Source organism: Mycobacterium persicum (genome assembly GCF_002086675.1).
GTDB lineage: Bacteria > Actinomycetota > Actinomycetes > Mycobacteriales > Mycobacteriaceae > Mycobacterium > Mycobacterium persicum.
Window position 1 is genome coordinate 1 of record NZ_MVIF01000005.1, and the last position, 57671, is coordinate 57671.

The window sequence follows — 57671 nt, forward strand, 5'->3', positions numbered from 1 at the left end:
ACACATCAGGACGAGACAGCAGCCCATATCGCCAGCTCAGAACACTAATCCCCAGTCAGAACCCGTCGTAACTTCGGCCTAGCGATTGCCGCACCAGGTCTCTCGCCCCGGAACAGTAGTCGGACGCGATCAAGGAGCCAGTCCAGGGGCGTCTCGAATACCGAACTCATGCCGCAGTAGGCTGCGCGCCGCGTAATAACCGGACATGCCATGCACCCCCGCGCCGGGGGGAGTGGCCGCCGAACACAGGTACACCTTGGGAATCGGTGTGCGCCAAGGGTTAACACGTGGCGTCGGTCCGGCAATCGCACGCCAGACAGAATTAGCGCCCACCGCGATATCGCCGCCGACGTAGTTGGCGTTGTGGTCGGCCAGCTGTGCGGCGGGCACGCCACGAGCTGCGACGACGACGTCGCGGAAGCCGGGTGCGAATCGCTCGACGACCCGGGTGACTGCCTCGGTCGCGTCGACTCGCGAGCCGGAAGGTACGTGGGCGTAAGTCCAGAAGGGCCGGCGACCGGCGGAATCGACGCGGCCGGGGTCGGCGAGGTGCGGACTTGCGGCCAGCACCATCGGCCAGTCGGCGTCGCGCCCTGCCGCGACGTCCGCCTCGGCGCGCGCCATCTGCTCGCGGGTGCCCCCGAGGTGAAGTGTCGGTGCCCGGCTGAGCCGGGTATCCGACCACGGAATCTCGTCGCCGAGCACGAAGTCGACTTTCGCCACACCCGATCCAAACCGGTACTGGCGCAACGCTTTAGCGTACCGATCCGGAATCGTGTCACGGTAGACACGTAACAGTGCGGTCGGCGCCGTATCGAAAACCACGACTTCGCCCGGAGGGCAAGGCGGAGAAGTGATCTCGACGCCCGCGGTCAGCACACCACCGTGGGCCCGCAGATCGGCGATCAGCGCGTCGGCGATCACCTGGCTGCCGCCCACCGGGATCGGCCAGCCGACCGAATGCGCGAGGGTGGCCAGCATGAGACCCGCACCTGCCGACACCAGCGACGGCAGCCGCGAAATAGCGTGGGCTGCAACGCCAGTGAACAATGCCTGGGCGTCCGCGCCTACCAGCGATCGCCACGCGGGCGTGCCCTGGGCCAGCATGCGTAACCCGAGATGCACGGTCGCCGCCAGCGAAGCGGGCACCGAACGTTTGTCACCGAGCATAAGGTCAACGACAGCACTGGAATTCGTCACCAGCGGGCCGAGCAGTCGTCGCCAGGACGCACCGTCGTCCAACTCGGCACAGGTGCGGGTCAGGTCACGGTAAGCGATCGCCGCTGGCCGACCCGGTAGCGGGTTGGCATACGCGATCTCCGGTACGGCCAGTGTCACCCCTCGCGCGGGCAGGTCGAACTCGGCGAAAAGCGGCGACGCCAGCGCCAGCGGATGCACCGCCGAACACACGTCGTGCACGACCCCGGGATATTCGACGTCGGCCGCGCTGCGCGCGCCGCCCCCAAAGGTTGGCTGGGCCTCGAGCACCCGTACTTTCAGGCCGGCTCGGGCGCAGATGACGGCGGCAGCCAGCCCGTTGGGCCCGCTGCCGACGACGGTGACGTCCACCCGTCGATTACAACCGACTGGTTCGATGGCGTCGACCCGCAGCGCCCGGCTCCGCCGCGCTCGCGGTCGCCGCTGGTTCGATGGCGTCGACCCGCAGCGCCCGGCTCCGCCGCGCTCGCGGTCGCCGCTACGCTGTCCGGGTGAACCTGCCTGTTGTGTTAATCGCCGACAAACTTGCCCAATCGACGGTCGCTGCTCTGGGAGACCAGGTCGAGGTGCGCTGGGTAGACGGTCCGGATCGCGAAAAGCTGCTGGCCGCGGTGCCCGAGGCCGACGCGCTGTTGGTGCGGTCGGCCACCACCGTGGACGCCGAGGTGCTGGCCGCGGCTCCCAAGCTGAAGATCGTGGCACGCGCCGGCGTGGGTCTGGACAACGTCGACGTAGACGCAGCCACCGCGCGCGGCGTCCTGGTGGTCAACGCCCCAACATCGAACATCCACAGCGCCGCCGAGCACGCGTTGGCGTTGCTGCTGGCCGCCGCCCGGCAGATCCCGGCCGCCGATGCCACGCTGCGCGAGCGTACCTGGAAGCGGTCGTCGTTCTCCGGCACCGAGATCTTCGGAAAGACCGTCGGCGTCGTCGGTTTGGGCCGCATCGGACAGTTGGTCGCGCAGCGGGTCGCCGCGTTCGACGCCCACGTCGTCGCCTACGACCCGTACGTCTCGCCTGCCCGCGCTGCGCAGCTCGGCATCGAATTGCTGCCCCTGGACGACCTGCTGGCCCGCGCCGACTTCATCTCGGTGCACCTGCCCAAGACGCCCGAGACCGCAGGTCTCATCGACAAAGAAGCGCTGGCCAAGACCAAACCCGGCGTCATCATCGTCAACGCCGCCCGCGGCGGCCTGGTGGACGAGGCGGCGCTGGCCGACGCGGTCGCCAGGGGCCACGTGCGCGCGGCCGGTCTCGACGTGTTCGCCAGCGAACCATGCACCGACAGCCCGCTGTTCGAGCTGCCGCAGGTGGTCGTCACACCGCACCTCGGGGCGTCCACCGTGGAAGCCCAGGACCGGGCGGGAACCGACGTTGCCGAAAGCGTCCGGCTGGCGCTGGCAGGGGAATTCGTTCCCGATGCGGTCAACATCGGCGGCGGAGTGGTCAACGAAGAGGTGGCGCCCTGGCTGGACCTGGTGCGCAAGCTCGGTGTGCTGTCGGCCGCGCTGTCCGACGACGCGCCGGTGTCGTTGTCGGTACAGGTTCGCGGCGAGCTTGCCTCCGAAGAGGTTGAGGTGCTGAAGCTTTCGGCGCTGCGCGGTCTGTTCTCGGCGGTGATCGACGAGCCGGTGACCTTTGTCAACGCCCCGGCGCTGGCCGCCGAGCGTGGGGTCTCCGCGGAAATCACCAAGGCCTCGGAAAGCCCGAACCACCGCAGCGTCGTCGACGTTCGTGCAGTGGGCGCGGACGGCTCGGTCGTCAACGTCTCGGGCACGCTGTACGGCCCGCAACTGACCCAAAAGATTGTGCAGATCAACGGCCGCCACTTCGACATGCGCGCCGAAGGGATCAACCTCATCATTCACTACGTCGACCAACCCGGAGCGCTGGGCAAGATCGGCAGCTTGCTCGGTGCGGCGGGGGTGAACATCCACGCCGCACAACTGTCCGAGGATATCGAGGGTCCGCGTGCGACTATCCTGCTGCGGCTGGATCAGACTGTGCCCGACGATGTCCGGTCGGCGATCGTCGCGGCGGTCGGCGCCAACAAACTCGAAGTGGTCGACCTGTCGTGAAGCGCGCCGGCGACGATGCAATGGGGGCTTCGCCCGCTTGGGGGGGAGAGCGGCGCCGATGAAGCTGGCTATCATCGCAGGCGACGGCATCGGTCCCGAGGTGGTGGCCGAAGCCGTCAAAGTTCTCGACGCGGTACTGCCGGGCGTGCAGAAGACCGGCTACGACCTCGGTGCCAGGCGGTTCCACGCCACCGGCGAGCTACTACCGGACACGGTGCTCGCCGAACTGCGCGAGCACGATGCCATCCTGCTCGGGGCGATCGGCGACCCGTCGGTGCCCAGCGGTGTCCTGGAGCGCGGCTTGCTGCTACGACTGCGCTTCGAGTTGGACCACCACATCAACCTGCGGCCGGCCCGGCTCTACCCGGGAGTGAACAGCCCCCTGGCGGGTAACCCCGACATCGACTTCCTGGTGGTGCGCGAAGGAACCGAGGGCCCCTACACCGGTAACGGTGGTGCGATTCGGGTCGGCACGCCCAACGAGGTGGCCACCGAGGTCAGCGTGAACACCGCGTTCGGTGCCCGCAGGGTGGTCGCCGACGCGTTCGAGCGGGCCCGCCGGCGCCGCAAGCACCTGACATTGGTGCACAAGACCAACGTCCTGACGTTCGCCGGAAGCCTGTGGTGGCGGACCGTGCAGGAGACCGGCGAGAAGTATCCCGACGTCGAGGTGGCGTATCAGCACGTCGACGCCGCCACCATCCACATGATCACCGACCCCGGTCGCTTCGACGTCATCGTCACCGACAACCTGTTCGGCGACATCATCACCGACCTGGCGGCGGCGGTGTGCGGCGGAATCGGCCTGGCGGCCAGTGGAAATATCGACGCGACCCGGACCAACCCGTCGATGTTCGAGCCGGTGCATGGCAGCGCGCCCGACATCGCCGGTCAGGGCATCGCCGATCCGACCGCGGCGATCATGTCGGTGGCGCTGCTGCTTGCCCACGTCGGCGAGGACGACGCCGCCGGCCGGGTGGACCATGCGGTCGAGAAGTACCTGGCGACTCGGGGCGACGAACGGCTGCCGACCACGGCGGTCGGTGACCGGATAGTCGCGGCGCTCTAGCCCGCCGCCCGCGCGTGTGCGCGCGCGTGCTGCGGCACAACCGGCCAGGCCAGTAGCGGGAACAGTCCGCACACCGCGAATGCCAGCGGATAACCGGACGCTTCGATCACCTCGCCGAATACCGGCGGCCCGATTGCGGCGGTGAGTCGCTGGGTGGTGTTCTGGGCGCCCATCGCGCGTCCGCTCCAGAAACGCCCGGCCACCTCCGGGATCGCGGTGAACGCCAGGCCGTTGTCGAGCACCGTGACCACCGACGCGGCGACCATCAGCGCCACCGCGACAGCCGAGTGCAGGTAATCGGTCACCGCCAACAACATCATCACCAGGGCAGCGGCGACGGCGATCATCCGGATGGGCCGCATTCGGGACCCAACGTGGTCGGACCACCGCCCGGCGGCGACGCGGCCAAGCGCGCCCAACAGTTGCGAGACGCTCACCAAGATGCCTGCTGCCGCGATCGACCAGCCGTGGCTGTGGATCAGCCAAACCAGCATGAACGTCAACACCACTGTCTGCGGAACCATCAGCAGGGAAGACGCCAGGTGGATTCGCCACAGCACTGCGGTGCCGCGGTAGGGACTAGACAACTCGCTGTGGTCAGCGGCCGACCGCGCCGGCCGCGCCGGGTCGCGCACCCAAACCGCGCACAGCAGCGCTGACAGGGCGCACACCGTCGCCGGGAACAGCAGCGCAACCGAGATGGAGCGTTCGCCCAGCTCAGGGAGCACCAGTGCGGCCAACGCGATTCCCAGCGGCTGTGCCGGCTGTCGGATCCCCATCGCCAGGCCGCGCTGCTCGGCGGGAAACCAGCCGGTCACCAGCCGGCCGCTGGCGGTGTTGGCGCTGGCCGCGGCCATCCCGCCGGCGAACAGGGCAACGCCTTCGGCGAGCATCGACTGAGGTACCACGGCGGCGCCGTAGGCGGCGGTCGCGGTGAGGGCCAAACCCGCGGTGAGCACTATCCGTTCGCCGACCAGATCCAGCACGTATCCCCAGCCGATCAGGGTAACGACCATGCCGAAGCTGGGCATCGCCGAGAGCAGGGCAGCTTCGGACAGGCTGATGCCGCGCACGTCGTTGAGTGCGGGAATCAGAAAAGCGATGCCATTGATGAAGACGGTCGCGCACAACGTCGCGATGAGCGCGACTGCGAGCAGCGACCAACGCCGCGTCGATGTTGTCTGCACCTATTGATAGTTCTCGTTGCGGCACTTTGGCAAACCTCGCCGAGGCGCCGCCACCGGGCGGTCATGTCGGTGCTCGTCCGCCTCGGCCGCGGCTGGCCGACCCAGGCGGGCCTGGCAGCCGTGGCCTGGTTGGCAGCTCGCGGGCGCGAATGGCTTGTCGCCGGCGATGCCGCCGAACCGATTGCCGCCGCGCTCGGGTCTCCAAGCCGGGCGGCAGCAGGCGAGTCGGCACCAACGGCACCGCCGCCAACGGAAACAACCCGCACAGCGCCCAGGCCAGCGGATAGGCCGCCGTCGTGATCAGCGCACCGAACAGCGGGGGCCCGGCGGCCGCCATCAGGCGCTGCGTGGTGTTCTGGGTGCCCAGCGCCCGCCCACTCCAATAGGGTCCGGCGAACTCGGTGATTGCCGTTGCCTCCAACCCGTTGTCGAGTACCGCGATCACCGAGATGGCGATCATGAGTAACACGTCATATCGCGAACCGATGTTGTCGGTAAGCGCCAACAGGAACAGGGCCGACGCGGCAGAGACGGCGATAATGCGCACGGGCCGCATGCGTGAGCCGACGTAGTCAGACCAGCGGCCGACCGCGATCCGACCCAGCGCACCCAGCAGCTGCGAAACGGTCACCAAACCGCCGGCCGCCGCGACCGACCAACCGTGATGGTTCATCAGCCAGACCAACATGAACGTCACGGTCACCGTCTGCGGCATCATCAGCAGCGCGGATACCGCGTGGATGCGCCACAACACCGACGACCCCCGATACGGACTGGCCAGCTCCTCGTCAGTGGCGACCTTGCGGGACTTGCGCGGCGCGTCGGCTACTCCGATCAGGCTGGCCACCGCGGCCACCGTGCACGCGACGGCGGGAAACATCAACCCCGCATGGACGCCTTGTTCGGCCAGCTCGGGTATGACCAACGCGCCCAGCGCGATTCCCAGCGGCTGGGCGGTCTGGCGGATTCCCATCGCCAGCCCTCGTTGATGAGGCGGAAACCAGCCCGATACCAGCCGACCGCCGGCGCTGTTGCAGCTGGCGGCCGCCATGCCGCCCAGAAACAGGTAGATGCCCATCAGCGTCAGCGAGTGCACCGACGCTGCGGCATAGGCGGCTGCGGCGGTGAGAGCCGAGCCCACCGTCATCACAATCCGCTCACCCACGCGGTCCAGGACGTAGCCCCACGCCACCAGCGTTGCCACCATGCCCCAGCTGGGCATCGACGCCAACAGACCAGCTTGTGTCAGTGGGGTGCCGCGCGCCGCTTCCAAGCGGGGGATCAGGAAGGCAACGCCGTTGATGAAGAGAAATGAACTCGCCGTCACCAGCAGCGAGACGACCACGATCGACCAGCGTGCAAACAAGCTCAATTCGCCTGGGTCGCTCGGTTGACGCGGCATTGGCTCATGCTCGCACAAGCACGCCAAGCGCGGGTCATTCGCGACTTCAGTGCGCTACCCGGCTTTGTGTGCGGTGAGCAAGAACGCCGACACCTTTAGCCGGTTTTTCGCGTCGACCTCGTAGTCAGCCAACGAGACGCCGGGGATCCGAGATAGCACCTCTGCCAAGTGAACATGGATGAACGCCGGCCGGACCTCGTCGATCTCCCAATACCGCGAAACAGCTTCTCGCAATTCTGATTCGGTAACGAGATTTGGAGGCGCCGCGGGCGCGTCGGGCGGTAGCTCGATGTCGGCCGGGAGCGCGGTCGCGGTCGACACCAGGACGTAGTAGGACGCGCCTGGCGCGGCGGCGCGGTGCACTGAGCGGATGTAATGGTCGCGTGAATCGATCGGAAGCGATTCGAACAGGGTGCTGTCGATGATCGTGTTGAACCGGCCGTCGTAGCCGCGAAGTGACGTTAGGTCATCCTGCACGAACGTGACGGTGCTGAGGCCGCGATCAGTTGCGGCTTGCCTGGCCTTGTCGATCGCGGTGCCAGACACATCGACACCCATGACGGTGTGCCCGAGTGCGGCGAGCGTCAGCGACAGCTCGGCGACCCCACAACCGGCATCGAGTACTTCGCTGCGGATCTTGCCGGCCTGTATCAGTGCCGCGATTTCCGGCTGCGGTTCGCCGATGTTCCACGGCGGCGGTCCCCCGAAGACACCATGCTCGCGGTATGCGGCTTCCCAATCCATCAATTCGCCGTTCACGGCCCGAACCCTAGCCGAGAGGCGCAGCGCGGTAGGACGCCGACGGTCGTTCGCAGCCAGGCTTGTGCGCCAACAATGTTTGGAGATGCCTGGCTTTTCATCGGTGCGATGCGGGTCTGAATCCTCCCATTTTGGCTCATCCGAACGCGCGTTGGTGGATTCGCCAGTCTTGACGGACCGTCCGTCCGATACGTCCGACCGCCCGGCCGCCGCCCGCGGCTGCTAACGACGGGCACGAACTGGTTTCCGGTGAAGCTGGCCAACAGGATATGCGGCCGGGCGGTCTTCCGCGCAGGGCGGGAGCACGCCGACGGGCACTAGGGGTGCCGCGGCCAGTGGGAACAGCCCACACAATGCGAACGCCAATGGATATCCGCCGACCGTGATCATCGCTCCGAATGCCGGCGGGCCGGCCAAGGTCATCAGCCGCTGGGCCGTGTTCTGAACGCCCAGCGCCCGCCCGCTCCAGAACTGTCCGGCGAATTCGGTGATGGCAGTGGCCTCGAGGCCGTTGTCCATCACCGTGATCACCGAGACCAAGACCATGAATGCCACCGCAAGCGGCGAATCGAGCTGATTGGCCAACGACAGCATCAGCAACGTGACGCTGGTGGCGAGCGCGACGATGCGGACCGGGCGCATGCGCGATCCCACACAATCCGACCAGCGGCCGGCCGCAATCCGGGTCAGCGCACCGAATAGTTGAGTGATGGTCACCAGCGCACCCGCAGCTCGCACCGACCACCCGTGGTTGCCGGTCAACCACACCAGCATGAAGGTCACCGTCATCGACTGCGGCATCACCATGAGTGCCGAAATCGCGTGGATCCGCCAGAGCACGGCGCTGCCGCGATAGGGGTTCACGAGTTCGGCTTCGGCGGCCGCGGTCCGTGACTTGCGCGGCGGGTCGTGCGCGATCAGGGCGCCGACCACGGCCGACACCGCGCACGCTGATGCCGGAAACAGCAGTCCCAAGCTTGGACGGTGCTCAGCAAGCCGAGGAATCACCAAGGCGCCCATGGCGATTCCCAACGGTTGCGCCGTCTGGCGAACTCCCATCGCCAGCCCCCGCTGATGCGCCGGAAACCACCCCGCCACCAGGCGGCCGCACGCGGGATTGCAGCTGGCAGCCGCCATCCCGCCCAAGAACAACAGTGCTCCCATCGCCACCAGCGAGTTAACCGATGCCGCGGCAAACGCGCTGACCGCAGTCAGCGCCGCACCCGTGGCGAGTACGGTGCGTTCTCCGATGCGGTCCGCCACATAACCCCAGGCGACCAGCGTGACCACCATGCCCAGGCTCGGCATCGCCGACAGCAGACCCGCCTCGGCCAGTGCGGTTCCCCGCGCGGCTTCCAGTGCGGGAATCATGAACGGAACGGCGTTGATAAAGGAGAACGCACTGGCGGTTACCGTCAGCGCAATCGCGACCATCGACCAGCGCAGCGTTGCGCTGACCGGCTCCGTGGCCATCAAGCCATGCTCGCACAGATGTCATTGCGCGGGTGCCTTCCGTTGTCGAGCAATTTCTCGGAGACCAGCGGGACGGCCCGCAGCGCCCGGCTACGCCGGGCTCGCGCCCGTCGTTAGGCTCATCCGAATGCGCCTTGGTCGAATCGCCAGTCCTGACGGAGTCGCGTTCGTCAGCATCGAGGGTTTACTGGACGACCCGGGGGGGATGACCGTCCGGGAGATTGCGGAACACCCGTTTGGTACGCCGACCTTTACCGGCCGATCCTGGCCGTTGGCCGATGTCCGGCTGCTGGCACCGATACTTGCCAGCAAGGTGGTGTGCGTCGGCAAGAATTACGCCGACCACATCGCCGAAATGGGCGGCCAAACCGGCTCCGCTCCCGCCGACCCGGTCATATTCCTCAAACCCAACACCGCAATCGTCGGTCCCAACGTACCGATTCGGTTGCCCGCCAACGCATCACCGGTTCACTTCGAGGGTGAGCTGGCGATAGTGATCGGCCGGCCGTGCAAGGACGTCCCAGCCGCCCAGGCCGCCGACAACATCCTCGGCTACACCATCGCCAACGACATATCCGCCCGCGATCAGCAGCAGGCCGACGGCCAATGGACCCGGGCGAAAGGCCACGACACATTTTGTCCGGTCGGCCCGTGGATCGTCACTGACGTGAATCCCGCCGACCTCGAACTGCGCACCGAAGTCAACGGTGAAGTCAAACAGCACGCCCGCACGTCGCTGATGATCCACGACATCGGCGCCATCGTGGAATGGATCTCGGCGGTCATGACGTTGCTGCCCGGAGACCTCATTCTCACCGGAACGCCGGCCGGAGTCGGTCCCATCGAAGACGGTGACACCGTCTCCATCACCGTGGAAGGCATCGGCACCCTTACCAATCCCGTAGTGCGCAAAGGAAAGTCGTGACTGCAGCTGCTCCTGAAGAAGAAGCAACCCGCGTTCGGGTCCGATTCTGCCCGTCGCCCACCGGTATTCCCCACGTCGGCATGGTCCGCACCGCGCTGTTCAACTGGGCCTACGCCCGCCACACGGGCGGCACCTTCGTCTTCCGCATCGAGGACACCGACGCCCAGCGCGACAGCGAGGAAAGCTATCTGGCACTGCTCGACGCGTTGCGCTGGCTCGGCCTGAACTGGGACGAGGGGCCCGAGGTCGGCGGACCCTACGGCCCATACCGCCAGTCACAACGCACCGAAATCTACCGCGACATCATCGCCCAGCTGCTCGCGGCAGACGAGGCCTACTACGCCTTTTCGACGCCCGAAGAGGTCGAGGCCCGCCACATCGCCGCCGGGCGCAACCCCAAGTTGGGCTACGACAATTTCGACCGTCACCTGACCGATTCTCAGCGCGCGGCATATCTGGCGGAGGGTCGTCAGCCGGTGGTGCGACTGCGGATGCCCGACACCGATCTCAGCTGGAGCGACTTGGTCCGCGGGCCCACCACATTCGCGGCCGGATCGGTGCCCGACTTCGCGTTGACCCGCGCAAACGGAGATCCGCTGTACACCTTGGTCAACCCGTGCGACGACGCATTGATGAAGATCACGCACGTGCTGCGCGGCGAGGACCTGCTGCCGTCGACGCCGCGACAGCTCGCGCTGTACCAATCCTTGATCCGAATTGGGATAGCCGAACGCGTTCCGGAGTTCGCCCATCTGCCAACGGTATTGGGGGAGGGCACCAAGAAGCTCTCGAAACGCGACCCGCAGTCGAACCTGTTCGCGCACCGCGACCGCGGCTTCATTCCCGAAGGGTTGTTGAATTACCTTGCGCTGCTCGGCTGGTCGATCGCCGACGACCGCGATCTGTTCAGCCTCGACGAGATGGTGGCGGCGTTCGACGTGGCCGACGTGAACTCGAATCCGGCGCGGTTCGACCAGAAGAAGGCCGACGCCCTCAACGCCGAGCACATCCGGATGCTCGACGTCGACGACTTCACCCGCCGGCTCCGCGATTACCTGGACGCGCACGGCCATCGCATTGAGTTGGACGACGCCGCGTTCGCCACTGCCGCCGAGTTGGTGCAGACCCGAATCGTGGTGCTCGGCGACGCGTGGGATCTGCTGAAGTTCCTCAGCGACGACCAATATGCAATCGACCCCAAAGCCGCCGCCAAGGAACTGGGTCCCGACGCGACTCCGGTTCTCGACGCGGCCGTGGCCGCGCTTCAAGGGGTGTCCGACTGGACCGCGGCCCGCATCGAGGAGGCGCTCAAGGCCGCGCTGATCGAAGGCCTGGAGCTCAAACCCCGCAAGGCTTTCGGACCGATCCGAGTGGCCGCCACCGGGACCACGGTCAGCCCGCCGCTGTTCGAGTCATTGGAGTTGCTCGGCCGCGACCGCAGCCTGGCGCGGTTTCGTTCAGCGCGCGGTCGGGTCGCCTAGTTGCGGCGTGGCGCAGAATTGAACCCGGGCGTGCGACCAGCCGGGCTAGTTTTTGGTAGTCTGCACGTCGGCCTACAACGGCTGGCAGCAGCGGTCCGCGGAGACCTGGCTCCGGTTCCCGGAACCCGCTCTGACCAGCGGTTTTAGGCGGCAGATGGGGTATGGTGTAATTGGCAACACAGCTGATTCTGGTTCAGCCATTCTAGGTTCGAGTCCTGGTACCCCAGCAAAGTCCGACTGACACAAAGCGGATGCAGAGTGATTAGGTGGGCTTACCGCGGTGAGCTATGCTGACAGCTCGGATCGGTTCTGGCCCCGTCGTCTAGCGGCCTAGGACGCCGCCCTCTCACGGCGGTAGCGTGGGTTCGAATCCCATCGGGGCTACAAGAGTTACTTTTCAGCCGCACCGGTCCCCAGCACGGCCGGTGCGGTTGAACCGCCCACGGGCATGTGTGGCAGTCCCAGCTTGCGGTGGTCCCACGAGCGGGTGCGGCGACTGACGATGCGGACGCCGACGCGCTTGTTCATCATCTGGTCGACCATGGGCCGCAGTTCGTCGCTGTAGGGCCCGGTGTAGCGCTCCCACACGCTGACTCCGACGCGGAACAGGGCGTCGGGCTCGTCGACGATCTCCGCGACGCCCTCGAAGGACACCCCGCGCAGCGTGTCATAGGTGTCGCCGTCCTCGAGCAGGAAGCTCACCCGAGGATCCCGCTTGAGGTTGACAGCCTTTTGCGACTTTGCCTTGGTTTCCAGCCAGATTTCGCCGTCGACCACCGCGTACCACATGGCCGTCAGGTGCGGCTGGCCATCCGGACTGATGGTGGCCAGCGTGCCGGTGCGGCTCTTGTTGACGAAGTCGGCGATTTCTGCCTCGGTCATAACGATCTGCGCGCGCTGGTTGGTTCCCATGGCGTCAGTGTGTCAGGTGGTCGTGACGCCCACGCGGCGGCGTCAGCCGGTCGGGCGGGCGCCCAGGGGGCAAGGCCCCCAAGAGTTGACCCGTAATTGCTTGTGGGTTTTGAGGTTCCAGAGTCCTGTGATGATCTGGAGGTTCTGGTTGATGGCGTTGCCGTGGCGGCGGCACTGTCGAAGGATCTGCCAGTCTTGGAGTCTGGCGATGACATGTTCGACGCGGGCTCTGATTTTGCGGTGCGCTCGGTAGGTGTCGTCGCGGATGATGAGTCCGGTGTTGTCGCGTGCTGGGCTGTTGATCGTGGTGATGCCGCGGCATCTGCCGTCGCCGAGGGTCTCGTGGTTGCCGAGCAGATGTGCGACGGTGGCGCGGGCGACGATGACGTCGTTGCGGTTGCCGGGCCAGCAGCGCCCGACCGCAACAACGCTGCGCCGGTGCGCGCAGATGATGATTTGGGTGTTGACGCTGCGGCGGTAGTTTTTGCTGATTGCGGTGATCGACTGGTCGTGTACTGGGATCAGGGTGCCGTCGATGATCCGCGGGTGGGTGCTGGTGTTAGGCGCGGGGCGCAGCGCGTTGGCCAGCACCGGTACCAGGTGGTGGATGGTCCGGTCCACCGTCGATTGGCTGGTGTGAAACAGCGCGGCCAGCGCCCGGGTGGTCAGGTTGGTGCGCAAGTGGGTCAGCACCAACAGGACCCGCACCGCCGGCGGCAGACTCCAGGGGCGGCCCGGCGCTGGAGGCAGCTTTTGCTGGGCCACGGTGCACACGGTCTGTACCTGGCGCTTACGGGTTAACTCTTAGAGCCGGCGAGTGATCTCCTCGGCCGCCGCCAACAGGTCGGCGGCCCAACGCGAGCCCGGGCGCCGCCCCATGCGGTCGACGGGGCCGGAAACCGAGATGGCGGCGACCACCATGCCGCGGCGGTCGCGCACCGGCGCCGAAACGCTGGCCACCCCAGGTTCCCGTTCGGCCACGCTTTGCGCCCAACCCCGCCGACGCACTTCGGCCAGCACCCGTGCGCCGAATTTCGCATTCGGCAACACCGCCTGTTGGATCGCCGCGTCACTGTGGGCCAGCAGCACTTTGGCCCCCGAGCCGGCCGTCATCGGCAATCTTGCTCCAACCGGGACCGTATCGCGAAGGCCCGCAGCCGGTTCCAGCGCAGCCACGCAAACCCGCGTCGTACCCTCGCGCCGATACAACTGCACGCTCTCGCCGGTGGTCTCCCGCAATTTCGGCAGCACCGCGTTGCTTGCGGCGAGCAGCGAATCGTTGACTTGGGCCGCGAGTTCGGACACCGCGGGACCAAGGCGCCACCGGCCTTCCTCGTCGCGCCCCAGCAGGCGATGCACCTCGAGAGCGGCTGCCAGCCGATATGCGGTTGCCCTCGGCAGGCCGGTTCGGTCACAGAGTTCGGCCAGGCCGCACGGAGATTCCGCGATCGCGTGCAGCAGACCCACGGCTTTGTCGAGCACCCCGATGCCGCTATGCTGTCTCACATCAAGATACTAGCGTCTCACATTCTGAGATCAAAGCCTGGTGGTTCAGTGAGCCGCTATTGAGTGAATCGAGGCAATCCGAGATGGCAGTTCAGACTCGCAGGCCCCGCACGTTGGCGGAGAAGGTTTGGGACGACCACATCGTGGTGTCCGGTGGCGCCGCTGAACAAGGAGACGGGCCGGACTTGATCTACATCGATCTGCATCTGGTGCACGAGGTCACCAGCCCGCAGGCGTTCGACGGTTTACGGCTGGCCGGTCGCCGAGTGCGCCGTCCCGACCTGACCATTGCCACCGAGGACCACAACGTGCCCACCGTCGACATCGACAAGCCGATCGCCGACCCGGTCTCGCGCACCCAGGTGGAGACGTTGCGGCGCAACTGCGCCGAATTCGGTATCCGCCTGCATCCGATGGGCGACATCGAGCAGGGCATCGTGCACGTCGTCGGACCGCAATTGGGACTCACCCAACCGGGAATGACGATCGTCTGCGGTGATAGTCATACCTCGACCCACGGCGCATTCGGCGCATTGGCAATGGGTATCGGCACATCCGAAGTCGAGCACGTGCTGGCAACTCAGACACTGCCGCTGCGGCCGTTCAAGACCATGGCCGTCAACGTCGAAGGGCACCTGCCGCCGGGCGTATCGGCCAAGGACATCATCTTGGCGCTGATCGCCAAGATCGGCACCGGCGGCGGACAGGGTCATGTCATCGAATACCGGGGAGCCGCCATCGAATCGCTGTCCATGGAAGCTCGCATGACGATCTGCAACATGAGCATCGAAGCCGGTGCCCGAGCCGGCATGGTGGCACCGGACGAAACCACCTACGAGTTCTTGCGCGGGCGTCCGCACGCGCCAACCGGTGACCGGTGGGACGCCGCTGTGGCCTATTGGCGACAATTGCGGACCGACCCCGGGGCCGTCTTCGATACCGAGGTGTACCTCGATGCCACCACGTTGAGTCCCTATGTCACCTGGGGAACCAACCCCGGACAGGGAGTGCCGCTGGCCGGCGCGGTGCCCGACCCGGAGCTGATGACCGATGACGCCGAGCGCCAGGCTGCTGAGAAAGCGTTGGCCTATATGGACCTTCGGCCCGGAACGGCAATGCGCGACATCGCCGTCGACGCCGTGTTCGTCGGGTCGTGTACCAACGGCCGCATCGAAGACCTGCGGGTGGTGGCCGATGTCTTGCGCGGCCGCAAGGTGGCGTCGGGCGTGCGGATGCTCGTCGTTCCGGGGTCCATGCGGGTTCGCGCGCAGGCCGAAGCGGAAGGCTTGGGTGAGATCTTTACCGCCGCAGGCGCCGAATGGCGGCAGGCGGGATGCTCGATGTGCCTGGGAATGAATCCCGATCAGCTCGCTCCCGGGGAGCGCTGCGCCGCGACGTCCAACCGCAACTTCGAAGGGCGACAGGGAAAAGGGGGCCGTACGCATTTGGTTTCACCGGCCGTTGCCGCCGCGACCGCTGTTCGCGGCACCCTTTCCGCGCCGGCCGATTTGAATTGAACTCAACGGGTTAGGGGAAGAGCATGGAAGCCTTTCACACTCACACCGGCATTGGTGTGCCGCTGCGACGGTCCAATGTCGATACCGACCAGATCATCCCCGCGGTCTTCCTGAAGCGCGTCACCCGAACCGGTTTCGAAGACGGCTTGTTCGCGAGTTGGCGGTCGGATCCGTCGTTCGTGCTGAACCTCAGCCCCTTTGACCGCGGCTCGGTCCTGGTCGCCGGGCCGGACTTCGGCACGGGATCCTCGCGAGAGCATGCGGTCTGGGCGCTGATGGACTTCGGATTCCGGGTGGTTATCTCGTCTCGGTTCGGTGACATTTTCCGCGGCAACGCCGGCAAGGCGGGGCTGCTGGCGGCCGAAGTCGACCAAGACGGCGTTGAACTTCTCTGGAAGCTCATCGAGCAGTGTCCCGGGTTGGAAATCACTGTCAATCTTCAAGATCGAAATATCACCGCCGGAACAGTGGTGCTGCCGTTCAAGATTGACGACCACACCGCGTGGCGACTGCTTGAAGGCCTTGACGATATCGCCCTTACGCTGCGAAAACTCGACGAAATCGAGTCTTATGAAGCGGCCTACCCGGCGTGGAAACCGCGCACCCTGCCCGGCTTGTGAAGGACCCATCGATGTGGAATTTCGCCTGCCGCAAGTCTGGGTAAGGCGGGCAAGCCGGGTTCAATTGGAGGCCGCGCCACCGGTCAAGGGCGGCAATCGGATTGCGAAAATTGCCGTTCCAGGGTCCCGAAATTGCGCGTGGCTCTTGGCAATTTGCCAGGTGAGGGTTTACCGTGTCCACTAGTCGGTTCCATTAACGAGGACCACTAGCTTCGGAGGGTTGGATGAACAAAGCAGAGCTCATTGACGTGCTCACACAGAAATTGGGCTCGGACCGTCGCCAGGCGACCGCCGCCGTCGAGAATGTCGTCGACACCATTGTGCGCGCCGTGCACAAGGGCGACAGCGTAACCATTACCGGATTCGGCGTCTTCGAACAGCGCCGCCGCGCGGCCCGTGTGGCTCGCAATCCCCGGACCGGCGAGACGGTAAAGGTGAAGCCGACTTCTGTCCCGGCGTTCCGGCCCGGTGCCCAATTCAAAGCGGTTGTGGCTGGCGCACAAAAGCTCCCGGCGGAAGGTCCCGCCGTGAAGCGTGGCGTGGGGACGAGTGCCGCCAAGAAGGCGGCAAAGAAGGCGCCCGCGCGCAAGGCTGCGACCAAGGCGCCCGCCAAGAAGGCCGCGACCAAGGCGCCCGCCAAGAAGGCCGCGACCAAGGCGCCCGCCAAGAAGGCCGCGACCAAGGCGCCCGCCAAGAAGGCCGCGACCAAGGCGCCCGCCAAGAAGGCCGCGACCAAGGCGCCCGCCAAGGCGACCAAGGCAACGGTGAAGAAGACCGCCGCCAAGGCGCCGGTGCGCAAGGCGGCCACCAAGGCCCCGGCCAAGAAGGCCGCGGCGAAGCGGCCGGCCACCAAGGCGCCGGCCAAGAAGGCGACGAGCACCAGGCGCGGTCGCAAGTAAGCAAGTAACTCGGTACACCGCCGATACCCTTTGGGTGGCAACGATGCCGCCCAAAGGGTATCTGTGCGTCAGGCCCGCACGTTGGCGGCCAGCGCGCCGCCGATATGGTCGGCCGCAACGAGCCGCCCGCGGGACAGCGACAGCACCCAGGTGCTGCCTTTGTGGTTGCGGGATTTGTCCGGGCGCACGCCGTCGCGCTCGCACCACCATGCGATGAGATCCGGAATTACCTTGCCCTGCGTGCAGATCACCGGCGTGCCCGGCTGTGCGGCGATTCGCAGCACCCGATGCCGGCCCCGTTTGGGGTTCTTGGCGTAGGCCTCCTCGGTGAGGGCGCGTTCGTTGTGAATGCTCACACCCAGTTCCTCGGCGAGCGGCTGGACGGTCTGATGACAGCGCAGCCGGTCGGCGGCGTACACGGTAGTGGCGCCGAAGGCCAGTAACTGCCCGACAAGCGCCTCCGCCTGCGCACGTCCCTTTTTGTCCAGTGGTCGTTTGGTGTCGTCGCCGCGGAAGCGGGACTTGCTGCCGGCGGTACCGTGCCGGACCACCAGCACCGTCTTGGTGTCCGCCGGCTGTTTGGCGAACCGGGCCAAGACCTTTCGATCCTGTGCATAGTCGAGCCGCTCCATGGCGCCGGCGATCGGCAGCCAGACCAGATCGTCCACCTCGGCACCGGCTGCGAATTCCCCGCCGACGCGGTGCGCAGCCCAGTAGTAGACCTTCTTGACGCCTTGGTCGACGGGGTAACTCGTCATGACGAGGCGCCGGCCCAGGTGCGCCCGCTGACCGGTCTCCTCGAACACCTCGCGCACCGCCGCCACCGCCGCGGTTTCCCCGGGATCCACTTTGCCCTTCGGTAGCGACCAGTCGTCGTAACGGGGACGGTGGATCACGGCAATCTCGACTGCTCCCTTGCCCTTTCCCGGACGCCACAACACCGCGCCGGCGGCATGCACGATCCTGCCCTGCGCGGACCGGCGGGCGGACGTGCTGGGGATCGACACGTTAACTCCTGCAGGTCAATTCGGCCTGGGCCGCTCGCGGTCGTGGAAGGGCACATCAGCGGGAGTCCCCCGGTGTCAGGGACTGCGGTGCCGCTCCATCAGCGATACCTGGTGGTCGCGCACACTGTGGCCATCCTGGGGCGCCGCCGTCCATTGTCCGTCCGGGCCCAGCTCCCAACAGCGGGTGGCCGGGTCCAGCGCGGACTCGAACAAATCATCCAGCTGTGCGGTCAGCCTCGGATCCTTGACCTGAGCCATCACCTCAACACGCCGGTCGAGATTGCGGTGCATCATGTCGGCGCTGCCGATCCAGAACTCGTCGATGGCGCGGAAATGCAGGATTCGCGAGTGCTCCAGGAAGCGGCCGAGAATGGAACGGACGGTGACGTTTTCCGAGAAACCTTCGGCGCCGGGGCGTAACGCGCAGATGCCACGCACTACCACCTCGGTGGGCACTCCCGCCCGCGATGCGCGGTAGAGCGCGTCGATGACCTGTTCGTCGACAAGGGCGTTCATCTTGAGCCGGATACGTCCGTTACCGCTTTCCCGGTGTGCGGCCACCTCCCGCTCGACGCGCTCGATGATGCCGGTGCGAATCCCGTGCGGAGCCACCAACAGATTCCGGTAGGAGACCTTGCGTGAGTAACCGGTCAGCGAATTGAACAAGTCGGTCAGGTCGGCTCCGATATCGGGCGCGGCCGTCAACAGGCCGACGTCCTCGTACAGCCGGGCGGTCTTGCTGTTGTAATTGCCGGTCCCCACATGGCAGTACCGTCGGATCAACGGGCCCTCGCGGCGGACGACCAACGCGGTCTTGCAGTGGGTCTTGAGTCCGACGATCCCGTAGGCCACATGCACGCCGGCCTGCTCGAGTTGTCGTGCCCACCGAATGTTGGCTTGCTCGTCGAAGCGGGCCTTGATCTCGACCAGCGCGACGACCTGCTTGCCCGCTTCGGCCGCGTCGATCAACGCCCGGACGATCGGGGAATCCCCGGAGGTGCGGTACAGCGTCTGCTTGATCGCCAGCACGTCGGGATCAGCGGCGGCCTGCTCGATAAACCGCTGCACGCTGGTGGAGAACGAATCATAGGGATGGTGCACCAGCACGTCGCCCTCACGCAGCGTCGCGAAGATGCTCTTGGGTGTTTCCCGCTCGGCGAACGCGGGATGGGTGGCCGGAACGAATGTCCGGTCTTTGAGCGCCGGACGGTCCAGGCCGTAAATCTGCCACAACGACGACAGGTCCAGTAGCCCCGGTACCTCGATGACGTCACCGGGATGGACGTCGAGCTCGCGCAGCAGCAACTCCAGCATGCCTTCGGTCATGTCGTCGGCGACTTCGAGCCGCACCGGCGATCCGAACCGGCGGCGCGCCAGTTCGCGTTCGAGCGCCTGCAGAAGATCTTCGTCGCGGTCCTCTTCGACCTCGAAGTCGGCGTTGCGGGTGATCCGGAACGCGTGATGCTCGACGATCTCCATTCCCGGGAACAACACCGGAAGAAAGGCCGCGATGAGTTCCTCCACCGGTAGGAACCGGTGCACCGTTTGACCTTCGCCGCTTTCGCCATCGCTATGGCCGACCAACTCGACAAAGCGGTCGACGTTGTCGGGCACCTTGACCCGGGCGAAGTGTTGACCGCCGTCGTCGGGTTGGCGCACGGTGACCGCCAGGTTCAGGCTGAGCCCGCTGACGAACGGGAACGGGTGCGCGGGGTCCACGGCCAGCGGGGTCAGGACGGGGAAGACCTGCTCGTTGAAGTAGATCGACAGTTGCTCGCGCTCAGTCTCATTCAGATCGGCCCAGGTGATGATGTAGATACCCTCTTCACCGAGCGCCGGCAGCACCGAATCGAGGAACACCCGCGCGTGCCGGCCGGCGATCTGCTGGGTCTGCTCGCCGATGCGGCCCAGCTGCTCACGCGGTGTCAGACCGTCGGCGGAACGCACCGAGAGCCCCATTTCGTCGCGGCGTTTGAGACCGGCCACCCGAACCATGTAGAACTCGTCGAGGTTGGACGCGAAGATCGCCAAGAACTTTGCTCGCTCCAATAACGGCATGGAGTTGTCGGCGGCAAGCGCCAGCACCCGAGCATTGAAATCCAGCCAGCTCAGCTCGCGGTTGAGGTAGCGGTCTTCGGGCAGCTGGTCGGTGATCGCCGCGGGTGTCGCAGCCGGGGGTGCCGTCAATGCCGAGTCGCCTGGATGCCATGCGCCTTCGTCCGGCTGCGCCTCCGTGATTGGACTGGTTTCGGTTTCGGTCACCCAGCGATCATTGCTTATCACCCGGTGACGTTGCCAGCACCCGGTCGACATCAATCTGCCGTTGGTGTGCCGTTCACCTTCGGACAGGCTCGGGCCGGGCTATCGGTGACCGATGGCTCGCGCGGTCGCCGGCCCGACGCCCAGGCGGCGCGCGGCCGCCAGGTCCGCCGGTGTGTCGACATCGCACCGCAGACCGGGCCAGGCTCCGGTGAGCTCGACCGCACCTGAACGGCGGTGCCGCGCCGACGAATCCGCCCCGAACCGCGGGTCGAGTGCGGCGCCGAAGGCACACAGCGCGGCCGTTCCCGTTCCGCACCGGTCGGCGACGAAGCTGCGCTGATGCTGGCGTGCCGCAGCGATCGCCTCGGCAAGCTCCTGCGGCTGTAGTGCCGGCAAATCACCTTGCAGCACAACAAGATTCGCTAACGATCCGGCCATCGTGCGTTCGGCGACGGCGATGGCGTTGTTGAGCGGGTCGGCGTCGTCTTGCGGCGTCGGGTCGGCCAGCACCTCGGCGCCGAGCCGGGCGGCCGCAGCCGCGGCAGCGTCGTCGGGCGTGATGACGGTGATCGAGCGCAATGCGCGCACGCGAGCCGCCGCGGTCACTGTGTCGACCAGCATGGCCAGTACCACATTTTCCCGTGTCCGCGCCGAGAACACCGGGGCCAGCCGGGTCTTGGCGGCCGCCAACCGCTTGACGGCGATGATCAAGCCGACATCACCGTTACCGTCGGCCTGTGTGCCGCTCATAGAGGTCATCCTGCCAGCGCCGGTTTCCGGGTGAACGGCGAGCGTCGGGCTGAACATGGCGGCGGCCAGCTGCCGGGTCTACTGTGTAGCGGCTACAGCTGCCATAACGGACAACAAGGGGGTGTGGGCGGATGGCCGGCACGGGAACCGTTGCGGTGATGGGGGCCGGCGCGTGGGGCACCGCGCTGGCCAAGGTGCTGGCCGACGCCGGTGGTGAGGTCATCCTGTGGGCTCGACGAGCCGACGTCGCCGAGCAGATCAACAGCACCCGGTACAACCCTGACTATCTGCCCGGCACGTCGCTGCCGCCCGGCATCCGCGCCACCCCCGACGCCGAGGAGGCACTCAGCGGCGCAGCCACGGTCCTGCTGGGCGTTCCGGCGCAGACGCTGCGCGACAACCTGGAGCGGTGGGCCGGCTTGTTGCCCGTGGACGCGACCCTGGTCAGTCTGGCCAAGGGCATCGAACTCGGCACCCTGATGCGGATGAGCCAGGTGATCACCTCGGTGACCGGAGTAGACCCGGCACACGTCGCGGTGATCTCCGGGCCCAACCTGGCCAGCGAGATCGCCGAGTGTCAGCCGGCGGCCACCGTCGTCGCGTGCAGCGACTCCGGCCGGGCGGTCGCTCTGCAGCGTGCGCTGAACAGTGGCTACTTTCGTCCGTACACCAACAGCGATGTCATCGGCACCGAGATCGGTGGCGCCTGCAAGAACGTCATCGCGCTGGCGTGCGGGATGGCCGTCGGCGTCGGGTTGGGCGAAAACACCGCGGCGGCCATCATCACCCGCGGGCTGGCCGAAATCATGCGGCTCGGCATCGCGCTGGGCGCCAAAGGCGCGACACTGGCCGGGCTGGCCGGGGTGGGGGACCTGGTGGCCACCTGCACCTCACCGCATTCCCGCAATCGGTCCTTCGGCGAGCGACTGGGCCGGGGCGAGACCATGGAATCGGCGTTGCAGCACCGCGACGGCCATGTCGTCGAGGGGGTCACCTCGTGTGAGGCGGTGCTGGCGCTTGCGTCCAGCTACGACGTCGAGATGCCGCTGACCGACGCCGTGCACCAGGTGTGCCATAAGGGACTGTCGGTGAACGAGGCGATAGCGCTGTTGTTGGGGCGCAGCACCAAACCCGAGTAAGCAGGCTGCCACATGTCGTCGAGCCGGTAATTACGCAGGCCATTACTCGAACTTCCGCTGCGGACTTACAGGCTCGGCGTATCGTCATCGAGCACGCGGAGGGCGGGAGCCGGCAGTCCTAGCGTCGCACCCGGTAGCCTCTGAAGGTTGTGAGTGCCAGCGACCGGCGTGCCCGGGTTGCCGTCGTGTTCGGCGGCCGCAGCAACGAGCACGCCATCTCCTGCGTGTCGGCGGGCAGCATCCTGCGCAACCTCGACCCGCAGCGGTTCGAGGTGATCGCGATCGGTATCACGCCGCAAGGCTCGTGGGTGCTCACCGACGGCAACCCCGACGCCCTGGCCATCACCAACCGGCAACTGCCCGCGGTCAACTCCCAATCGGGCACATTGCTGGCGTTGCCGGCCGACCCGCAGTGGGGCGGCCGACTGGTGTCATTGCCCCCGGGCGCCGGTGAGGTGTTGGCCTCCGTCGACGTGGTGTTCCCGGTGCTGCACGGTCCCTACGGGGAGGATGGCACCATCCAGGGACTGCTCGAGCTTGCCGGCGTGCCCTACGTCGGGGCCGGGGTGCTGGCCAGTGCAGCCGGCATGGACAAGGAATTCACCAAGAAGCTGCTGGCCGCTGACGGGCTTCCGGTCGGGCCGCACGCGGTGCTGCGTCCGTCGCGGCCGGCATTGAGTCTCGACGAATGCGAGCGGCTGGGGCTGCCGGCGTACGTCAAACCCGCGCGCGGCGGCTCATCGATCGGGGTCAGCCGGGTGTCGAGCTGGGATGAGCTGCCCGCCGCGGTCGCCGAGGCGCGCCGTCACGATCCGAAGGTGATCGTCGAGGCCGCCGTCAACGGCCGTGAGCTGGAATGCGGTGTGCTCGAGTTCCCGGACGGCACGGTGCGGGCCAGCACTCTGGGGGAGATCCGGGTGGCCGGGGTGCGCGGACGCGAGGACGCCTTTTATGACTTCGCGACCAAGTATCTCGACGACGCCGCCGAGCTGGATGTGCCCGCCAAGGTCGACGACGACGTCGCCGATGCGGTGCGCGACCTGGCGATCCGAGCGTTTCACGCCATCGACTGCCAGGGCCTGGCCCGGGTGGACTTCTTCCTCACCGAGGAGGGCCCGGTGATCAACGAGATCAACACCATGCCGGGTTTCACCACAATCTCGATGTACCCCCGGATGTGGGCGGCCAGCGGCGTCGACTATCCCACGCTGCTGGCAACCATGGTGGAGACGGCGCTGGCCCGGGGAGTGGGCCTGCGTTAACCGGTTGCCGCCGGGTCGATCGGCACCGCCGCGATGGTGCGGTCGATGACCTCGGACAGCTCCTGGATCGGGGTCGGCCCCGACCCTGCCGGCAGCGTCAGCGCGACGTATACCGGACGGTCGACGGTGTACCAGGTGGACCGGCCGTCGGATGAGGTGTCGTCGGTCGCCCGGAACCACTGCACCCGGTCGACGATCTGGATCGGCGCGCCCACGACGAAGTCGGCGGGGCGATCGAGGCCGCACCGCATGATGACCGGCTCGCGGGAGGGCCCGGAGCTCCAGGCGCTCGCGCCTTCCGGGGCCGGTTGCGCAATCGTCACTCGCTGATAGTCACCCAGGTGCTGAGGCAGCGCTGCCGTCAGCGCATGGCAGGCCGGACTGCCGGCGTGGGGGGCCGGCACGGCCGCAACGGTGACGGGTTGTTGGCGGGGGTGGCGAGTCGCCGCGATCACCAGGATCACCCCGACCGCCGCCACGGCCAGTACCACAGCCGCAATGATCAGGATGCGTGGCGGACCGTCTGCGTCGGCGCCGGGGTTGGGAAGGGCGTCGCCCGTCACCTCGCCGGCCACCTCCGACTCACCTTGACCGCCCGGCTGTCGCAGGGCCACCGACGTCCCGCCCGGATGTTCGGGTCGCCCGAGCTCATAGACTAACGCGGTCCACCCGGGCGGGCAGAGGACCCGGGTGAGACGTCCCGCAGGAGGTGGCGTGCGCGAGGACTTATCGGGGGAAGCGTCGGAGCAGTCTCCGACGCTGCAACAGCTCGGGGAGTTCGCCGTGATCGACCGGTTGGTGGCCGGTCGCCGTCAGCCTGCCGTCGTCGAGCTCGGGCCCGGCGACGACGCCGCCGTGGTCGCCGCCCGCGACGGCCGCGTCGTGATGTCGACCGACATGCTGGTGCAGGACCGGCATTTTCGGCTGGACTGGTCGACACCCCACGACGTAGGCCGCAAGGCGATAGCCCAGAACGCTGCCGACATCGCGGCCATGGGCGCGCGCTGCACCGCGTTCGTGGTGAGCTTCGGGGCGCCCACCGACACACCCGCGGCCCAGGTGAGCGCCCTGGTCGACGGGATGTGGGACGAGGCGGACCGAATCGGAGCCGGCATCGTCGGAGGCGATCTGGTTCGCTGCCCGCAGTGGGTGGTGTCGGTGACGGTGCTGGGCGACCTCGAGGGACGCGCACCGGTGCGGCGCCGCGGCGCCACACCCGGCTCGGTCGTCGCGGTGGCCGGCGACTTGGGCCGCTCGGCCGCCGGATATCAATTGTGGCACAACGGGATTGACGGATTAGACGAGCTGCGGCGGCGTCATCTGGTGCCGCAGCCGCCGTATCGGCAGGGCGTGGCGGCCGCCGTCGCGGGGGCTCAGGCCATGATCGACATCTCCGACGGCCTGGTCGCCGATCTGCGCCATGTCGCGCAGGCGTCGGAGGTCGGTATCGACGTGTCGACCGCGGCCCTGGCTGCCGACCACGCCGCGTTGACCGCGGCCGCCGACGCCGTGAGCGCCGATCCGTGGCACTGGGTGCTCGGTGGCGGCGAAGACCACGCCCTGGCGGCGTGTTTCGCCGGCGCGGTGCCGGCCGGCTGGCGCGTCATCGGGCAGGTGGTCGACGGTCCGCCCCGGGTGCTGGTCGACGGCAACGACTGGGGCGGATATGCGGGTTGGCAGTCGTTCGATTGAGTTCGCCATTGAGTAGGGTGACGCGGTGACCGTCTACGCGATCGCCCAGTTGAGATTCACCGATCGGGCAGCATATGACCGGTACCAGACCAGGTTCATGGAAGTGTTTCGTCGTCATCCGGGAACGTTGCTGGCTGCCGACGATTCACCCCAGGTGATCGAGGGGCGGTGGGACCATCAGAAAGTGGTGCTGATGTCGTTTCCCGATGAGGCCGCATTCCATGGCTGGGCACAATCGCCTGAGTACCAAGAGATTTCGCAAGATCGTTGGGCGGGCGCCGATACGGTGGTGCTGCTGGCGCAAGGCCTGCAGTGAGCGCGCGTCCGCTGAGCGAACTCGTCGAGCAGGGCTGGGCCGCCGCATTGCACCCGGTGGCCGACCAGGTGGCCCGGATGGGGCAGTTTCTGCGCGCCGAGATCGCGGCCGGCCGCAAATACCTGCCGGCGGGGCCGAACGTATTGCGCGCCTTCACTTTTCCATTCGAACAGGTGCGGGTCCTGATCGTCGGGCAGGACCCCTATCCGACACCCGGACATGCGGTGGGACTGAGCTTTTCGGTGGCCCCCGAGGTGCGACCGCTACCGCGCAGCCTGGCCAATATCTTCGAGGAGTACGCAGCCGACCTGGGCTATCCGCAGCCCTCGTGCGGTGATCTGACGCCCTGGGCGCAGCGCGGCGTGATGTTGTTGAACCGAGTGCTGACCGTGCGCCCGAGTAATCCGGCCTCGCACCGGGGTAAGGGCTGGGAAGTGGTGACCGAGTGCGCGATTCAAGCGCTTGTCTCACGGTCGCAGCCGCTGGTGGCCATCCTGTGGGGACGCGACGCGTCGACGCTCAAACCGATGTTGGCCGCCGGCACATCTGTCGCCATCGAATCGCCGCATCCGTCTCCGTTGTCGGCGTCGCGGGGGTTCTTCGGCTCGCGGCCGTTCAGCCGTGCCAACGAGCTGCTTGCGGGGATGGGTGCCGACCCGATCGATTGGCGGCTGCCGTGACCGAGCTGCGGGCGCCGTGGTTGGGCCCTCTTTCTCTACGCTAAACACATCCCACATTGGTCAGGCCGACCAGGCTTGCATTCCAACAATTCGGCAACATCGGCAGCCGGGGGCCGCTCCCCGACTCGCTACTACCTAACGTGGCCAACCCGGCAGGGCGCGCGGCGTCTCCTGATGGCCCGCTGCCGGCAAACCCCAGAGCGCCCGCACCGTGATCCGAAGCCGCTACCGGCACCGGCGCCTGCGGGCAGCTGCCGGCCGTTGCGACCGACACCAACTGTGCTGGTGGCAACACTGCCGACGGCTCCACCGCGCCGACCGCTACCCCCGCCACAGGCGTGGCGACCATACCCGCCGCAGCGCTCGCGCTAGGGCCGGCGGCAGCAGCCGAAACCGGCAGTGCCGTCGCCGCGGCTAACGGACCCAGCAGAGTGGGGAGAAGCCCAAGGTTCAGCCCCATGATCCATTGACTGATCCATCCGATCACCTGATTGCCGACTTCATAGCCGAAGACAAAAGGAAGAAATACAGTAGCGAAGGTTTCTATTCCAGCAGTGAGCCATGCGAGTTCTAGGTAGCCAAGGGCTTCAGCCGCCAAATGGGTGTTGCCGATCAAGAGCAAGTATCCAATAAACAACAAGACAATTGGTGTGTAGAAAGCCATCATGAGCGTGAAAATTGCAAGGGACGGAACGGCGAGAATCTCCGTGCCAACGAGTTTGATCAGGTCCCACAAAATCTGCCATATCGGAAAGGGCTGGTAGCCGACGGCGTGCGTAGCGCCGGCTACGATCTCGCCGGCCACACCGGCGCCGGGTTTGATGATGATTGGCGCCGGTGGGGTGTGCGGCATCGACGCCAGCGCGGCTGCGGCGGCTGCGTCATAGACGCTCATCGTGGTTGCGGCCTGAATCCACATCCGCGCATAGTCGGCTTCGTTGAGTGCTATCGGGATGGTGTTGATGCCAAAGAAATTCGTTGCCAGCAACACCGCGTGGGTGGCGTGGTTGGCGGCCAGCTCCGGCAGCGTTGGCATCGCTGCGACCGCGCTGACATAGGCGGCTGCCACCGCCTGATGCGCTGCCGACACCGCGGCGCTATCGCTACTGGCCTGAACCAGCCACGCCACATACGGCCCGTAGGCCCCCGCACAGATCTCCGCGGTGGGGCCCTGCCACGCCCCGGTCCGCAGCGCGCCCAACACCGCGGTGAGTTCTTCAGCCACCGACGCATAGTCGACGCCCAACGACGCCCATTCCGCGGCGGCCGTCAGCAACGGGGCTGCTCCCGGGCCGGTGCTCAGCAAGGCCGAATGCACCTCCGGCGGCGAAGCCAGCCACAGCGGTGCACCCGCAACGGCGGCCAAAGTTTCATCCACGCACAGCGTCACCGCCGAACCTCTTCCCACAACATTTCTGGACCTCTACTTGCGACGGGCATTCAGTGGGCCGATCACGCACGGGCACACCATGTTTGACCACCGCTCGGCTACCGGTGGACAGGCCTGGTGTTGTCTCGTGTACCGCCTCCCGGCGTTACTGAGATGTGATCGGCGACACGCCAAAAAGATGTCGGTGACAAAGGTTGTTGTCAAATAGCTATCCACTATCAATCAATGGGCAGAAGCGATTGACAGTGGGTTCATTTGATGCCGCTGGCTTTCGGCGCTGGCGCGACGTCAGTCCTTTAGTGGCGCAATTTCTTTGACGATGGGGCCGTCATCCGGCACAGGCGCCGGGCTTAGAGCGCACGCCAGACTGACGCGCGGAGGGTCACCCGTTAGCGCGGGCTCTTACCTGAAGGCTTCGGCAGCGGCGCAATTCATCGAGGCGCAATCCATCGCGCCGATCGGGACGGGCCGAAATGCAGCGGCACGCGCGGCACCCGGTCAGCCGCGGCTGACCTTGCCCGCCTTGATGCAGGACGTGCAGGCGTTGATGCGCTTCTTGTTGCCCCCGGGACGGCTCACCGCCCGCACGGTCTGAACGTTGGGGTCCCACCGACGGCTGGTGCGGCGGTGGGAGTGTGACACCGACTTGCCGAAGCCGGGGCCTTTCCCGCAGATATCGCACACAGCGGCCATTGTTCAAACTCCTCAAGTCGGTTGCTGGGGGTCCGGCGACCCGGGCGGAACGGCCCGGCTGGCCCAGGCCGTCCCAGGATAGCCGGGGTCGTCGGCGAGCACCAAAACGCCATCCGCCGCGACCAGTACTGTCACCCCCGCTGGCTAGGCTCAATGCAGCTTTGTCGTCCCGGCTCGATGGCCTGTCCAGAACAGCAGCCGACGCACACTGTCCACAGTGTCGCCGGGCTACGCTGGCGCCCACCGGGAGCTGGCGCAGAGGAGGTGGGGTCACGGTGGACACGCCAGGTCGCCCGCTGGACGCGTCGGCCCTGCGGGATTGGGCGCATACCGTCGTCAGCGACCTGATCACCCACATCGACGAAATCAACCGGCTGAACGTGTTCCCGGTCGCCGATTCCGACACCGGCGCGAACATGCTGTTCACCATGCGCGCGGCGCTCGCCGAGGCGGACGCGGTGGCCGGGGCCGACGACGGCCGCAATGCGGGTAACGTCGCCCGGCTCGCTGCCGCCCTGTCGTCCGGCGCGCTCAACGGGGCACGGGGGAACTCCGGGGTGATCGTGTCGCAGATTCTGCGCGGCATCGCCGACGTCACCGCGACCGCGGCAGCGGCCTCGGCCGGTGCCTTGTCGGCCGTCGACGCGGCCCAGCTGGCCGCCGCTTTGTGGCGCGGCGTCGAGCTGGTCGTCGCATCGATGGGCGGCGAGGAAGTCGCGGGAACCATAGTTTCGGTGCTGCGGGCCGCAGCCGCCGCGGTTGAGCAGTGCGCCGACGCCGGTGAGACCCTGGCGCAGGCCGTGACCGCCGCCGGTGATGCCGCCGTCGTCGCGCTGGAGAAGACGCCCGAGCAGCTCCACGTGCTCGCCGACGCGGGAGTGGTGGACGCCGGCGGCCGGGGCCTGGTGGTCATGCTGGACGCGTTGCGTGCGACGCTCACCGGGCACAAACCCGCCCGCTCGGTCTACGAGCCGGCGCCGCGAAAGCTGCTCGCCGAGACGCCCGCCGGACGGCCGGCACCACAGTTCGAGGTGATGTACCTGCTGACCGGCTGTGATGCGGCGGCGGCGGACATGCTGCGCGACCGGCTCGCGGAGCTGGGGGATTCGGTGGCGATCGCGGCCGCACCGTCGCAGAGCTATTCGGTGCACGTGCACACCGACGACGCGGGCGCCGCTGTCGAAGCGGGAATTGCAGCGGGGCAATTGAGCCGGATCGTGATCTCGGCGCTGAGCTCCGGTGCCAACGGGCTGCCGGCGGGCAGCTGGACCCGGGAACGGGCCGTCCTGGCCGTCGTCGATGGCGACGGCGCCGCCGAGCTGTTCGCCGGAGAAGGGGCCTGCGTGCTGCGACCCGGCCCGGATGGCTCGGCACCTGCGGCCGATATCAGCGCCCATCAGTTGGTGCGGGCGGTGGTGGACACCGGTGCCGCCCAGGTGATGGTGCTGCCCAACGGGTATGTCGCCGTCGAGGAGCTGGTGGCGGGTTGTACCGCAGCGCTGGGCTGGGGTGTCGACGTGGTGCCCGTCCCGACCGGGTCGATGGTTCAGGGGCTGGCTGCCCTGGCCGTGCACGACCCTGCAAGCCAGGCCGTCGACGACGGTTACACCATGGCCCGCGCCGCCGGTGCTGCCCGGCACGGCTCGGTGCGCACCGCCACCGAGCGGGCGTTGACCTGGGCCGGCACCTGTGAACCGGGCGACGGGCTGGGCATCGCCGGCGACGAGGTGCTGATCGTCGCCGGCGATATCGCCGCGGCGGCGATCGGTCTGCTCGATCTGCTGCTGGCATCCGGGGGCGATCTGGTGACGGTGTTGTTGGGCGCAAAGCTCGACGACGAGGAAGCCGGCGCGCTGCGTGAGCTGTTGGAAAAGCACATGCACGACCGTCATCCGGGCACCGAGCTGGTGACCTATCGCACCGGGCATCGAGGCGACGTGCTGCTGATCGGGGGCGAGTAGCCGTGGTGTCACTGAGCGACCGGCTGGTCTTCGTTCTGGGCGCTCCGTCGGCAAAGCCGCTCGACGACGAGTTCGGCATCAGGACGGTCGACGACCTGCTGCGCCACTACCCGCGTAGCTACGTCGAAGGCGGAACGAGGCGCGGCGCCGGCGACGAGCGGCCCGAAGCGGGTGAGCACATCACGATCGTCGACGTCATCACCGAAACGATGACGTTTCCCATGAAGAAAACGCCGAAGCGCCAATGCCTGCGCATCACCCTCGGCACCGGCCGCGCCAAGGTGACCGCCACGTTCTTCAACGCGGACTACATCAAGAAGGACCTCACCAAGAACACAAAGGTGATGCTGTCCGGGGAAGTCGGGTTCTTCAAGGGCGTCATGCAGCTCACCCACCCGGCGTTTCTGATCCTGGACTCGCCGGACGGAAAAAACCACGGCACCAGGTCACTGAAAAGCATCGCCGATGCCTCCAAGGCCATCAGCGGCGAACTGGCCATGGAAGAGTTCGAGCGTCGCTTCTTCCCGATCTATCCGGCCAGCACCAAAGTGCAGAGCTGGGACATTTTCAGGTGCGTCCGCCAGGTGCTCGAAGTCCTTGACCCGGTGGATGATCCGCTGCCCGCTGAGCTGCGCGCCGCGCTCGACCTGGTCTCGGAGGACGAGGCACTGCGGGCCATTCACCTCGCCGAGAACGAGTCCGAACGCCAACGCGCCCGCGCGCGCCTGACCTTCGACGAAGCCGTCGGGCTGCAGTGGGCGCTGGTCGCCCGCCGGCACGGTGAGCTGTCGGAATCAGGGCCGCCGGCGCCGCCGCGCGCTGACGGGTTGGCGGCCGAGTTGCTGGGCCGGCTGCCCTTCGAGCTGACGGCGGGCCAGCGCGAGGTGCTCGCCGTCCTCTCCGAGGAGATCGCGGCGACCCGCCCGATGAACCGCTTACTGCAGGGTGAGGTCGGTTCGGGCAAGACCATCGTGGCGGTGCTGGCGATGCTGCAGATGGTCGACGCGGGTTATCAGTGTGCACTGCTTGCGCCTACGGAAGTTCTTGCCGCACAACACTTACGGTCGATCCGCGATGTCCTGGGCCCGCTGGCAATGGCCGGCCAGCTGGGCGGGGCGGATACCGCCACCCGGGTGACGCTGCTGACCGGCTCGATGACCGCGGGGCAAAAAAAGCAAGTCCGGGCCGAGGTGGCCGGCGGCCAGGCCGGCATCATCGTCGGCACCCATGCGCTGCTGCAGGAAGCCGTGGAGTTTCACAACCTGGGCATGGTGGTGGTCGACGAACAACACCGGTTCGGTGTCGAGCAGCGAGATCAATTGCGCAGCAAGGCGCGTACCGGAATCACCCCGCATCTGCTGGTGATGACCGCCACGCCGATACCGCGCACGGTCGCGCTCACCGTCTACGGCGACCTGGAAACCTCCACGCTGCGCGAACTTCCGCGGGGGCGCCAGCCGATCACCACCAACGTCATCTTCGTCAAGGACAAGCCCGCCTGGCTGGGCCGGGCCTGGCAACGCATCATCGAGGAGGTCGCGGCCGGCCGCCAGGCTTATGTGGTGGCGCCCCGCATCGACGAGAGCGATGAGCCGGAGAAAGAGCCCGCCGGCTCGAGACCTTCGGAGACCGCCGAGGGCCTGTACGCGCGATTGCGTTCCGGCGAGCTGGCCAACCTGCGATTGGGACTCATGCACGGGCGGTTGCCGAGCGACGAGAAGGACACCGCGATGGCGGCCTTTCGGGCCGGCCGGATCGATGTGTTGGTGTGTACCACCGTCATCGAGGTAGGTGTGGACGTCCCCAACGCCACGGTGATGCTGGTGATGGACGCCGACCGGTTCGGTATCAGCCAGTTGCACCAGTTGCGTGGCCGCATCGGGCGTGGCGCGCATCCGAGCCTGTGTCTGCTGGCCAGCTGGATGCCGCCGTCCTCACCGGCCGGTGAGCGGCTGCGCGCGGTCGCCGAGACCATGGACGGGTTCGCCCTGGCCGACCTCGACCTCAAGGAGCGCAAGGAAGGAGACGTGCTGGGCCGCAACCAGTCCGGCAAGGCCATCACCCTGCGGCTGCTATCGCTGGCCGAGCACCGGGAGTACCTCGAGGCCGCCCGGGACTTCTGCGTCCGCGCGTACCAAGACCCCGACAAGCATCCCGGATTGCAGTCGCTGGCAGCGCGATTCACCGACACCGACCGCATCGAATACCTGGACAAATCATGAACCGCAAGACGCTGCTGGGCCTGGCGGCGGCGGCGCTGCTGGCCTTGGTGGTCGCGTACCAGACACTGGACTCATCGGCGGCCAGGCACGCGGAGCAGTTCGCCGCGCGCGCTGACGTGCCGACGGTCCAACCCGGTACCGATGTGCTCGCCGGGGTCGCCGTGCTGCCGCAGCGCACCCACCGTTACGACTATCGCAGGGCCGCGTTCGGCGACGCCTGGGACGACGACAACGACGCGCCTGGCGGGCACAACGGCTGCGACACCCGCGACGACATCCTCGACCGCGACCTGGTCGACAAGACCTATGTGCCGACCAAGCGGTGCCCGAATGCCGTGGCCACCGGCACCCTGCGCGACCCGTACACCAACACCACCATCGCCTTCCAGCGCGGCGCCAAGTTCGGCGAATCGGTGCAGATCGACCACATCGTTCCGCTGTCTTATGCGTGGGACATGGGCGCTTACGACTGGCCGGCTCCGGAGCGGCTGCGGTTCGCCAACGATCCGGCCAACTTGCTGGCGGTGCAGGGACAGGCCAATCAGGACAAAGGGGATTCTCCCCCGGCCCAGTGGATGCCGCCCAACTCCGCATTCGCCTGTCAGTACGCCATCCAGTTCATCGCGGTGCTGCGCGGCTACGCGCTGCCAGTAGACCAGGCGTCGGCCGGCGTCCTGCGCGACGCCGCGGCCACCTGCCCGACGGGTTAGCCGTGGCCGGCCGGATAACTCGGACCACAGCGACGAGCCGTCGTCAATTCACGGTCGGTAAGCGAGCCGGAGGTTACGTGCCGTTGTAGGTCAGCGGGTCTTCGCGAATGCGGGTGCCGTCGTTGAGCCCGTTGAGCGCATCCATGTGCTCGGCAGCCAATTCGAAATCGAACACGTCGAGGTCGCCGGCGATGTGCTCGGGCCGCGACGAGCGGAAGACGACCGCATTACCCAGTTGCAGATTCCAGCGCAGCAGCACCTGTGCGGGCGTCTTGCCGTATTCACCACCGATCGACGTCACGGTCGGGTTGTCCATCAGCCGGCCGAGAGCCAGCGGAGTGTAGGACTGGGTGACGACGTTGTGCTGCGCATTCGATTTGCGCAGCTCGGCCTGGTTGAGCAGCGGGTGCAACTCGATCTGGTTGACCGCGGGTGTGACGAACGTGAGGTCGATGATGTTCGACACATGTTCCTCGGTGAAGTTGGACACCCCGATCGAACGGGCATGGCCTTCGCCGCGCGACTGGATCATGCCGCCGAAGGCATCCACGTACTTACCCACCGCGGGGGCCGGCCAATGAATCAGGTACAGGTCGACGTAATCCAGTCCGAGTCGCTCCAAGCTGGCTTTACAAGCCTCCTGCGACATGCTGAAACCGTGATCGGCGGTGGCCAGCTTGGTGGTGACGAACAACTCCGCGCGTGGAATACCGGACGAGGCGATCGCACGGCCAACGGCTGCCTCGTTGCCGTACGCCGCGGCGGTGTCGATAAGCCGGCAGCCGACCTCTAACGCCGCCGACACCGCCCGTTCGGTTTCGTCCTCGGACAACTCCGCGACGCCGAGGCCGAGAACCGGCATCGTGTTCTCGTCGTTTAGAGCTATTGAGGGAATCATGGCGCCCGACTCGCCGGTCAATGCATCTCACCTGCCTGTGAAATTGAAGGTTCTCGGATCAGGGCCAAGCCGGGTTACGCCATCGGCGACGAGCTCGAGGCCATGGCGCCGCTGGGTCGAGGCGCTGAGCTCGAAGTCGAACACGTCGAAGTTGCTCGCTATCCGTATTGGGTCACCCACTTGGGGATCACGATATTACCGAGTTGAATCGGCAGGCGCAGGGTCGCCATCGCGCACGGCAAAGTGGCTCGCGCCCGGCGGGACCGCCGCCATGGTCATTCTCGCCGCCTGGCGGGGGAGAGAATAAACGCCTCCCCCGAAAGTGGGCGAAATCGCGAAAGCGGTTCCGGTGGAGCCCCGGTAAGTCCTTCCACCACTCGGAAGGCACGAGACAATGAAGCAGGAAGCACTCCAACAGCGGCGTAGCCGCTCGGGAATCCCCGGCATTCATGCCGGGGAGCACGTCAAATAGGAGAAACCCATGACCAGAAGTCTGCCCGGCACGCCGGACCTTCAATCCGAGGTGACCTGCGTACCGATGCGGTGGAGGCGTCGCATCCAGAGCACCGTCACCGGTGCGGGCGTCAAAGTCATCCCGTGGATTCCGGGGCCGGCCAAGCGGCTTCTCACGCGCGGTCGTTCCGTCGTGATCGACGGCAACACCCTTGATCCCACGCTGCAGCTGATGCTGTCGGGCATGCGGGCCGTCGGCCTCGACGGCCTGGTGATCGACGACGACCCCGACGCCTCGCGTGCCAACATGCGTGAGGCGATGCTGGGATTCGGCGGTCCGCAGATTCACGTGGAGGTCGACGAACTCACGCTGCCCGGGCCGGCCGGGGACATCCCGGCACGGCACTATCGCGCGCCCGGCGGAGTCGCCGCACCGCTGCTGGTCTTCTATCACGGCGGCGGCTGGGTGATCGGCGACCTGGACACCCACGACGCGGTGTGCCGCTTGACGTGCCGCGATGCCGGGATCCACGTACTGTCGATCGACTACCGGCTGGCTCCGGAGCATCACGCACCGGCCGGGATCGACGACGCGTTTGCGGCCTTCACCTGGGCCTACGAGCACGCCGGCGAGCTCGGTGCCGTCCCCGGGCAGATTGCGGTGGGCGGCGACAGCGCGGGCGGCAACCTGGCGGCCGTCGTGTGTCAACTGGCCAAAGACAGCGGAGGCCCGGCTCCGGTGTTGCAGTGGCTGATCTATCCGCGCACCGACTTCACCGCGCAGACCCGCTCACTGGGCCTGTTCGCCCGTGGCTTCTTGCTGACCAAACGAGATATCGACTGGTTCCAAGCCAATTACCTGCGCGGCTCGGGGATCGACCCCACCGATCCGCGGGTGTCGCCGATGCGGGCCGAGTCGCTGTCAGGTCTGCCGCCGGCACTGATCGTGGTCGCCGGATTCGACCCGCTGCGCGATGAGGGCGAACAGTACGCGTCGGCGTTGCGGGCCGCCGGGACCGCGGTGGATCTGCGTTGCGAGGGTTCGCTGACGCACGGCTTCCTCAATCTGTTTCCGCTCGGCGGTGCCAGTGCCACCGCGACGAGCGAGCTGATTTCGGCGTTGCGTGCGCACCTGAGCCGGGTCTGAGCCCTATCCGGACGGCCGCCGGTACTCTAGAGGCGCCAGCAGCGCAGGCTATTCACCAAGTGAGGATCGCGAACCCGTGGCCGAAAAAAACAAACGCCCTCCGCGGATCGATCTGAAGTCGCCCGACGGCAAATTCGGCCGGCTGATGCAGATCGGTGGCACCGCGCTGGTTGTGCTCTTCGCCGTTGTGCTGGTGTTCTACATCGTCACCTCGCACGACAAGAAAGGCGGCGGTGCCACGGCCGCTGCGGTCCGGGTGACGTCCAGCAAGCTGGTCACCCAGCCCGGAACCAGCAACCCCAAGGCCGTGGTGTCGTTCTACGAGGATTTCCTGTGTCCGGCGTGCGGGAACTTCGAACGCGGATTCGGGCCGACCGTATCCAGGCTCATTGACATCGGCGCAATCGCGGCCGATTACACCATGGTGGATATCCTTTCCAGCCCGCGCAACGACAATTATTCGGCGCGCGCGGCGGCCGCGGCGTACTGCGTCGCCGATGAGTCCATCGATGCGTTCCGCCGGTTCCACACCGCGTTGTTCAGCAAAGACATCCAGCCGTCCGAAGTCGGCAAGACCTTTCCCGACAACGCAAAGCTGATCGAACTCGCCCGCGAAGCCGGTGTCGTCGGCAAGGTGCCCGACTGCATCAACAGCGGAAAGTACCTCTCCAAGGTCGACGGGCTGGCGGCGGCCGCGAACATCCACGCGACGCCGACCGTCAAGATCAACGGCACCGAATACGAATGGTCGACGCCGGAGGCGCTGGTGGCCAAGATCAAAGAGATCGTCGGCGACATTCCGGGCATGGACACGGCGGCAACCGCCCCGGCAGCTTGACCACGATGGTCTCAGCCGAACCCGCCGATCTGCCTCCGGACCCAGCGGGCGGGGTGCAGGTACCCGCGCCCAGTGCGTGGTGGGTGCTGATCGCCGGCGCGTTCGGCCTGCTCGCTTCGATGACGCTGACGGTGGAGAAGATCAGGGTCCTGCTCGACCGGGATTACGTGCCGTCGTGCAACCTCAACCCGATCATGTCGTGCGGCTCGGTGATGGGCACCCCGCAGGCAACCCTGCTGGGCCTGCCCAACCCGGTGGTCGGCATCGTGGGGTTCACCGTGGTGGTGGTCACCGGTGTGCTGGCGGTGACGAAAGTGCCTCTGCCGCGCTGGTATTGGACCGGGCTGACGGTGGGTGTCCTGGTCGGCACGGGGTTCGTGCACTGGCTGATCTTTCAGAGCCTTTACCGCATCGGGGCGTTGTGCCCGTACTGCATGCTGGTCTGGGTCGTCACCATCACCCTGTTGGTGGTGGTGGCGTCGATCGCGTTTCGTCCGGTGCTCGAACAGCGCGACAGCGCCGTCGTGCGGGTGCTCTTCCAATGGCGATGGTCGATCGCTACGCTGTGGTTCACCGCGGTGTTCCTGCAGATCATGGTCCGTTTCTGGAATTATTGGTCGACACTGATCTGAGAAGGGTCGAGCGTGATCGCCAAAGTGCTGGTGGCCAATCGCGGGGAGATTGCGATCCGGGCATTTCGCGCGGCCTACGAGCTCGGTATCGGCACGGTGGCCGTCTACGCCTACGAGGACCGCAATTCGCTGCATCGGTCCAAGGCGGACGAGTCCTACCAGATCGGCGAAATCGGGCATCCGGTGCGCGCCTACCTTTCGGTCGACCAGATCGTGGAAACCGCCCGCCGCGCCGGCGCTGATGCGATCTACCCCGGTTACGGGTTCTTGTCGGAGAACCCCGAGTTGGCCAGGGCATGTGCGGCCGCGGGCATCACCTTCGTCGGCCCCGGCGCCGAAGTGCTTGAGCTGACTGGAAATAAGTCCAGGGCCGTCGCCGCCGCCCGGGAAGCGGGACTGCCGGTGCTGACGTCGTCGGCGCCGTCGGACTCGGTCGACGAGTTGGTGTCGGCCGCCGCGAGCTTGCGGTTTCCGTTGTTCGTCAAGGCGGTTGCCGGAGGTGGCGGCCGCGGTATGCGCCGGGTCGGCGATAGCGCCGCGCTGCCAGAGGCGATCGAAGTCGCCAGTCGCGAGGCCGAATCGGCGTTCGGGGACCCGACGGTCTATCTCGAACAGGCGGTGTTGCGTCCCCGCCACATCGAAGTGCAGATCCTGGCGGATACCCGCGGCAACGTGATCCACCTCTACGAGCGGGACTGCAGTGTGCAGCGTCGCCATCAGAAGGTCATCGAACTGGCGCCCGCCCCGAACCTGCCCGCCGAGTTGCGGACGAAAATCTGCGCAGATGCCGTCGCGTTCGCCCGCCACATCGGCTACAGCGGCGCCGGAACGGTCGAGTTTCTGCTGGACCAAAGCGGGGATTACGTCTTCATCGAGATGAATCCGCGGATTCAGGTGGAACACACCGTCACCGAGGAGATCACCGACGTGGACCTGGTCTCCAGCCAGCTGCGCATCGCCGCGGGGGAGACGCTCGACGACCTGGGTCTTGAGCAGCAGGCCATCCAGCCGCACGGCGCGGCCCTGCAGTGCCGGATCACCACCGAGGATCCAGCCAACGGATTTAGGCCGGACACCGGCCGGATCAGCGCGCTGCGCGCTCCCGGCGGCGCCGGTATCCGGCTGGACGGCAGCACCAACCTCGGCGCCGAGATCAGCGCCCACTTCGATTCCATGCTGGTCAAGCTCACCTGCCGGGGCCGTGACTTCCCGACCGCGGTGAACCGGGCGCGCCGGGCCATGGCGGAGTTCCGGATTCGCGGGGTGTCGACGAACATCGGTTTCCTGCAAGCGGTTCTGGATGATCCCGATTTCCAGGCCGGCCTCATCACGACGTCGTTCATCGACGAGCGGCCACAGCTGCTGACCGCGCGATCGTCGGCCGACCGGGGCACCAAGATTCTCAACTACCTGGCCGATGTCACCGTCAACAAACCGCATGGCACCCGGCCGTCGAAGGTGTACCCGCAGGACAAGCTGCCCGACGTCGACCTGGACACCCCGCCGCCGGCTGGCTCCAAGCAACGGCTGGCCGAATTGGGGCCCGAAGGTTTCGCGCGCTGGCTGCGGGAATCGGCGGCAGTCCGGTTGACCGACACGACATTTCGTGACGCGCATCAGTCGCTGCTGGCCACCAGGGTGCGCACCAGCGGGTTGATGATGGTGGCGCCCTATCTGGCCCGCAGCATGCCGCAGCTGCTGTCGGTGGAGTGCTGGGGCGGTGCGACTTACGATGTGGCCCTTCGCTTTCTGAAAGAAGACCCGTGGGAGCGGCTGGCCGCGCTGCGCCAGGCGATCCCGAACATCTGTCTGCAGATGCTGCTGCGGGGCCGCAATACCGTGGGCTACACCCCCTATCCGGAGGTGGTGACGTCGGCGTTCATCGACGAGGCCACCGCCACGGGCATCGACATCTTCCGGATCTTCGACGCGCTCAACAACCTCGAGTCGATGCGCCCGGCGATCGACGCCGTGCGCGAAACCGGTTCTGCGGTAGCCGAAGTCGCGATGTGCTACACCGGCGACCTGGCTGACCCCGGTGAGCGGCTGTACACGCTCGACTACTACCTGAGGCGGGCCGAGTCCATCGTCGAGGCCGGCGCCCACGTGCTGGCCATCAAGGACATGGCGGGGCTGTTGCGGGCCCCGGCTGCCCGAAAGCTGGTCACCGCGTTGCGAAGTCGCTTCGACCTGCCGGTGCACGTGCATACCCACGACACTCCCGGCGGTCAGCTGGCCAGCTATGTCGCCGCCTGGCACGCCGGGGCCGACGCCGTCGACGGAGCCGCTGCGCCGCTGGCGGGCACCACCAGCCAACCCGCGCTGAGTTCGATCGTGGCCGCCGCCGCACACACCGACTACGACACCGGTTTGTCGCTTGCCGCGGTCTGCGCTCTGGAGCCCTTTTGGGAAGCGCTGCGAAAAGTGTATGCGCCCTTTGAATCCGGCCTTCCCGGGCCGACGGGGCGGGTCTACCGCCACGAGATCCCGGGCGGTCAGCTGTCGAATCTGCGCCAGCAGGCGATCGCCCTGGGTCTGGGGGACCGGTTCGAGGAGGTCGAGGAGGCGTACGCCGGCGCCGACCGAATTTTGGGCCGGCTGATCAAGGTCACCCCGTCGTCGAAGGTCGTCGGTGATCTGGCCCTTGCCCTGGTCGGTGCCGGGGTAAGCGCCGACGAATTCGCCTCCGATCCGGCACGATTCGATGTCCCGGATTCAGTGTTGGGATTCCTGCGGGGTGAGTTGGGCGATCCGCCCGGTGGGTGGCCCGAGCCGTTGCGCAGCACGGCGCTGGCCGGCCGGGCGCCGGCCAAACCCGCCGGACAACTGACGGGCGACGACGAGGCGGCTCTGGCGGTGCCGGGACCCAAACGGCAGGCCGTGTTGAATCGGTTGCTTTTCCCCGGTCCCACAAGGGAATTCGAGGAACACCGGGAGACGTACGGGGACACCTCGCAGTTGTCGGCCAACCAGTTCTTCTATGGGTTGCGGCAGGGCGAAGAGCACCGGGTGAAGCTGGAACGCGGTGTGGAACTGTTGATCGGTCTGGAGGCGATCTCCGAGCCCGACGAACGCGGTATGCGAACGGTGATGTGCATTATCAACGGCCAATTGCGGCCGGTGCTGGTGCGCGACCGCAGCATTGCCAGCGCGGTCCCGGCCGCCGAGAAGGCCGACCGCGGAAATCCGACCCATATCGCCGCGCCGTTCGCCGGGGTTGTCACCGTCGCCGTGTCCGCCGGCGACCAGGTCACGGCCGGCCAGACCGTCGCCACCATCGAGGCGATGAAGATGGAGGCCCCGATCACCGCCCCCAACGACGGCACCGTGCAGCGGGTGGCGGTCTCGGATACCGCTCAGGTCGAGGGCGGAGACCTGCTGGCGGTGGTGAGCTGACCCGGATCATCGGCGGAGTCGCCGGGGGACGGCGCCTCTCGGTACCCCCGAGGGGGACCAGGCCCACCACCGATCGGGTGCGCGAATCGCTGTTCAATATGCTGAGCGCCCGCCGGGAGCTGACCGGCCTGGCCGTGCTCGACCTTTATGCCGGTTCGGGCGCACTCGGGCTGGAGGCACTGTCGCGCGGGGCCGCGTCGGCACTGTTCGTAGAGGTCGACCAGCGCACCGCGGCCGTCATCGGGCGCAACATCGAGGCCCTGGGTTTGGCCGGTGCGACGGTGCGCCGCGGCACGGTGGCCACCGTTTTGGCAGCGGGCACGTCGGCTCCGAGGGACCTGGTGCTGGCGGACCCGCCCTATGACGTGGGCACCGCGGATATCGATGCCGTACTGGCCCTGTTGGGCGCCCACGGCTGGGTCCGGCAAGGCACCATCGCGGTGGTGGAGCGACCGGTCACGAGTGCGCCGTTGACCTGGCCGGTGGGCTGGACCGGGTGGCCCGAGCGGGTCTACGGCGACACCCGGCTGGAGTTGGCCGAGCGGCGCTGAACTGGCTGCTAGCGTCTGGTGTCATGGGCGCCGCTCAGCCGCATCACGTCGTTCTGCCTCGTCGCCGGCCGCGTCTCATGGGCGCCGCTTCTCGGCATCACGTCGTTCTGCCTCGTCGCTGGCCGCGTCTCATGGGCGCCGCTTCTCGGCATCACGTCGTTCTGCCTCGTCGCTGGCGCGGGTCATGAGCGGCGCGGTATGCCCGGGGTCATTCGACCCGGTCACGTTGGGCCACATCGACGTTTTCGAACGCGCCGCGGCCCAGTTCGACGAGGTGGTGGTCGCGATCCTGACCAACCCCACCAAGAAGGGCATGTTCGACCTGGACGAGCGGATCGCGATGATCAACGAGTCGACCACGCACCTGCCCAACTTGCGGGTGGAGGCCGGACAGGGCCTGGTGGTCGACTTCGTCAGGTCCCGGGGGATGAACGCCATCGTGAAGGGTCTGCGCACCGGCACCGATTTCGAATACGAGTTGCAGATGGCGCAGATGAACAAGCACATCGCCGGCGTCGACACCTTTTTCGTCGCGACCGCGCCGCGGTATTCGTTCGTGTCGTCGTCGCTAGCCAAAGAGGTGGCGATGCTCGGCGGCGATGTGTCGGAGTTGCTGCCCGAGCCGGTGAACCGGCGACTGCGCGAAAAGCTCTCCGGCTGAACCCAAATGGGCCCGGCCCGGGGAGCGGACCGGGCCCGTCGGCGTGCGGGCTGGCGATAACTAGCTGGGGTCAAAGCATTCGTAGAACGTCTGCGTCGCGTAGTCGTAACAGGTGTAGGTGCCGTACGCCTGGTGGCTGGGCGCCGGGTCGGCGGCGCCGACACTGGCTCCCAGCGCGGCCAGGCCGATGGCCGAGGCCAGCAGGGACATTCCGGCAAGGGCGCGGAGACGGGTGGTCGACATTGATACCTCTCTTTGCGTTGTTGTCTTTGCTTGAATGCGATTTCGGGTGGCGGCCGTGGCCGTTGCAGAAAGACTGACGGCGGCCGCTTGGCGAAACCTTGGGGGATCCTTGGACGCGTCGCCGCACCCCGACGGCGCCCGGGTCCGCGGAGGCCGGTCACCGTGCGTACGGTTACCGCACGGACCAGCGGGTGGTCAGAAGACGATGGTCTGGTTGTGGTGCACGATGACCCGGTCCTGGCAGTGCCAGAGGACGGCGCGGGACAGCACCGCGCGCTCGACGTCGGCGCCGACCCGCACCAGGTCTTCGACGGTGTCATTGTGATCGACGCGAACGACGTCTTGTTCGATGATCGGGCCTTCGTCCAGGACCTCGGTCACGTAATGAGCCGTCGCGCCGATCAGCTTGACGCCGCGTTCCCGTGCGCGCTTGTAGGGGGCCGCGCCGGTGAAGGCGGGAAGGAACGAATGGTGAATGTTGATCAGCGGGCAGCCGATTGCGGCCAGGAATGCTGGGCTGAGTATCTGCATGTACCGGGCGAGTATCACCAAATCGACGTTGCCGCTGAGCAACTGAAGCTGCCGCTGCTCGGCTTCCGCGCGGGTGTCGCGGGTGGCGGGGATGTGCACGAACGGCACCCCGAACGGGCGAACATGGTCGGCCAGCTCAGGATGGTTGGCGATCACCATGACGACAGACATCTGCAGCTCGCCGCGACGGTTGCGCCACAACAGGTCTAACAAGCAGTGATCACTCGTGGAAGCCATGATGGCGACCCGTTTGGGTTTGGCGGCCTCGGTGAACCGGTAATCGATGTTGAACGTGCCGGCCACGGATTCGCCGAAGTCGCGTTGCAACTCGTCAATGGCCGCAGTCAGCCCGGGTAAATGGAAGATCGCGCGCTGCAAGAATGTTCCGCCCTCCGGCGCGGTGGAGTGCTGGTCCAAGGAGATGATGTTCGCGCCGGCTCGGGCCAAGAACCCGCTCACCGCGGCGATGATTCCGGGGCGGTCGTGGCAACGCAGCAACAGCCGGCCGATATCGGCCGGCTGTGGCGGACCGCCAGGCGGCGGCGGATAGGTATCAGACATTGCCGCAGGCCAGGATACGCCGCCCGCAGCGTTAGTGGCAGTGATGGCTGTGGTCGTGCTGATGGCTTTGCGAGTCGGGGGAGCCGCCCATCATACGCAGCATCGGGATCCCGCCGGTGGCGGCGAACCGGATCACCAGGATCGCTGCGATGACGAGGAAGACGATGTTGAGCCAGGTGGTGTAGTTCCACGAAATGCCGGCGTGCATGACCACAGCGCTGCGCTGACTCGGAATGAGATTGGCTGTGCCGAAAAGTAATTCGACAAGGTATCCGGCGACGACCATCGAGGCGTAGAAGGTGCCGAGCAGCGTGAGCATCATCTTCGTCCCGTAGTACTTCCGATAGATGTTCAAGATCGGCAAGATCAACAGGTCGGCGAAAATGAACGCGACGACGCCGCCAAAGCTGATGCCACCGTTCCAGAGCACCGCTGCAAGTGGCACATTGCCAATCGAGCAGACGAATGAAACGATTGCGACGAAGGGGCCGACGATCGGTCCCCACAGCGCCGACCAGACCGGATGGTCAGTCAAAAAGAAGTGCTGCCAAAAGGTTTCGGGAACCCACGCCGCGATGGCTCCGGCGATCAGCAAGCCCACGATCAGGTCCCGCAGGATTGCCGCCCACTCCATGACGAACACGTGCGACACCGAGGTAAGGGCCCGCCCGGAAAACAGCCGCCGCCAAAACGAGCCTTCTCCGCCGACCGTCATATCCATCGCGGCGTGACCTTCCATGGAGCCGGCGAGTCCGCGGTCGGCCTGCTCGCGGGCGGCATCGATCAGCCGGGAGCGCACGAACAGCCGGAACAACAGGGCCAGCACGATGATCATCAGCGGGCCGCCGACGAACTCCGCGGCGGTGAACTGCCAGCCCATCAACAACGCCAGGATGATGCCCAACTCCACGACCAGATTGGTGGAACCGATCTCGAATGCCATGGCGGCGGTGAAGTTTGCGCCTTTCCGAAACAGCGACCGCGCCAGCGCCACTGCCGCATACGAGCACGACGACGACGCGGCCCCCAGCCCGGCCGCTACCGCCAATGTTCGGGGCTTGTCGTCGCCCATCAGGGCCACAATCGTCTCGCGGCGCACCACGGCCTGCACCATCGCAGACAAACCGAAGCCAAGGATCAGCGCCCACAAGATTTCCCACGTCATAGATCCCGCCAGCGCCAATGCATGGTCCACCGCTGCTACCACCTGGTCCACCACCCGGTCCTCCGCTTCGATTGCATGTTCGGGCGATCATATGGGCGGGTACGCCCACCTGAGGACCATATACCCCCACGGGGTATATGTCAAGGGTTCCGTTCGGTGGCTGGGGACCGCGGCTCCCGACACCGCATCGCCGCTCTTAAAACGTTGGCGTGCAACGAGATAGGCTCTGTCGACACGCCCAGCGCAATGGCTTTTCGGCGGCAGCATCGGGATCCGGGTTGCCGCGCCTGGCCGGGGTACCGCCGTCGTCGCCGGCGACGGGCAGCCGGGAATTTTTCGGATTTCGCAACGCCATCACCGAGATCGCGGGTCGGCCCCGCCGGCCCGAACGCTGACCGACCCGCCCGGGCCCACGTTGTGTGGATTTGTTCGGATTTCCCCGAGCGCGGAGTCGTCGTGCGTGTACGCTACGGCGTCGGGGTGCGGCGTAACGTGTAACGGTCGCCAGCGACGTGAGAAGGAACGCGGGCATGAGCATCGCATCGAACGCACCCGATCCTGCCGCTCGCAGGGTGCGAATCCTGTTCATCGCCGAGGCGGTGACGCTGGCCCACGTCGTGCGGCCGTTCGTGCTGGCGCGGTCGCTGGACCCGAGCCGTTACGAGGTCCACTTCGCCTGCGACCCGCGGTACAACACGCTGCTGGGGCCGATGCCTTTTCCGTACCACCCGATCCACACCATCCCCAGCGAGCGGTTCCTCGGCAACTTGACCCAGGGCCGTTTCTACGCCGCTCGGACGTTGCGCCGCTACGTCGAGGAGGACCGCAAGGTGCTGGCCGAGATCGCGCCGGACCTGGTCGTCGGCGACCTTCGCGTTTCGCTCTCGGCCAGCGCCCGGTTGGCTGGCATCCCCTATATCGCCATCGCGAACGCCTATTGGAGTCCCTACGCTCGTCGCCGGTTTCCGCTTCCGGACACGCTGTGGACGCGCCTGCTCGGCGTCAGGCTGGTCAGGATCCTGTACCGCCTGGAACGTCCGTTGCTGTTCGCTCTTCAGTGCCTGCCGCTCAACTGGGTCCGGCGCCGGCATGGGTTGCCGACTCTGGGGTGGAACCTGTGCCGCATTTTCACCGATGGGGACTACACGCTGTATGCCGACGGGCCCGAGTGGGTGCCGACCTATGATCTGCCGGCCAACCATCGGTATCTGGGTCCGGTTTTGTGGTCGCCCGCGGTGCGGCCGCCGCCCTGGTGGGATTCGCTGCCGCCCGGCAGGCCGATCGTCTATGCGACCCTGGGCACTTCGGGCGGCACGAACCTGTTGCAGGTGGTGCTGGACGCGCTGGCTGATATGCCGGTGACGGTGATCGCGGCCACGGCCGATCGCAGCGACCTGAGCAACGTGCCGGCCAACGCGTTTGTCGCCGATTACCTGCCGGGCGAGGCGGCCGCGGCCCGTTCGGCGGTGGTGGTCTGCAATGGTGGCAGCCTGACGACGCAGCAGGCCTTGCTGGCCGGGGTGCCGGTGGTCGGGATCGCCAGCAACCTCGACCAGCACCTGAACATGGAGGCCCTCGAGCGCGCCGGCGCCGGGATGCTGCTGAGAACCGAACGGCTCAGCCGCCGGCGGGTGGCCGACGCCGTGCAGCAGGCCCTCGGTGACCCCGGCTATCGGCAGGCCGCCCTGCAGCTCGCCGACGCCTTGGGCCGCGACTTCGACGGGTTCGCCCAGCACGTCCACACCGCCTTGCACCTCAGGCCCGACAGCGTGACGTCACCGACCGGCTGGCAGCGAAATCTGCGGACCGGCTAGCGCCACCGACCACCCCGGGCCGCCGGCTGTCCGCGGTTTGCCCGGATTTTCGGGGGCACGCGTCGGGCGTGTACTCTACGGCCGCGGCCCCGGGGTAACGATCAACGGTCGCCAACAGCGTGAGAACGGACGCGAACATGAGTGGCGTCGGGTCGTTGAGCGGTGTCTGGAGGGCGCGATGAGGATGGTGCACCGGTGAGCACCGAACCGAACGATTCGGATCCTGACGCCCGCAGGCTGCGGATCCTGTTCATCGGGGAAGCCGCGACCCTGTCCCACGTCGTGCGGCCGTACATGCTGGCGCGGTCGCTGGACCCGAGCCGTTACGAGGTCCACTTCGCCTGCGACCCACGATTCAACAAGCTGCTGGGCCCGCTCCCGTTTCAGCACCACCCGATCTACACCATCCCCAGCGAGCGGGTGCTGGCCAAGATCGCTCAGGGCCGACTCTTCTACAACACGCGCACGTTGCGCCGCTACGTCGAGGAGGACCGCAAGGTGCTGGCCGAGATCGCGCCGGACCTGGTCGTCGGCGACAACCGGCTGTCGCTCTCGGCCAGCGCCCGGTTGGCTGGCATCCCCTATATCGCCATCGCGAACGCCTATTGGAGTCCCTACGCTCGTCGCCGGTTTCCGCTTCCGGACACGCTGTGGACGCGCCTGCTCGGCGTCAGGCTGGTCACATTCCTGTTCTGGTTGTATCGCCCGCTGATCTTCGCCCTCTACTGTCTGCCGCTCAACTGGGTCCGGCGCCGGCATGGGTTGCCGACTCTGGGGTGGAACCTGTGCCGCATTTTCACCGATGGGGACTACACGCTGTATGCCGACGTGCCCGAGTTGGTGCCGACCTATGATCTGCCGGCCAACCATCGGTATCTGGGTCCGGTTTTGTGGTCGCCCGCGGTGCGGCCGCCGCCCTGGTGGGATTCGCTGCCGCCCGGCAGGCCGATCGTCTATGCGACCCTGGGCAGCTCGGGCGGCACGAACCTGTTGCAGGTGGTGCTGGACGCGCTGGCTGATATGCCGGTGACGGTGATCGCGGCCACGGCCGATCGCAGCGACCTGAGCAACGTGCCGGCCAACGCGTTTGTCGCCGATTACGTGCCGGGCGAGGCGGCCGCGGCCCGTTCGGCGGTGGTGGTCTGCAATGGTGGCAGCCTGACGACGCAGCAGGCCTTGCTGGCCGGGGTGCCGGTGGTCGGGATCGCCAGCAACCTCGACCAGCACCTGAACATGGAGGCCCTCGAGCGCGCCGGCGCCGGGATGCTGCTGAGAACCGAACGGCTCAGCCGCCGGCGGGTGGCCGACGCCGTGCAGCAGGCCCTCGGTGACCCCGGCTATCGGCAGGCCGCCCTGCAGCTCGCCGACGCCTTGGGCCGCGACTTCGACGGGTTCGCCCAGCACGTCCACACCGCCTTGCACCTCAGGCCCGAGAACGCGGCCCGAGGCGTCGCGACCGAAGGGCGGTAGGGGCAACTGTGTTCTGCCCCAACAACCGTAGGGCGCAGCGAGGTGACAGACGACCCGTCCCTGCGATCGATTGCCGGGCCGAAGCCGCCCGGCACGGTCAGAACTTGTCTGCCGCGGTCAATGGAACTAGGGTCGGGAACCTGATTCGCGCGGCCGAATATGTCCTGTACCTTGAAGCGGGCACGACGACGGTCTTGCGAACGCACGCCGCATCAAGCTGACGGCGACCCCCGCCGCAGCGGCCAAGGCATAACAAGGAGTGGAGACGGCCACGATGGGATGCCGGAAATGTGGTGACGAGCAGGCACCAACGGAAGCGGCAATCCGGTGAAGCGGGCGCTGATCACCGGGATCACCGGCCAGGACGGCTCCTACCTCGCCGAATTGTTGCTCAGCAAGGGTTATGAGGTCCACGGGCTGATCCGCCGGGCCTCGACGTTCAACACGGCGCGGATCGATCACCTCTATGTCGACCGGCACGACCCGCACGCGCGATTGTTCTTGCACTATGGCGATCTCACCGACGGCACCCGGTTGGTGACGCTGCTCAGCACCATCGACCCCGATGAGGTCTATAACCTTGCGGCCCAGTCGCACGTGCGCGTCAGCTTCGACGAACCGGTGCACACCGGCGACACCACCGGCATGGGATCCATCCGGCTGCTCGAAGCCATTCGGCTTTCCCGGGTGGAATGCCGCTTCTATCAAGCGTCCTCGTCGGAGATGTTCGGCGCGTCGCCGCCACCTCAGAGCGAGCAGACGCCGTTCTACCCACGATCGCCCTATGGCGCGGCAAAGGTGTACTCGTACTGGGTGACGCGCAATTACCGAGAGGCGTACGGACTGTTCGCGGTGAACGGCATCTTGTTCAACCACGAATCACCGCGGCGCGGCGAGACGTTCGTGACCCGAAAGATCAGCCGAGCCGTGGCGCGGATCAAGGCCGGTCTCGAGTCGCACGTCTACCTGGGCAACCTCGACGCAGTTCGCGACTGGGGGTATGCACCCGAATACGTCGATGGAATGTGGGCGATGCTGCAGACGTCCGAACCGGAAGACTTCGTGCTGGCGACCGGACGCGGCTACACGGTGCGCGAGTTCGCCCAGACCGCCTTCGACCATGCCGGGCTCGACTGGGAGAAGCATGTGCGATTCGACGAACGCTATCTACGTCCCACCGAGGTGGATTCGCTGATCGGCGACGCGACCAAGGCCGCCCAATCGCTGGGGTGGAAGGCGTCGATACACACCGCTGAACTGGCGCGGATCATGGTGGACGCGGACATCGCGGCGCTGGAGTGTGAGGGCAAGCCGTGGATCGACAAGCCGACGCTCACCGACCGGGCATGCGGACCAGAATGAACACCTTCACCGGCGTCCTTGACCGTGCCGCTCCGGTGTATATCGCCGGGCACCGCGGGCTGGCCGGGTCCGCGCTGTTACGCAAGTTTCAGGCCGAGGGGTTCACCAATCTTGTGCTGCGCTCCCACCGGGAACTCGACCTGACGGATCGGGCCGCGACATTCGACTTCATCATGGAGTCGCGGCCTCAGGTCATCATCGACGCCGCGGCCAAGGTCGGTGGCATCCTGGCCAACAGCACCTATCCCGCTGATTTCCTGTCCGAAAACCTGCAAATCCAGGTCAACCTGCTCGACGCCGCGGTGGCCGCGCGGGTGCCGCGGCTGCTGTTCCTCGGCTCCTCCTGCATCTATCCGAAGTTCGCCGAGCAGCCCATCAAGGAAAGCGCGCTGCTCACCGGGCCGCTGGAGCCGACGAACAACACCTACGCGATCGCCAAGATCGCGGGCCTCCTTCAGGTCCAGGCGGTCCGCAGCCAACACGGCCTGGCCTGGATCTCAGCGATGGCAACCAACCTGTATGGACCCGGTGACAACTTCTCGGCGTCCACGTCGCACCTGCTGCCGGCGCTTATCCGCCGGTACGAGGAGGCCAGAGCCGGCGGCGTGCCGAAGGTGACGAACTGGGGCACGGGAACTCCACGCCGCGAACTGTTGCACGTCGACGATCTGGCGAGCGCATGTTTGTACCTGCTGGAGCACTTCGACGGACCCAGCCCCGTCAACGTGGGTACCGGCGTCGACCACAGCGTGCGCGAGATCGCCCAGATGGTGGCCGGCGCGGTGGGTTACAACGGCGAAACCGAGTGGGATCCAACGAAACCGGACGGAACCCCCCGAAAACTGTTGGATGTGTCGGTGTTACGGGAGGCGGGTTGGCAATCCCGGATTACGCTGTGCGAGGGCATCGACTCCACGGTCGCGTGGTATCGGGCCAACGCCGGCGTGGCAAGAAAATGAATGTTGACTGGCTCGTAGTTGCGAGTCGGTGAGGTGGAGGGCCTGAAAACCTGCCTTCGCGCCCATTCTCCGGACGGTTCCCACTCAGCGGCCCGGCGTTGTGTCGTTGTCATCTTGAACGCTGACTTCTGACCCGGGACCACGACATTCCTGACGACGAGATAGGAAATAGGTGAATCTTCTCGGCAAGGTTGCTATGTGGGTGGAGCTGTTGAGCAGCGGTGAGGGCAAGCAACGCGTTCTCATCGGACGGGAGTTGGCTTGGCGGGTGCGAGAGCTGGAATCGATAAACACAATCGCCGAAGTGGAGTTCTCGGTATTCAGCCAGTTTGGCGATGATGGGATTATTCAATGGCTGATTCACCGCCTGCCGGGCATCAGTGAGACGTTCGTCGAGTTTGGCGTAGGGTGCTACCAGGAGGCCAACACCAGATTCCTACTGTTGAACGACAACTGGACTGGGCTGGTCATGGACAGCTCCAAACGCAACGTCGATGCCATCAAGCGCGATCGGATTTCAGTGCTCTATGACCTACAGAGCAAATGCGCACGCGTCACAGCCGAGAACGTCGACCAATTGATATCGGAGCATGGGTTCGAGGGCGACATCGGACTTCTGCACATCGATATCGATGGCAATGACTATTGGGTGTGGAGCGGCTTAACAGTCGTGAGGCCCGCAATCGTCATCGTCGAATACAACAGCGTATTCGGAGCGGAGCGCCCGATCACCATCCCATACGATCCGAACTTCACCAGAGGGCGCTACATGAATCAATATTTTGGCGCATCCCTGTTGGCTTTTTGCGACCTGGCCGAATCCAAGGGATACGACTTCGTCGGCAGCAACAGCGCGGGCAACAACGCATATTTCATCCGATCCGACCTCCCCCACGGCCTCGAACCGCTGACTGCCGCCGAAGGCTATGTGGTGTCGAAGTTCGTTGATTCCCGCGACGCCAAGGGTCGGCTGAACCACCTGCGCGGGGAGCAGCGGCTGGCCGCACTGCGCGGGGCGCCGGTGGTCAACACCCGGACGGGCGAAGAAGAGCGGCTCTGATGAACGCAGGTCACTCCGGCTTACGCAGCACAACCATGTCTTGGTAGGCGGTGGAAGCCGTTCGGCCGCACCAGCTTCCCCATAACACATCACCAACCTGTTCGAGGCCGGCGTTGCGGACGGCTTGATCCCAGTCTTCCTGCGGAAGTGCGATGGCGGCCTCCGGGACGAACGGGGTGATCACGATGAGATCCTGGTGTGGACGAAACGGCAGAGCCGACTTGCCCTGCGCAACCAACTCCCGCGATTCCTGATTCCACACATAGAGGGTGAGCAGCGCGCGCCCGCCGGGGGCAAGTACTCGTGCAGTCTCCGCGAGGTAGCGAGCAACCTGCGGGATGGGCATGTGGGTGAACAGCGACGACGCGAACGCCAGCTCGAAACTCGCGTCGGGGTAGGGGAAGGTGAACTTCTCGGCCTGCACCGTGCCCTTCGGGTTGTACATCTTGTTGTAGATGTCTGCGCGCTGGAAGCGGAAGTTGGGATGCGACGCGTAGTGCTCCGAACACCAGCGCACTTCGGCGGTATTGATGTCGAAGCCCTCGTAGCGCCCCTTGTCCGGGTCGAGAAAGGTGGTCAGCGGACGGGCCGCGCGACCCAATCCGCAACCCATGTCAAGCACGCGGTAGTGCGGTTCAAGCTGGCCGTAGTCGCGCAGCAGTCCTAAGAACTCGTCACCGGATTCGCGAAATGGGCCAGGTGCCGCGGGGTTTCGAGACCCGCCGCCCACCATGCGGCGAGGCGGGACCAGCGGGTCGCTACGGCCGTTGAGCTTGTCCAGCACATCGCTCGGGGCGTACCGCACAAAGAGGCCGGCCTTGATCAGGAGAGGCACTGGGACAAATTTGAGGAATGAGTCAACGACCCGGGACGCAACCACGTCGCACAACGTACACTGCGCACCGACGATGGCGCCATTCGAGCCGCCCGGATGCAGGTTCAGGCGGGCTTGCGCAGTGGAAGGCCGGCAGCCTGGTAGATGGCGTCGATGACCGCCATGTTTCCGACCGCGTCTTGTGGGTTCGTCTTCACCGGTTCGCCGCGCAGCACCGCTGCGGCGAACGCGTCGAGCTGGTAAGCGTAAGAGGCTCGGCGTGGAAAACGTTCCACTCGTTTGCCGTCGGCTGACCGGACCGTCAGGCGATGAAAAGTCTGCGGCAATACCGGATTGAGTACCCGCAGCTCCCCTTGCTCGCCGACCACCCGCGCGCTGATCTGTAACAGGTCGGTCGACCACATAGAGCAGCGGACCCGGCCGGTGTGTCCGTCAGCGAACCGCAGCTCGGCAGTCATGGCGCGGTCGATATGGGGATCGCGCAGTTTCGCCTGTGCGGAAACGACTTCGGGAGTGGATCCGCCGAAGGTGCGGACCATGTGGATGGCATAGCACCCGGTTTCCATGGTCGCGCCACCGGCCAGCGAGTAGTTGTAGCGGATGTCGGAGAACTTGGGCAACGGTAAGCACAGATTGGCTTCGACTCGGGTCAGCCTGCCCAACTCGCCCGAGGCGATGATCTGCTCAACGCGGCGCGCCAGCGGGTGATAGGGATAGTGGAGCGCCTCCATCACCACCCGGTCCGATTGCGCGGCCAGTTGGGCGATCTCGCGCGCTTCGGCGGCGTTGGCGGTGAACGGCTTTTCGCAGAGCACATGCTTGCCGGCGGCCAATGCGACCCGGGTCCAGCGGCCGTGCAAGCTGATCGGCAAGGGGTTGTATACGGCGTCGAGGTCCGGGTCGGCGATCAGCGCGTCGTAGTTGTCGTGGACCCGTTCGATGCCGTGCTTGGCGGCAAAGGCCCGGGCGCGCGATGCATCGCGTGCGGCCACCGCGGCCACCACCACCTCGTCGTTTTGCCCGGCGGGTTTGACAAGCGCCAAGGGCGCGATACGGGCTGCGCCGAGGATGCCGATCCGGACCTGTCGAGACACGGCCCAGACGCTACAGCCGGCTTGAGTCGGCGACAAGAAACGGTCTGACTATAGCCATATCTCGTGGCCTCGTTAGCTAGTGGTGGGCCGCATACCGGCGCCAAGCGGTCCCGCCGCTGATAAGGTCTAACTATTGCAAGATCAATTTAACGATTTGAAACCTGCCAAGCTGTGGTGGGATGGTTGACTCCGATGGGAGTTCAGGTCTCGCTAAAGCAGGAAGCCTTCTGGAAATTGACGGCAGCGGACTGGCCGGGCACCAGCGCACCCTTGACCATCGGAGGCTTGAACAGTAGCTTGAACGTCTTGCAGTCATTGCGAAAGATTCTCTGGAGGTCTGGGCTCTATGCGGTGCCGAATCTGTGATTCAAGTACTCGGCATGCGTTTACTCGCAAAGTCCTTCACAAATACGACTGCAAATATTACTTCTGCGACAACTGCGGTGTTTTGCAGACCGAAGATCCGCATTGGCTAGACGAGGCGTATGCGAGCCCGGTGACATCTGCCGATACCGGCCTGGTGTTTCGGAACAACTACCTGGCGCGGCTGACGTCGGCGGTGCTCCTCGTTCTATTTGATCGTCGTGGCCGGTTTCTCGATGCGGCCGGGGGTTATGGCATTTTCACCCGCTTGATGCGGGACGTCGGGTTCGACTATTACTGGACGGACAAGCACTGCCCTAATTTGACCGCACGGGGCTTCGAAGCCGAATCGGGTCCAGGAGGCCCTTACACGGCGGTCACTGCCTTCGAAGTGATGGAGCACCTCGCTGATCCGGTTGGTTTTGTCGCGGAGCTGCTTGAAAATACGGGTACCGATACCATTATTTTTACGACGGAGCTCTTTGCGGGTGGGCCTCCGGCGCCGGAGGCGTGGTGGTACTACACGTTCGCCACCGGGCAACACATTACCTTCTATCAAAAATCGACCCTGGAGCTCATCGGAAAGCGCTTCGGAATGCACTTTTACAGCTCCGGTATTCTGCACATCTGGACACGACAGAAGCTCAATCCTTTGGCGCTGCGAATACTTACCTCGCTCCCTGTCGCGGGTCTCCTTTACGTATTGCCACGGGTTGTGCTTGGGTCGCGGACGTGGGCAGATCATGAGCGCCTCGTCCGGGCGGATGCACGGTAGGCGTCAGGCCGGTTCGCGCAGCGGGAGGCCGGCGGCACGGTAGATCGCATCGATGACCGTCATGTTCTCGATCGCGTCTTCGGGGGTTGTCTTTACCGGTTCGCTGCGCAGCACCGCGCCGGCGAACGCGTCGAGTTGATACGCGTAGGAGGGGCGGCGCGGGAAACGCTCCGTTCGCCTGTCGTCGGCTGATCGGACCGAGAGCCGATGATAAGAGTGTGGCAATACCGGATTGAGCACGTGCAGTTCGCCTTGATCGCCGAGCACGCGAGCGCTGATCTGGATGAGATTGGTCGACCACATCGAGCAGCGGACCCGGCCGGTGTGCCCGTCGGCAAACTGTAACTCGGCCGTCATGGCCCGGTCGATCTGGGAATCGCGCAGCTTGGCTTGTGCCGAAATAACTTCCGGCGTTGAACCGCCGAAGGTGCGCACCATGTGGACCGCATAGCACCCGGCATCCATCGTCGCGCCGCCGGCAAGTGAGTAGTTGTAGCGGATATCGGAGAACTTTGGCAGGGGGAAGCACAGGCTGGCTTCCACCCTTTGCAGCTTGCCAAGTTCGCCCGAGGCGATGATCTCCTCAACGCGCAGGGTCAGCGGGTGATAGCGATAGTGGAATGCCTCCATCACCACGCGACCGGAATTCGCGGCCAGTTCGGCGATCTCTCGCGCTTCGGCGGAGTTGGCGGTGAACGGCTTTTCGCACAGCACGTGCTTGCCGGCCTGCAGCGCGGCCCGGGTCCACCGACCATGCAGGCTGTTCGGCAGGGGGTTGTACACCGCGTCCAGGTCGGGATCGCTGATCAGCGCGTCGTAACTGTCGTGCACCCGGGCAATGTCGTGCTTGGCGGCAAAGGCCTGAGCACGCGATGCCTCGCGTGCGGCCACCGCAGCCACCACAACCTCGGCATTTCCCTTGGCGGGTTTGACAAGCGCCAAGGGTGCGATACGAGCGGCGCCCAGGATACCGATCCGGACCTGTCGAGACACGGACCGACGCTAGCACCTGGCGCGGGAAGGGCGCGGGAAGGGCGCGGGAACGGCTTGGTACGGCAGTCGCGGGGGAGAGCCCTATCGGTGAGGAGAGTGCGTGCCGGTAGCGGCGGTGACGTGGCTGTCCCTCACCGGGCGGAGGCGAACAGCCGGTCCAGGACGGCCTGACCCGCGCGGTCGTCGGCATGTACGACCGCGACGTCCCAGTAGTGATACTCACGGTCGGCAAACCGTCTGTCCAGCACCGTGGCCGCAGCCGGCACCTCCTCGATCGGCAGAGCCTGAATCGGCCTGCCGAAGTTGTCCCAAATGCCCACGTAGGAGTACCCGGCGGTCTGCAACTCCGCCCACACCACGGTCGGGTCCGGCACCCCGGCCATCCGGATCAGGTCCGGGAAATACTCGAAGAACAGCAACGGGCGGGTATCCGCGTAGGCCCGCGCTAGCGCCGGGACCAGAATCGTGTCGTAGCCTTCCGTGTCCGATTTGACCAGCCTGATCGGCGGCAGTTCGGGGTGACGGTTCGGCAACTCGGCCACGGTCAGCGCGGCGGCCGCGCCGCCGGTGCCGCCCTGGGCGAAGCGGGTGTCGCCGCCCTTTCGGACCGCGCCGAGACCGGAGGCCTTGGCAGCGTCGGTGAGCAGCAGGGCGAACTCGATCACGCAGCGGTCGTCCGAGCCGACGTTGCGCTCCAGGTATGGCAGGTACTCCGGGTCGCCTTCGATGCAGAGGATGCGGGCGTCGACTTTGGCGAGGAGCTGCCGGGCCGAGTCACCGATATTGGCTCCGACGTCGATGACGCCCAACGGCTTGTCGGTCTCGGCGAGGCCAACCGCCAGGTCGATCAGATTCTGACCGTAGGTGGGGAACAGGCGGGCGTAGTCCGGAAGCCGGTGATACCACGGCATCGCCAGCGAAACGCCTTGTACGTCGCGGATGACCTCACGCGTTCCGAACCAATGACGAACCGTACGGTAGGAGAGCTCCAGTACGAGTTGCCTCAACAAAAGGCGATAGCTCATCGCGTTGCGTCCACATCCATCCGCAGATGGTAACCGACCCTCGGAGGGCGTCTACCTTGGCCGCAGCACGCCCCGGGCCGCGCGGCTTTGCCGCAGCGCCGCCGTTTGCGTGCGGGTGCCGCCGGGAGTTGCGGCAGAGAATCCGGGGGCACCCACCCGCGACGCGGCGGGCAACGTGAAGCCGCGGGTGTCGCGGCCGGGTGGGTTGGCTCGTTCATCGCCGTGAGCGTGGCGTACCTTCTGATTGTCATTCTTCCGGGCTTGACGATGCCGCGGGAGATATCCAGGAGGTTCGATACTGTGCTGTGCCGGATGAGCGCTGTCTTCAGGGCAGTGGAGGCAGCGGTGGGCGCCGAGCGCTGATGAAAGTCGCATTCGATCACCAAATCTTCGCCATCCAGCGATACGGCGGTGTGTCGCGCTATTTTTTCGAGCTGGCAAGCCGCCTACCTGCCGACACGGTGTCGGAGGTGTCCGTCGTCGCGCCTTTTTACATGAACGCTTATCTGGCCGCTGAATCCGCCCGCGGCTTCACCCATGGCAAGTATGTGCCGTACACGTTCAAAGGTGCTCCGGTCCTCGTCGAACTCGCGAACCAGGTTGCGGCGCCGTTCGTGTGGTCGAAGTCTGACGCGGACATCCTGCACGAGACCTGGCACCCCTTCAAGCCCGTCGGTAAGGCGCGGCGCCGGGTGGTGACGATCTTCGACATGATCCACGAGTTGTTCAAGCCGCCCATGGCCAAACTCGCGATCGCCGCCAAACGCGCGTCTGTCAATCGCGCCGACCATGTGATCTGCGTCTCCGAAAGCGCGCGTAACGACCTCGTGCGTCTCTATGGCATCGACCCGGCCCGCGCCAGCGTTGTGCACCTTGCCTGTTCGCTGCCCGTGCAGGAAAACACCACGACAGTCGACAGCGGCGGGCGCAGGCCCACGATCCTGTATGTAGGGCGTCGCGGGGGATACAAGAACTTTGCCACCCTGCTGCGCGCATACAGCAGTTCGCCGGTATTGCGGGATTTCGAGTTGATCGCCTTCGGCGGCCCCCCGTTCCTGCGCGACGAGCAGAAAGAAATCAGCAGGTTGGGAGTCGCTGACCGGGTGCGCTTCGAGTCCGGGTCTGACGAGGAGCTGGCGGCGCGCTACCGGACAGCCGCCGCCTTTGTCTATCCGTCGCAGTACGAGGGTTTCGGGATCCCCCCGCTCGAAGCGATGAGCCAGGGCTGCCCGGTCGTGTGCAGCAATGCGGGCGGAATTCCAGAGGTGGTCGCCGATGCCGGTGTCTTCTTCGATCCGGATAACCCCGAGGAGCTGCGTACGGTTCTGGAGCGCGTGGTGACCACCGAAAGCCTGCGCGCCGATCTGCGCGAGCGTGGCTACGCACGGCTCCCGGCGTTCTCCTGGGACAAGAACGCGGCGGAGACGGCCCGAATCTATCGCGAAATACTTTGAGCCACAGCCATATCCGATGTGGTGATGTCGTTCGCAGCGGTGTTTGGCCGAATCACCTCGGGCGGCAACAGGGTTGGCTCCCTGCTCGGCCCTGGCCGGACTCAATCACCGCGTGCCCGCCACTTCACCCACCAGCGCGCCGCAATGATGACCAGCCTGATGCCGAATCTGGTGGTGATCGGCAGCCGCTTGAGAAAAGCCCTGTCTACGAAGGTATTACTGAGTCCGCCCAACTCGTTGAAGCGTGCGACGACGACGTCC

50 protein-coding genes, 2 tRNA genes and 2 pseudogenes (1 of these 54 running past the window's edge) are annotated in these 57671 nt (G+C 66.2%); 30 read left to right on the forward strand and 24 right to left on the reverse strand.

Going from position 1 to position 57671, the window contains the following annotated elements:
• Window positions 1–129: 129 nt before the first annotated feature.
• On the reverse strand, window positions 130–1569 hold the full coding sequence (locus BST40_RS03080; protein ID WP_083153404.1) for a phytoene desaturase family protein: 1440 nt from the start codon (window positions 1567–1569) through the stop codon (window positions 130–132).
• Window positions 1570–1709: 140 nt separating this feature from the next.
• On the opposite strand from BST40_RS03080, the gene serA reads away from it, so the two are divergent.
• Together serA and BST40_RS03090 are read left to right on the forward strand one after the other, a co-directional pair.
• The gene (gene serA / locus BST40_RS03085; protein ID WP_075545406.1) at window positions 1710–3296 is read left to right on the forward strand and encodes a phosphoglycerate dehydrogenase; all 1587 of its coding nucleotides are present in this window, start codon (window positions 1710–1712) and stop codon (window positions 3294–3296) included.
• Window positions 3297–3354: 58 nt separating this feature from the next.
• Window positions 3355–4365: a 3-isopropylmalate dehydrogenase gene (locus tag BST40_RS03090; protein WP_075545391.1), complete on the forward strand. Its 1011-nt coding sequence runs from the start codon at window positions 3355–3357 to the stop codon at window positions 4363–4365.
• Here BST40_RS03090 and BST40_RS03095 read toward each other — a convergent pair.
• The 4 genes from BST40_RS03095 to BST40_RS03110 form a co-directional block, all read right to left on the reverse strand.
• Window positions 4362–5552 carry an MFS transporter gene (locus BST40_RS03095; RefSeq protein WP_208618896.1) on the reverse strand — a complete coding sequence of 397 codons (1191 nt, stop codon included), beginning with the start codon at window positions 5550–5552 and terminating at the stop codon, window positions 4362–4364. The two genes, BST40_RS03090 and BST40_RS03095, sit on opposite strands and share 4 nt — an antisense overlap.
• A gap of 61 nt (window positions 5553–5613) precedes the next feature.
• Entirely contained in the window at window positions 5614–6954 is a 1341-nt protein-coding gene (locus tag BST40_RS03100) for an MFS transporter (protein ID WP_075545390.1), read from the reverse strand.
• A gap of 54 nt (window positions 6955–7008) precedes the next feature.
• A complete protein-coding gene (locus tag BST40_RS03105) occupies window positions 7009–7713 on the reverse strand; it encodes a class I SAM-dependent methyltransferase (RefSeq protein WP_232336949.1) in 705 nt (234 codons plus the stop codon).
• A 222-nt stretch (window positions 7714–7935) separates the two neighbouring features.
• On the reverse strand, window positions 7936–9186 hold the full coding sequence (locus tag BST40_RS03110; RefSeq protein WP_083153406.1) for an MFS transporter: 1251 nt from the start codon (window positions 9184–9186) through the stop codon (window positions 7936–7938).
• 127 nt (window positions 9187–9313) lie between these two features.
• On the opposite strand from BST40_RS03110, the gene BST40_RS03115 reads away from it, so the two are divergent.
• From BST40_RS03115 to BST40_RS03130, 4 genes are all read left to right on the forward strand, one after another.
• Window positions 9314–10111: a fumarylacetoacetate hydrolase family protein gene (locus BST40_RS03115; RefSeq protein WP_075545388.1), complete on the forward strand. Its 798-nt coding sequence runs from the start codon at window positions 9314–9316 to the stop codon at window positions 10109–10111.
• Window positions 10108–11592, forward strand: coding sequence for a glutamate--tRNA ligase (gene gltX, locus BST40_RS03120; RefSeq protein WP_083153407.1), 1485 nt, complete (start codon window positions 10108–10110; stop codon window positions 11590–11592). Before BST40_RS03115 ends, gltX begins: the two co-directional genes overlap by 4 nt.
• Before the next feature lie 155 nt (window positions 11593–11747).
• Window positions 11748–11819: transfer RNA gene (locus BST40_RS03125), tRNA-Gln, on the forward strand.
• 84 nt (window positions 11820–11903) lie between these two features.
• Window positions 11904–11976 (forward strand) — tRNA-Glu (locus BST40_RS03130).
• A gap of 6 nt (window positions 11977–11982) precedes the next feature.
• On the opposite strand, the gene BST40_RS03135 is transcribed toward BST40_RS03130, so the two are convergent.
• From BST40_RS03135 to BST40_RS03145, 3 genes are read right to left on the reverse strand one after another with little or no spacing between them, the layout of a single operon-like run.
• A complete protein-coding gene (locus BST40_RS03135) occupies window positions 11983–12504 on the reverse strand; it encodes a PPOX class F420-dependent oxidoreductase (RefSeq protein ID WP_075545386.1) in 522 nt (173 codons plus the stop codon).
• A gap of 42 nt (window positions 12505–12546) precedes the next feature.
• A complete protein-coding gene (locus BST40_RS03140) occupies window positions 12547–13269 on the reverse strand; it encodes a transposase family protein (protein WP_158006293.1) in 723 nt (240 codons plus the stop codon).
• 39 nt (window positions 13270–13308) lie between these two features.
• Window positions 13309–14010 (reverse strand): IclR family transcriptional regulator, encoded by a 702-nt coding sequence (locus BST40_RS03145; RefSeq protein ID WP_075545384.1) that lies wholly within the window; start codon window positions 14008–14010, stop codon window positions 13309–13311.
• A gap of 83 nt (window positions 14011–14093) precedes the next feature.
• On the opposite strand from BST40_RS03145, the gene leuC reads away from it, so the two are divergent.
• From leuC to BST40_RS03160, 3 genes are all read left to right on the forward strand, one after another.
• Complete coding sequence (gene leuC, locus BST40_RS03150) at window positions 14094–15527, forward strand: 3-isopropylmalate dehydratase large subunit (RefSeq protein ID WP_075545383.1); 1434 nt, start codon at window positions 14094–14096, stop codon at window positions 15525–15527.
• 23 nt (window positions 15528–15550) lie between these two features.
• Complete coding sequence (gene leuD / locus BST40_RS03155; protein ID WP_075545382.1) at window positions 15551–16147, forward strand: 3-isopropylmalate dehydratase small subunit; 597 nt, start codon at window positions 15551–15553, stop codon at window positions 16145–16147.
• Window positions 16148–16371: 224 nt separating this feature from the next.
• A complete protein-coding gene (locus BST40_RS03160; RefSeq protein ID WP_083153409.1) occupies window positions 16372–17046 on the forward strand; it encodes an HU family DNA-binding protein in 675 nt (224 codons plus the stop codon).
• A 68-nt stretch (window positions 17047–17114) separates the two neighbouring features.
• Here BST40_RS03160 and mutT1 read toward each other — a convergent pair whose 3' ends face one another.
• From mutT1 to cofC, 3 genes are all read right to left on the reverse strand, one after another.
• On the reverse strand, window positions 17115–18053 hold the full coding sequence (mutT1, locus tag BST40_RS03165) for an 8-oxo-(d)GTP phosphatase MutT1 (RefSeq protein WP_075545380.1): 939 nt from the start codon (window positions 18051–18053) through the stop codon (window positions 17115–17117).
• A gap of 75 nt (window positions 18054–18128) precedes the next feature.
• Window positions 18129–20336 (reverse strand): RNA degradosome polyphosphate kinase, encoded by a 2208-nt coding sequence (locus BST40_RS03170; RefSeq protein WP_075545379.1) that lies wholly within the window; start codon window positions 20334–20336, stop codon window positions 18129–18131.
• Window positions 20337–20414: 78 nt separating this feature from the next.
• The gene (cofC, locus tag BST40_RS03175; RefSeq protein WP_083044038.1) at window positions 20415–21065 is read right to left on the reverse strand and encodes a 2-phospho-L-lactate guanylyltransferase; all 651 of its coding nucleotides are present in this window, start codon (window positions 21063–21065) and stop codon (window positions 20415–20417) included.
• A gap of 131 nt (window positions 21066–21196) precedes the next feature.
• Between cofC and BST40_RS03180 the strand changes: the two genes are divergently transcribed.
• Together BST40_RS03180 and BST40_RS03185 are read left to right on the forward strand one after the other, a co-directional pair.
• Window positions 21197–22204, forward strand: a complete 1008-nt coding sequence (locus tag BST40_RS03180) for an NAD(P)H-dependent glycerol-3-phosphate dehydrogenase (RefSeq protein WP_075545377.1) — start codon at window positions 21197–21199, stop codon at window positions 22202–22204.
• A 149-nt stretch (window positions 22205–22353) separates the two neighbouring features.
• Window positions 22354–23466, forward strand: coding sequence for a D-alanine--D-alanine ligase family protein (locus BST40_RS03185; RefSeq protein WP_075545376.1), 1113 nt, complete (start codon window positions 22354–22356; stop codon window positions 23464–23466).
• Here BST40_RS03185 and BST40_RS03190 read toward each other — a convergent pair.
• Window positions 23463–24029, reverse strand: coding sequence for a DUF3515 domain-containing protein (locus tag BST40_RS03190; RefSeq protein ID WP_075545403.1), 567 nt, complete (start codon window positions 24027–24029; stop codon window positions 23463–23465). The genes BST40_RS03185 and BST40_RS03190 overlap by 4 nt on opposite strands.
• A gap of 151 nt (window positions 24030–24180) precedes the next feature.
• Between BST40_RS03190 and BST40_RS03195 the strand changes: the two genes are divergently transcribed.
• From BST40_RS03195 to BST40_RS03205, 3 genes are read left to right on the forward strand one after another with little or no spacing between them, the layout of a single operon-like run.
• A complete protein-coding gene (locus BST40_RS03195) occupies window positions 24181–25158 on the forward strand; it encodes a thiamine-phosphate kinase (protein WP_075545375.1) in 978 nt (325 codons plus the stop codon).
• A gap of 25 nt (window positions 25159–25183) precedes the next feature.
• On the forward strand, window positions 25184–25474 hold the full coding sequence (locus BST40_RS03200) for a DUF1330 domain-containing protein (RefSeq protein WP_075545374.1): 291 nt from the start codon (window positions 25184–25186) through the stop codon (window positions 25472–25474).
• Window positions 25471–26154 carry a uracil-DNA glycosylase gene (locus BST40_RS03205; protein WP_083153410.1) on the forward strand — a complete coding sequence of 228 codons (684 nt, stop codon included), beginning with the start codon at window positions 25471–25473 and terminating at the stop codon, window positions 26152–26154. Before BST40_RS03200 ends, BST40_RS03205 begins: the two co-directional genes overlap by 4 nt.
• A 40-nt stretch (window positions 26155–26194) precedes the next feature.
• Here BST40_RS03205 and BST40_RS03210 read toward each other — a convergent pair whose 3' ends face one another.
• Together BST40_RS03210 and rpmB are read right to left on the reverse strand one after the other, a co-directional pair.
• On the reverse strand, window positions 26195–27532 hold the full coding sequence (locus tag BST40_RS03210) for a PPE family protein (RefSeq protein ID WP_240316610.1): 1338 nt from the start codon (window positions 27530–27532) through the stop codon (window positions 26195–26197).
• Between the two features lie 510 nt (window positions 27533–28042).
• Window positions 28043–28237, reverse strand: coding sequence for a 50S ribosomal protein L28 (gene rpmB / locus BST40_RS03215; protein WP_075545372.1), 195 nt, complete (start codon window positions 28235–28237; stop codon window positions 28043–28045).
• A 275-nt stretch (window positions 28238–28512) separates the two neighbouring features.
• On the opposite strand from rpmB, the gene BST40_RS03220 reads away from it, so the two are divergent.
• From BST40_RS03220 to BST40_RS03230, 3 genes are read left to right on the forward strand one after another with little or no spacing between them, the layout of a single operon-like run.
• Entirely contained in the window at window positions 28513–30198 is a 1686-nt protein-coding gene (locus BST40_RS03220) for a DAK2 domain-containing protein (protein ID WP_083153412.1), read from the forward strand.
• Window positions 30199–30200: 2 nt separating this feature from the next.
• Complete coding sequence (gene recG / locus BST40_RS03225) at window positions 30201–32420, forward strand: ATP-dependent DNA helicase RecG (protein ID WP_083044035.1); 2220 nt, start codon at window positions 30201–30203, stop codon at window positions 32418–32420.
• Window positions 32417–33130 carry an HNH endonuclease family protein gene (locus BST40_RS03230; RefSeq protein ID WP_075545369.1) on the forward strand — a complete coding sequence of 238 codons (714 nt, stop codon included), beginning with the start codon at window positions 32417–32419 and terminating at the stop codon, window positions 33128–33130. The genes recG and BST40_RS03230 overlap by 4 nt, the downstream gene beginning before the upstream one ends.
• 73 nt (window positions 33131–33203) lie before the next feature.
• Here the strand turns inward: BST40_RS03230 and BST40_RS03235 are convergent, their stop codons facing one another.
• Both BST40_RS03235 and BST40_RS31390 read right to left on the reverse strand, forming a co-directional pair.
• A complete protein-coding gene (locus tag BST40_RS03235) occupies window positions 33204–34049 on the reverse strand; it encodes an aldo/keto reductase (protein ID WP_089024988.1) in 846 nt (281 codons plus the stop codon).
• A 6-nt stretch (window positions 34050–34055) separates the two neighbouring features.
• A pseudogene (locus BST40_RS31390) lies at window positions 34056–34261 on the reverse strand (aldo/keto reductase); the annotation flags it as partial.
• A 248-nt stretch (window positions 34262–34509) separates the two neighbouring features.
• Between BST40_RS31390 and BST40_RS03245 the strand changes: the two are divergent.
• The 6 genes from BST40_RS03245 to coaD all read left to right on the forward strand — a co-directional run bounded on the left by BST40_RS03245 (window position 34510) and on the right by coaD (window position 41706).
• Window positions 34510–35628 carry an alpha/beta hydrolase gene (locus tag BST40_RS03245; RefSeq protein ID WP_083153413.1) on the forward strand — a complete coding sequence of 373 codons (1119 nt, stop codon included), beginning with the start codon at window positions 34510–34512 and terminating at the stop codon, window positions 35626–35628.
• A gap of 76 nt (window positions 35629–35704) precedes the next feature.
• The gene (locus tag BST40_RS03250) at window positions 35705–36466 is read left to right on the forward strand and encodes a DsbA family protein (RefSeq protein WP_075545366.1); all 762 of its coding nucleotides are present in this window, start codon (window positions 35705–35707) and stop codon (window positions 36464–36466) included.
• A gap of 5 nt (window positions 36467–36471) precedes the next feature.
• On the forward strand, window positions 36472–37098 hold the full coding sequence (locus BST40_RS03255) for a vitamin K epoxide reductase family protein (RefSeq protein WP_075545365.1): 627 nt from the start codon (window positions 36472–36474) through the stop codon (window positions 37096–37098).
• Window positions 37099–37110: 12 nt separating this feature from the next.
• Complete coding sequence (locus BST40_RS03260) at window positions 37111–40494, forward strand: pyruvate carboxylase (RefSeq protein ID WP_083153415.1); 3384 nt, start codon at window positions 37111–37113, stop codon at window positions 40492–40494.
• Window positions 40491–41045, forward strand: coding sequence for a 16S rRNA (guanine(966)-N(2))-methyltransferase RsmD (gene rsmD, locus BST40_RS03265; RefSeq protein WP_083044422.1), 555 nt, complete (start codon window positions 40491–40493; stop codon window positions 41043–41045). The genes BST40_RS03260 and rsmD overlap by 4 nt, the downstream gene beginning before the upstream one ends.
• 184 nt (window positions 41046–41229) lie before the next feature.
• On the forward strand, window positions 41230–41706 hold the full coding sequence (gene coaD / locus BST40_RS03270) for a pantetheine-phosphate adenylyltransferase (protein WP_075545362.1): 477 nt from the start codon (window positions 41230–41232) through the stop codon (window positions 41704–41706).
• Window positions 41707–41766: 60 nt separating this feature from the next.
• Here coaD and BST40_RS03275 read toward each other — a convergent pair whose 3' ends face one another.
• The 3 genes from BST40_RS03275 to BST40_RS03285 form a co-directional block, all read right to left on the reverse strand.
• Window positions 41767–41949 carry a hypothetical protein gene (locus BST40_RS03275; protein ID WP_023372216.1) on the reverse strand — a complete coding sequence of 61 codons (183 nt, stop codon included), beginning with the start codon at window positions 41947–41949 and terminating at the stop codon, window positions 41767–41769.
• Between the two features lie 195 nt (window positions 41950–42144).
• Window positions 42145–43041, reverse strand: a complete 897-nt coding sequence (purU, locus tag BST40_RS03280; protein ID WP_075545361.1) for a formyltetrahydrofolate deformylase — start codon at window positions 43039–43041, stop codon at window positions 42145–42147.
• Between the two features lie 31 nt (window positions 43042–43072).
• Entirely contained in the window at window positions 43073–44278 is a 1206-nt protein-coding gene (locus BST40_RS03285; protein WP_371687021.1) for a permease, read from the reverse strand.
• A gap of 361 nt (window positions 44279–44639) precedes the next feature.
• Between BST40_RS03285 and BST40_RS03290 the strand changes: the two are divergent.
• The 5 genes and pseudogenes from BST40_RS03290 to BST40_RS03310 all read left to right on the forward strand — a co-directional run bounded on the left by BST40_RS03290 (window position 44640) and on the right by BST40_RS03310 (window position 50871).
• A pseudogene (locus tag BST40_RS03290) lies at window positions 44640–46020 on the forward strand (glycosyltransferase).
• Between the two features lie 162 nt (window positions 46021–46182).
• Window positions 46183–47490, forward strand: a complete 1308-nt coding sequence (locus BST40_RS03295) for a nucleotide disphospho-sugar-binding domain-containing protein (RefSeq protein ID WP_089024991.1) — start codon at window positions 46183–46185, stop codon at window positions 47488–47490.
• A gap of 327 nt (window positions 47491–47817) precedes the next feature.
• Window positions 47818–48852: a GDP-mannose 4,6-dehydratase gene (gene gmd / locus BST40_RS03300; protein WP_075545358.1), complete on the forward strand. Its 1035-nt coding sequence runs from the start codon at window positions 47818–47820 to the stop codon at window positions 48850–48852.
• Window positions 48849–49811 carry a GDP-L-fucose synthase family protein gene (locus BST40_RS03305; RefSeq protein WP_083153420.1) on the forward strand — a complete coding sequence of 321 codons (963 nt, stop codon included), beginning with the start codon at window positions 48849–48851 and terminating at the stop codon, window positions 49809–49811. The genes gmd and BST40_RS03305 overlap by 4 nt, the downstream gene beginning before the upstream one ends.
• Window positions 49812–49983: 172 nt before the next feature.
• Window positions 49984–50871, forward strand: a complete 888-nt coding sequence (locus BST40_RS03310; RefSeq protein ID WP_075545356.1) for an FkbM family methyltransferase — start codon at window positions 49984–49986, stop codon at window positions 50869–50871.
• 10 nt (window positions 50872–50881) lie between these two features.
• Here BST40_RS03310 and BST40_RS03315 read toward each other — a convergent pair whose 3' ends face one another.
• A complete protein-coding gene (locus BST40_RS03315; RefSeq protein ID WP_082275204.1) occupies window positions 50882–51706 on the reverse strand; it encodes a class I SAM-dependent methyltransferase in 825 nt (274 codons plus the stop codon).
• Between the two features lie 104 nt (window positions 51707–51810).
• Complete coding sequence (locus BST40_RS03320) at window positions 51811–52800, reverse strand: Gfo/Idh/MocA family protein (protein ID WP_083153421.1); 990 nt, start codon at window positions 52798–52800, stop codon at window positions 51811–51813.
• A gap of 496 nt (window positions 52801–53296) precedes the next feature.
• On the opposite strand from BST40_RS03320, the gene BST40_RS03325 reads away from it, so the two are divergent.
• Window positions 53297–53938: a class I SAM-dependent methyltransferase gene (locus tag BST40_RS03325; RefSeq protein ID WP_158006292.1), complete on the forward strand. Its 642-nt coding sequence runs from the start codon at window positions 53297–53299 to the stop codon at window positions 53936–53938.
• Window positions 53939–53941: 3 nt separating this feature from the next.
• On the opposite strand, the gene BST40_RS03330 is transcribed toward BST40_RS03325, so the two are convergent.
• Together BST40_RS03330 and BST40_RS03335 are read right to left on the reverse strand one after the other, a co-directional pair.
• Entirely contained in the window at window positions 53942–54931 is a 990-nt protein-coding gene (locus BST40_RS03330; RefSeq protein WP_075545353.1) for a Gfo/Idh/MocA family protein, read from the reverse strand.
• A gap of 131 nt (window positions 54932–55062) precedes the next feature.
• The gene (locus tag BST40_RS03335; RefSeq protein ID WP_075545352.1) at window positions 55063–55956 is read right to left on the reverse strand and encodes an FkbM family methyltransferase; all 894 of its coding nucleotides are present in this window, start codon (window positions 55954–55956) and stop codon (window positions 55063–55065) included.
• A gap of 305 nt (window positions 55957–56261) precedes the next feature.
• Here BST40_RS03335 and BST40_RS03340 point away from each other — a divergent pair, with 305 nt between their 5' ends.
• The gene (locus BST40_RS03340; protein ID WP_244174274.1) at window positions 56262–57410 is read left to right on the forward strand and encodes a glycosyltransferase family 4 protein; all 1149 of its coding nucleotides are present in this window, start codon (window positions 56262–56264) and stop codon (window positions 57408–57410) included.
• A 101-nt stretch (window positions 57411–57511) separates the two neighbouring features.
• Here BST40_RS03340 and BST40_RS03345 read toward each other — a convergent pair whose 3' ends face one another.
• Window positions 57512–57671: the 3' end of a glycosyltransferase family 2 protein gene (locus BST40_RS03345; RefSeq protein ID WP_075545350.1), read on the reverse strand. It continues 575 nt past the right edge of the window; 160 of the gene's 735 nt are visible here — the last part of the coding sequence; its start codon lies off the right edge, out of view; its stop codon occupies window positions 57512–57514.

Coding starts and splice junctions, on each gene's coding strand:
- BST40_RS03090 (WP_075545391.1), top strand. CDS start 3,355: ATGAAGCTGGCTATCATCGCAGGCGACGGCATCGGTCCCGAGGTGGTG.
- BST40_RS03100 (WP_075545390.1), bottom strand. CDS start 6,954: ATGCCGCGTCAACCGAGCGACCCAGGCGAATTGAGCTTGTTTGCACGC.
- BST40_RS03110 (WP_083153406.1), bottom strand. CDS start 9,186: ATGGCCACGGAGCCGGTCAGCGCAACGCTGCGCTGGTCGATGGTCGCG.
- BST40_RS03115 (WP_075545388.1), top strand. CDS start 9,314: ATGCGCCTTGGTCGAATCGCCAGTCCTGACGGAGTCGCGTTCGTCAGC.
- BST40_RS03135 (WP_075545386.1), bottom strand. CDS start 12,504: ATGGGAACCAACCAGCGCGCGCAGATCGTTATGACCGAGGCAGAAATC.
- leuC (WP_075545383.1), top strand. CDS start 14,094: ATGGCAGTTCAGACTCGCAGGCCCCGCACGTTGGCGGAGAAGGTTTGG.
- leuD (WP_075545382.1), top strand. CDS start 15,551: ATGGAAGCCTTTCACACTCACACCGGCATTGGTGTGCCGCTGCGACGG.
- BST40_RS03160 (WP_083153409.1), top strand. CDS start 16,372: ATGAACAAAGCAGAGCTCATTGACGTGCTCACACAGAAATTGGGCTCG.
- cofC (WP_083044038.1), bottom strand. CDS start 21,065: ATGAGCGGCACACAGGCCGACGGTAACGGTGATGTCGGCTTGATCATC.
- BST40_RS03180 (WP_075545377.1), top strand. CDS start 21,197: ATGGCCGGCACGGGAACCGTTGCGGTGATGGGGGCCGGCGCGTGGGGC.
- rpmB (WP_075545372.1), bottom strand. CDS start 28,237: ATGGCCGCTGTGTGCGATATCTGCGGGAAAGGCCCCGGCTTCGGCAAG.
- BST40_RS03230 (WP_075545369.1), top strand. CDS start 32,417: ATGAACCGCAAGACGCTGCTGGGCCTGGCGGCGGCGGCGCTGCTGGCC.
- BST40_RS03245 (WP_083153413.1), top strand. CDS start 34,510: ATGACCAGAAGTCTGCCCGGCACGCCGGACCTTCAATCCGAGGTGACC.
- BST40_RS03255 (WP_075545365.1), top strand. CDS start 36,472: ATGGTCTCAGCCGAACCCGCCGATCTGCCTCCGGACCCAGCGGGCGGG.
- coaD (WP_075545362.1), top strand. CDS start 41,230: ATGAGCGGCGCGGTATGCCCGGGGTCATTCGACCCGGTCACGTTGGGC.
- BST40_RS03275 (WP_023372216.1), bottom strand. CDS start 41,949: ATGTCGACCACCCGTCTCCGCGCCCTTGCCGGAATGTCCCTGCTGGCC.
- purU (WP_075545361.1), bottom strand. CDS start 43,041: ATGTCTGATACCTATCCGCCGCCGCCTGGCGGTCCGCCACAGCCGGCC.
- BST40_RS03305 (WP_083153420.1), top strand. CDS start 48,849: ATGAACACCTTCACCGGCGTCCTTGACCGTGCCGCTCCGGTGTATATC.
- BST40_RS03335 (WP_075545352.1), bottom strand. CDS start 55,956: ATGAGCTATCGCCTTTTGTTGAGGCAACTCGTACTGGAGCTCTCCTAC.